Annotated in this window: 51 protein-coding genes and 1 pseudogene (1 of these 52 running past the window's edge); 25 read left to right on the top strand and 27 right to left on the bottom strand. The window is 72.7% G+C overall.

The window, feature by feature from the left end; all coding sequences use genetic code 11:
* Positions 1 to 114: 114 nt before the first annotated feature.
* The 3 genes from ACZ4W5_RS15760 to ACZ4W5_RS15770 form a co-directional block, all read right to left on the bottom strand.
* A complete protein-coding gene (locus tag ACZ4W5_RS15760; protein WP_465655056.1) occupies positions 115 to 660 on the bottom strand; it encodes a 2-oxo-4-hydroxy-4-carboxy-5-ureidoimidazoline decarboxylase in 546 nt (181 codons plus the stop codon).
* Positions 661 to 882: 222 nt separating this feature from the next.
* Positions 883 to 2,532, bottom strand: a complete 1,650-nt coding sequence (locus ACZ4W5_RS15765; protein ID WP_465654983.1) for an alpha/beta hydrolase — start codon at positions 2,530 to 2,532, stop codon at positions 883 to 885.
* Positions 2,533 to 2,607: 75 nt separating this feature from the next.
* Positions 2,608 to 3,363 carry an SDR family oxidoreductase gene (locus ACZ4W5_RS15770; RefSeq protein ID WP_465654985.1) on the bottom strand — a complete coding sequence of 252 codons (756 nt, stop codon included), beginning with the start codon at positions 3,361 to 3,363 and terminating at the stop codon, positions 2,608 to 2,610.
* A 334-nt stretch (positions 3,364 to 3,697) separates the two neighbouring features.
* Here ACZ4W5_RS15770 and ACZ4W5_RS15775 point away from each other — a divergent pair, with 334 nt between their 5' ends.
* The 7 genes from ACZ4W5_RS15775 (at position 3,698) to ACZ4W5_RS15805 (ending at position 12,362) form a co-directional block, all read left to right on the top strand.
* A complete protein-coding gene (locus ACZ4W5_RS15775; RefSeq protein ID WP_465654987.1) occupies positions 3,698 to 4,951 on the top strand; it encodes an amidohydrolase in 1,254 nt (417 codons plus the stop codon).
* 256 nt (positions 4,952 to 5,207) lie between these two features.
* Positions 5,208 to 6,263: a BMP family lipoprotein gene (locus tag ACZ4W5_RS15780; protein WP_360238077.1), complete on the top strand. Its 1,056-nt coding sequence runs from the start codon at positions 5,208 to 5,210 to the stop codon at positions 6,261 to 6,263.
* A 299-nt stretch (positions 6,264 to 6,562) separates the two neighbouring features.
* Positions 6,563 to 8,143: an ABC transporter ATP-binding protein gene (locus tag ACZ4W5_RS15785; protein WP_465654989.1), complete on the top strand. Its 1,581-nt coding sequence runs from the start codon at positions 6,563 to 6,565 to the stop codon at positions 8,141 to 8,143.
* A gap of 3 nt (positions 8,144 to 8,146) precedes the next feature.
* Positions 8,147 to 9,301: an ABC transporter permease gene (locus tag ACZ4W5_RS15790; protein ID WP_465654990.1), complete on the top strand. Its 1,155-nt coding sequence runs from the start codon at positions 8,147 to 8,149 to the stop codon at positions 9,299 to 9,301.
* Entirely contained in the window at positions 9,298 to 10,563 is a 1,266-nt protein-coding gene (locus tag ACZ4W5_RS15795) for an ABC transporter permease (RefSeq protein WP_465654992.1), read from the top strand. The genes ACZ4W5_RS15790 and ACZ4W5_RS15795 overlap by 4 nt, the downstream gene beginning before the upstream one ends.
* Positions 10,560 to 10,952, top strand: a complete 393-nt coding sequence (locus ACZ4W5_RS15800) for a cytidine deaminase (protein ID WP_360238071.1) — start codon at positions 10,560 to 10,562, stop codon at positions 10,950 to 10,952. Before ACZ4W5_RS15795 ends, ACZ4W5_RS15800 begins: the two co-directional genes overlap by 4 nt.
* Before the next feature lie 132 nt (positions 10,953 to 11,084).
* The gene (locus tag ACZ4W5_RS15805; protein WP_402489324.1) at positions 11,085 to 12,362 is read left to right on the top strand and encodes a thymidine phosphorylase; all 1,278 of its coding nucleotides are present in this window, start codon (positions 11,085 to 11,087) and stop codon (positions 12,360 to 12,362) included.
* Between the two features lie 63 nt (positions 12,363 to 12,425).
* Here ACZ4W5_RS15805 and ACZ4W5_RS15810 read toward each other — a convergent pair whose 3' ends face one another.
* Genes ACZ4W5_RS15810 through ACZ4W5_RS15820 form a run of 3 tightly spaced genes read right to left on the bottom strand, consistent with a single transcriptional unit; the run spans position 12,426 to position 14,358 of the window.
* Positions 12,426 to 12,719, bottom strand: coding sequence for a hypothetical protein (locus tag ACZ4W5_RS15810; protein ID WP_465654994.1), 294 nt, complete (start codon positions 12,717 to 12,719; stop codon positions 12,426 to 12,428).
* Positions 12,706 to 13,059 carry an AbrB/MazE/SpoVT family DNA-binding domain-containing protein gene (locus ACZ4W5_RS15815; RefSeq protein ID WP_360238065.1) on the bottom strand — a complete coding sequence of 118 codons (354 nt, stop codon included), beginning with the start codon at positions 13,057 to 13,059 and terminating at the stop codon, positions 12,706 to 12,708. Before ACZ4W5_RS15815 ends, ACZ4W5_RS15810 begins: the two co-directional genes overlap by 14 nt.
* Before the next feature lie 9 nt (positions 13,060 to 13,068).
* A complete protein-coding gene (locus ACZ4W5_RS15820) occupies positions 13,069 to 14,358 on the bottom strand; it encodes an MFS transporter (protein WP_465654996.1) in 1,290 nt (429 codons plus the stop codon).
* 92 nt (positions 14,359 to 14,450) lie between these two features.
* Between ACZ4W5_RS15820 and ACZ4W5_RS15825 the strand changes: the two genes are divergently transcribed.
* The 3 genes from ACZ4W5_RS15825 to ACZ4W5_RS15835 all read left to right on the top strand — a co-directional run bounded on the left by ACZ4W5_RS15825 (position 14,451) and on the right by ACZ4W5_RS15835 (position 17,358).
* The gene (locus ACZ4W5_RS15825; protein ID WP_360238061.1) at positions 14,451 to 15,419 is read left to right on the top strand and encodes a LysR family transcriptional regulator; all 969 of its coding nucleotides are present in this window, start codon (positions 14,451 to 14,453) and stop codon (positions 15,417 to 15,419) included.
* 191 nt (positions 15,420 to 15,610) lie between these two features.
* Positions 15,611 to 16,768 carry an adenosine deaminase gene (locus tag ACZ4W5_RS15830; RefSeq protein WP_360238059.1) on the top strand — a complete coding sequence of 386 codons (1,158 nt, stop codon included), beginning with the start codon at positions 15,611 to 15,613 and terminating at the stop codon, positions 16,766 to 16,768.
* A 215-nt stretch (positions 16,769 to 16,983) separates the two neighbouring features.
* Positions 16,984 to 17,358: an ATP-binding protein gene (locus tag ACZ4W5_RS15835; RefSeq protein ID WP_465654998.1), complete on the top strand. Its 375-nt coding sequence runs from the start codon at positions 16,984 to 16,986 to the stop codon at positions 17,356 to 17,358.
* A gap of 84 nt (positions 17,359 to 17,442) precedes the next feature.
* On the opposite strand, the gene ACZ4W5_RS15840 is transcribed toward ACZ4W5_RS15835, so the two are convergent.
* On the bottom strand, positions 17,443 to 17,628 hold the full coding sequence (locus tag ACZ4W5_RS15840) for a PspC domain-containing protein (protein WP_188308551.1): 186 nt from the start codon (positions 17,626 to 17,628) through the stop codon (positions 17,443 to 17,445).
* 366 nt (positions 17,629 to 17,994) lie between these two features.
* Here ACZ4W5_RS15840 and ACZ4W5_RS15845 point away from each other — a divergent pair, with 366 nt between their 5' ends.
* Positions 17,995 to 19,350: a hypothetical protein gene (locus ACZ4W5_RS15845; protein WP_465654999.1), complete on the top strand. Its 1,356-nt coding sequence runs from the start codon at positions 17,995 to 17,997 to the stop codon at positions 19,348 to 19,350.
* Between the two features lie 72 nt (positions 19,351 to 19,422).
* Here ACZ4W5_RS15845 and ACZ4W5_RS15850 read toward each other — a convergent pair whose 3' ends face one another.
* Positions 19,423 to 19,962, bottom strand: a complete 540-nt coding sequence (locus ACZ4W5_RS15850; RefSeq protein WP_465655001.1) for a hypothetical protein — start codon at positions 19,960 to 19,962, stop codon at positions 19,423 to 19,425.
* Positions 19,963 to 20,115: 153 nt separating this feature from the next.
* On the opposite strand from ACZ4W5_RS15850, the gene ACZ4W5_RS15855 reads away from it, so the two are divergent.
* Entirely contained in the window at positions 20,116 to 20,757 is a 642-nt protein-coding gene (locus ACZ4W5_RS15855; protein WP_465655003.1) for a PhzF family phenazine biosynthesis protein, read from the top strand.
* 21 nt (positions 20,758 to 20,778) lie between these two features.
* On the opposite strand, the gene ACZ4W5_RS15860 is transcribed toward ACZ4W5_RS15855, so the two are convergent.
* The 4 genes from ACZ4W5_RS15860 to ACZ4W5_RS15875 all read right to left on the bottom strand — a co-directional run bounded on the left by ACZ4W5_RS15860 (position 20,779) and on the right by ACZ4W5_RS15875 (position 24,104).
* A complete protein-coding gene (locus ACZ4W5_RS15860) occupies positions 20,779 to 21,396 on the bottom strand; it encodes a VanZ family protein (RefSeq protein WP_360238048.1) in 618 nt (205 codons plus the stop codon).
* 118 nt (positions 21,397 to 21,514) lie between these two features.
* On the bottom strand, positions 21,515 to 21,844 hold the full coding sequence (locus ACZ4W5_RS15865; protein ID WP_465655005.1) for a hypothetical protein: 330 nt from the start codon (positions 21,842 to 21,844) through the stop codon (positions 21,515 to 21,517).
* Positions 21,841 to 23,382, bottom strand: coding sequence for an ATP-binding protein (locus ACZ4W5_RS15870; RefSeq protein ID WP_465655007.1), 1,542 nt, complete (start codon positions 23,380 to 23,382; stop codon positions 21,841 to 21,843). The genes ACZ4W5_RS15865 and ACZ4W5_RS15870 overlap by 4 nt, the downstream gene beginning before the upstream one ends.
* 44 nt (positions 23,383 to 23,426) lie before the next feature.
* The gene (locus tag ACZ4W5_RS15875; RefSeq protein ID WP_030257458.1) at positions 23,427 to 24,104 is read right to left on the bottom strand and encodes a response regulator transcription factor; all 678 of its coding nucleotides are present in this window, start codon (positions 24,102 to 24,104) and stop codon (positions 23,427 to 23,429) included.
* Between the two features lie 586 nt (positions 24,105 to 24,690).
* On the opposite strand from ACZ4W5_RS15875, the gene ACZ4W5_RS15880 reads away from it, so the two are divergent.
* On the top strand, positions 24,691 to 25,353 hold the full coding sequence (locus ACZ4W5_RS15880) for a SigE family RNA polymerase sigma factor (RefSeq protein ID WP_360238171.1): 663 nt from the start codon (positions 24,691 to 24,693) through the stop codon (positions 25,351 to 25,353).
* A 225-nt stretch (positions 25,354 to 25,578) separates the two neighbouring features.
* Here ACZ4W5_RS15880 and ACZ4W5_RS15885 read toward each other — a convergent pair whose 3' ends face one another.
* The 5 genes from ACZ4W5_RS15885 to deoC all read right to left on the bottom strand — a co-directional run bounded on the left by ACZ4W5_RS15885 (position 25,579) and on the right by deoC (position 30,298).
* Complete coding sequence (locus ACZ4W5_RS15885) at positions 25,579 to 26,202, bottom strand: ATP-binding protein (protein WP_360238169.1); 624 nt, start codon at positions 26,200 to 26,202, stop codon at positions 25,579 to 25,581.
* A gap of 89 nt (positions 26,203 to 26,291) precedes the next feature.
* A complete protein-coding gene (locus ACZ4W5_RS15890) occupies positions 26,292 to 26,699 on the bottom strand; it encodes a hypothetical protein (protein WP_402489352.1) in 408 nt (135 codons plus the stop codon).
* A 212-nt stretch (positions 26,700 to 26,911) separates the two neighbouring features.
* Positions 26,912 to 27,817: an aldehyde dehydrogenase family protein gene (locus ACZ4W5_RS15895; RefSeq protein WP_360238040.1), complete on the bottom strand. Its 906-nt coding sequence runs from the start codon at positions 27,815 to 27,817 to the stop codon at positions 26,912 to 26,914.
* Positions 27,810 to 29,306, bottom strand: coding sequence for an aldehyde dehydrogenase family protein (locus tag ACZ4W5_RS15900; protein WP_402489355.1), 1,497 nt, complete (start codon positions 29,304 to 29,306; stop codon positions 27,810 to 27,812). Before ACZ4W5_RS15900 ends, ACZ4W5_RS15895 begins: the two co-directional genes overlap by 8 nt.
* Before the next feature lie 5 nt (positions 29,307 to 29,311).
* Positions 29,312 to 30,298 carry a deoxyribose-phosphate aldolase gene (gene deoC, locus ACZ4W5_RS15905; protein ID WP_360238036.1) on the bottom strand — a complete coding sequence of 329 codons (987 nt, stop codon included), beginning with the start codon at positions 30,296 to 30,298 and terminating at the stop codon, positions 29,312 to 29,314.
* Between the two features lie 225 nt (positions 30,299 to 30,523).
* Here deoC and ACZ4W5_RS15910 point away from each other — a divergent pair, with 225 nt between their 5' ends.
* The 5 genes from ACZ4W5_RS15910 (at position 30,524) to solA (ending at position 35,365) form a co-directional block, all read left to right on the top strand.
* Positions 30,524 to 31,204 (top strand): PH domain-containing protein, encoded by a 681-nt coding sequence (locus ACZ4W5_RS15910; RefSeq protein WP_360238034.1) that lies wholly within the window; start codon positions 30,524 to 30,526, stop codon positions 31,202 to 31,204.
* 194 nt (positions 31,205 to 31,398) lie between these two features.
* Positions 31,399 to 32,310 carry a pyrroline-5-carboxylate reductase gene (gene proC, locus ACZ4W5_RS15915; protein ID WP_465655009.1) on the top strand — a complete coding sequence of 304 codons (912 nt, stop codon included), beginning with the start codon at positions 31,399 to 31,401 and terminating at the stop codon, positions 32,308 to 32,310.
* Positions 32,311 to 32,404: 94 nt separating this feature from the next.
* The gene (locus tag ACZ4W5_RS15920) at positions 32,405 to 33,271 is read left to right on the top strand and encodes a methyltransferase (protein ID WP_465655011.1); all 867 of its coding nucleotides are present in this window, start codon (positions 32,405 to 32,407) and stop codon (positions 33,269 to 33,271) included.
* On the top strand, positions 33,264 to 34,208 hold the full coding sequence (locus tag ACZ4W5_RS15925; protein ID WP_360238025.1) for an EamA family transporter: 945 nt from the start codon (positions 33,264 to 33,266) through the stop codon (positions 34,206 to 34,208). Before ACZ4W5_RS15920 ends, ACZ4W5_RS15925 begins: the two co-directional genes overlap by 8 nt.
* Positions 34,205 to 35,365, top strand: a complete 1,161-nt coding sequence (gene solA, locus ACZ4W5_RS15930) for an N-methyl-L-tryptophan oxidase (RefSeq protein WP_465655013.1) — start codon at positions 34,205 to 34,207, stop codon at positions 35,363 to 35,365. Before ACZ4W5_RS15925 ends, solA begins: the two co-directional genes overlap by 4 nt.
* 70 nt (positions 35,366 to 35,435) lie before the next feature.
* Here solA and ACZ4W5_RS15935 read toward each other — a convergent pair whose 3' ends face one another.
* The 3 genes from ACZ4W5_RS15935 to ACZ4W5_RS15945 all read right to left on the bottom strand — a co-directional run bounded on the left by ACZ4W5_RS15935 (position 35,436) and on the right by ACZ4W5_RS15945 (position 38,729).
* Entirely contained in the window at positions 35,436 to 37,160 is a 1,725-nt protein-coding gene (locus tag ACZ4W5_RS15935) for a phospho-sugar mutase (RefSeq protein ID WP_465655015.1), read from the bottom strand.
* Positions 37,161 to 37,323: 163 nt separating this feature from the next.
* On the bottom strand, positions 37,324 to 38,145 hold the full coding sequence (locus ACZ4W5_RS15940; protein ID WP_360238019.1) for a purine-nucleoside phosphorylase: 822 nt from the start codon (positions 38,143 to 38,145) through the stop codon (positions 37,324 to 37,326).
* A gap of 146 nt (positions 38,146 to 38,291) precedes the next feature.
* Complete coding sequence (locus ACZ4W5_RS15945; protein ID WP_350503464.1) at positions 38,292 to 38,729, bottom strand: gamma-glutamylcyclotransferase family protein; 438 nt, start codon at positions 38,727 to 38,729, stop codon at positions 38,292 to 38,294.
* Positions 38,730 to 38,826: 97 nt separating this feature from the next.
* On the opposite strand from ACZ4W5_RS15945, the gene ACZ4W5_RS15950 reads away from it, so the two are divergent.
* Both ACZ4W5_RS15950 and ACZ4W5_RS15955 read left to right on the top strand, forming a co-directional pair.
* Positions 38,827 to 40,278 carry an NAD(P)H-quinone dehydrogenase gene (locus ACZ4W5_RS15950; RefSeq protein ID WP_402489371.1) on the top strand — a complete coding sequence of 484 codons (1,452 nt, stop codon included), beginning with the start codon at positions 38,827 to 38,829 and terminating at the stop codon, positions 40,276 to 40,278.
* A 199-nt stretch (positions 40,279 to 40,477) separates the two neighbouring features.
* Positions 40,478 to 41,470, top strand: coding sequence for a DeoR/GlpR family DNA-binding transcription regulator (locus ACZ4W5_RS15955; protein WP_360238014.1), 993 nt, complete (start codon positions 40,478 to 40,480; stop codon positions 41,468 to 41,470).
* An 86-nt stretch (positions 41,471 to 41,556) separates the two neighbouring features.
* On the opposite strand, the gene ACZ4W5_RS15960 is transcribed toward ACZ4W5_RS15955, so the two are convergent.
* The 6 genes from ACZ4W5_RS15960 to ACZ4W5_RS15985 all read right to left on the bottom strand — a co-directional run bounded on the left by ACZ4W5_RS15960 (position 41,557) and on the right by ACZ4W5_RS15985 (position 47,193).
* Complete coding sequence (locus tag ACZ4W5_RS15960; protein ID WP_402489374.1) at positions 41,557 to 43,332, bottom strand: acetyl/propionyl/methylcrotonyl-CoA carboxylase subunit alpha; 1,776 nt, start codon at positions 43,330 to 43,332, stop codon at positions 41,557 to 41,559.
* A gap of 235 nt (positions 43,333 to 43,567) precedes the next feature.
* Positions 43,568 to 44,314 carry a hypothetical protein gene (locus ACZ4W5_RS15965; protein ID WP_465655018.1) on the bottom strand — a complete coding sequence of 249 codons (747 nt, stop codon included), beginning with the start codon at positions 44,312 to 44,314 and terminating at the stop codon, positions 43,568 to 43,570.
* 86 nt (positions 44,315 to 44,400) lie between these two features.
* Positions 44,401 to 45,003, bottom strand: coding sequence for a nucleoside triphosphate pyrophosphatase (locus tag ACZ4W5_RS15970; RefSeq protein ID WP_465655020.1), 603 nt, complete (start codon positions 45,001 to 45,003; stop codon positions 44,401 to 44,403).
* A gap of 47 nt (positions 45,004 to 45,050) precedes the next feature.
* Positions 45,051 to 45,191 (bottom strand): morphogenic membrane protein MmpB, encoded by a 141-nt coding sequence (gene mmpB / locus ACZ4W5_RS15975; RefSeq protein WP_360238006.1) that lies wholly within the window; start codon positions 45,189 to 45,191, stop codon positions 45,051 to 45,053.
* A 140-nt stretch (positions 45,192 to 45,331) separates the two neighbouring features.
* Positions 45,332 to 45,553 (bottom strand): acyl-CoA carboxylase epsilon subunit, encoded by a 222-nt coding sequence (locus ACZ4W5_RS15980; RefSeq protein ID WP_360238004.1) that lies wholly within the window; start codon positions 45,551 to 45,553, stop codon positions 45,332 to 45,334.
* Positions 45,554 to 45,582: 29 nt separating this feature from the next.
* Positions 45,583 to 47,193 (bottom strand): acyl-CoA carboxylase subunit beta, encoded by a 1,611-nt coding sequence (locus ACZ4W5_RS15985; protein WP_402489381.1) that lies wholly within the window; start codon positions 47,191 to 47,193, stop codon positions 45,583 to 45,585.
* Positions 47,194 to 47,434: 241 nt separating this feature from the next.
* On the opposite strand from ACZ4W5_RS15985, the gene ACZ4W5_RS15990 reads away from it, so the two are divergent.
* The 3 genes and pseudogenes from ACZ4W5_RS15990 to ACZ4W5_RS16000 form a co-directional block, all read left to right on the top strand.
* Positions 47,435 to 48,328, top strand: coding sequence for a biotin--[acetyl-CoA-carboxylase] ligase (locus ACZ4W5_RS15990; RefSeq protein WP_360238002.1), 894 nt, complete (start codon positions 47,435 to 47,437; stop codon positions 48,326 to 48,328).
* 173 nt (positions 48,329 to 48,501) lie between these two features.
* Positions 48,502 to 49,623, top strand: a complete 1,122-nt coding sequence (locus ACZ4W5_RS15995) for an adenylate/guanylate cyclase domain-containing protein (protein WP_360238000.1) — start codon at positions 48,502 to 48,504, stop codon at positions 49,621 to 49,623.
* 374 nt (positions 49,624 to 49,997) lie between these two features.
* Positions 49,998 to 51,152, top strand: a pseudogene (locus ACZ4W5_RS16000) (GGDEF domain-containing protein); the annotation flags it as partial.
* A gap of 1,265 nt (positions 51,153 to 52,417) precedes the next feature.
* Here the strand turns inward: ACZ4W5_RS16000 and ACZ4W5_RS16005 are convergent.
* A complete protein-coding gene (locus ACZ4W5_RS16005) occupies positions 52,418 to 53,026 on the bottom strand; it encodes a TetR/AcrR family transcriptional regulator (RefSeq protein ID WP_465655023.1) in 609 nt (202 codons plus the stop codon).
* A 110-nt stretch (positions 53,027 to 53,136) separates the two neighbouring features.
* Between ACZ4W5_RS16005 and ACZ4W5_RS16010 the strand changes: the two genes are divergently transcribed.
* Both ACZ4W5_RS16010 and hutH read left to right on the top strand, forming a co-directional pair.
* A complete protein-coding gene (locus ACZ4W5_RS16010) occupies positions 53,137 to 54,303 on the top strand; it encodes a macrolide family glycosyltransferase (RefSeq protein WP_465655059.1) in 1,167 nt (388 codons plus the stop codon).
* A gap of 97 nt (positions 54,304 to 54,400) precedes the next feature.
* Positions 54,401 to 55,709, top strand: partial view of a histidine ammonia-lyase gene (hutH, locus tag ACZ4W5_RS16015; protein ID WP_360239721.1) — the 5' portion only. Its footprint extends 275 nt past the window's final position; the window shows 1,309 of its 1,584 coding nt (coding positions 1–1,309); its start codon is at positions 54,401 to 54,403; its stop codon lies beyond the right edge, outside the window.

The following is a 55,709-nucleotide window of genomic DNA, read 5'->3' on the forward strand; positions in this document are numbered from 1 at the left end:
TCTTCTTGGGCCCCAGCGCCGCCTCCCCCCCCCCCCCCCCCCCCCCCACACACCCCCCCCCCCCCCCCCCCCCCCCCCCCCCCCCCCCCCCCCCCCGGCCGGGGTGGCGGGGGCTCAGCGCGCTCCGGCCTCGGAGTGGGTGGCGACCAGGTGCTCCAGCCTGGTGAGGGCGATCCGCCGGAGCTCGTCCGCCGCGGTCAGCCGCTCCTCGTCCGGGTCGTTGGCCAGCCGGGTGCGGATGGAGGAGAGTACGGCGTCGAGCATCTCCTCCGGGGCGACGCCGTCCAGGCAGACCACGAAGACGTGGCCGAACCGGGCCTCGTAGGCGGCGTGGGCGGCCCGCAGCGCGGTGTGCGCGGCCTGGCTGCCGGGTGCGCGCATGCCGAGCAGCGGCTGCGGCATCCAGCTCTCGTCGGCCAGGGCCTCGGCGAGGTCCGCCGGGCGCAGGTCGTAGGAGGCCTCGCTGGCGGCGGCCAGCAGGGACTCTATGTCGGGGTAGGGCCGGTGGGCGGTGAGCCGCAGGGCCCAGCGGTGGCTGCCGCAGCAGGCCAGCAGGGCCTCCTCGGCGGCGCCGGCGTCCGCTTCGTTGAAGCGGTGCAGGCCGAGGAGGGTCGGCTCGCTGCTGGCGTCGGGCCGCTGTGACGGGATGTCGCTGGCCAGCGGGTCCTCCTCGGAGGGCGGGAAGCGGCTGGTGTGGGTGGTGGAGCAGGTGAAGTATGGGGCTGCGGAGGGGGCGCGCGGCGCCGTTCTGGCAGCCCCTCAAACGTAGTTGAGCGCTCATCAGTTGGGGAGGGCGCGCGCGGAATTCATCCGGACGAGCTATCAAGTTGTGACGTTGACACCTTCGTGTCAGCGCCCTCCCCGTACGGATCTGCTACCGGCTCAGCCGCAGCGGGTGCCCTCGGCCGGCATGGTGCCGTCGGTCAGGTAGGCGGCCATGGCGAGGTCGGTGCAGGCGCTGCCCTTGCCGAAGGCGCCGTGGCCCTCGCCCACCCGGGTGAGCAGGGTGGCCTTGGCGAAGCCCTTGGCCAGCTTCTCGGCGGAGGAGTACGGGGTGGCCGGGTCCCCGGTGGTGCCGACCACCAGGATCGGGGCGGCGCCCTCGGCGCGGATGGTGTGCGGCTTCTCCTGGGTCTTGAACGGCCAGTAGGCGCAGCCGGGCTCGGCGTAGTCGTCCACCGTGACGCCCTTGGAGAGCAGCGGCGCCTCGGTCCGCAGCCGTTCGACGGCCTGCCGGGCGTGCTCGGGGGTCGGCGCGGGGCGGGCCGCGTCGGCGCAGCTGATCGCGCTGTTGGCCTCGTCCATCGGGCTGTAGTGGCCGTCCTGGTCACGGCCGTTGTAGTCGTCGGCGAAGGCCATCAGGTAGTCGCCCTTGTCGCGCTTCATCGCCCAGCCGAGGCTGGCCCGCAGGTACTGCCAGGAGGTCTTCTCGTCCCCGTACAGCAGGGAGATGACGCCGGTCCAGGCCATGTCACGGCCGAGCTTGCGGCCGTCCTTGGTGGTCAGCGGATGGTCGTGGAGGCCGTCCAGGAAGTCGGCGGCCTTCTTGGCGGCCGTGGTCCGGTCCGTGCCGAGCGGGCACTCGTCGGGGTGGTTGTCCACGCAGTCGGCGGCGAAGCGCTCGAAGGACTTCTCGAAGCCGACCTGCTGGTCGACGCCGTGGTCCAGGTTGTCCTGGGCCGGGTCGACGGCGCCGTCCAGGACCAGTCGGCCGGTGTTCTGCGGGAACTCCTCGGCGTAGAGGGCGCCGAGGTAGGTGCCGTAGGAGATGCCGAGGTAGTTGAGCCGCTGGTCGCCGACGGCGGCGCGCAGCACGTCCAGGTCGCGGGCGGTGTTGCGGGTGCCGACGAAGGGCAGCAGCCTGCCGGACTTGGCCTGGCAGGCGGCGGCGTGGTCGGTGGACTGCTTGACGTGGGCGGCCTTGCGCTCGGCGGGGTCGTCCGGCGCGTCCTCCTGGTTGGCGGCGTCGAGCTGCTTGTCGTCGTAGCAGACCACGGGGGAGCTGTCGCCGGTGCCGCGCGGGTCGAAGCCGATCACGTCGAAGCGGTCGTGCAGGGTGCCGGCGAAGTCCTTGGCGCCGTACTTGACCATCTCGACGCCGGAGGCGCCGGGGCCGCCGGGGTTGACCATCAGCGAGCCGATCCGCTTGCCCTGGTCGGCCGCCGCGTACTTGACCAGGGCGAGGTCGATCGCGTCGGTGGCGGGGTTCGCGTAGTCGAGCGGGACGTGCAGCCTGCCGCACCGCATGCCGGAGGTGTCGATCTTCGCCTTCTCGGCCTTGGGGTCGGCCGGGCAGTCCGCCCAGGTGATCTGCTGGCCGTAGAAGGCCTTGAGCGCCGGGTCGGCCTCGCCCTTGGGCCTGGCGGTGGGCGTCGGGGTGGCCGTCGGGCTGCCGGCGGCGGGTGCGGTGGTGCCGGAGGCCTTGTCCTGAGCCGTCGTCACGGTGTCGTTGCAGGCGGCGGTGAGCAGGAGGGTGCCGGCCGCCAGGGCGGTCAGCAGCACCCGTGGGCGGGCGGCCCGGAAGATCGTCATCGCACGTGTGTACCACTCGTGTACGACACGTGTTCGATCGGGGTGTCGTCGGGCCGCCCGCCGGGACGGGGCCGGTCAGCCGCGGTGGACCTTGTGGTTGGCGGCCTGCGCCCGCGGGCGGACCACCAGCAGGTCGATGTTCACGTGCGAGGGCCGGGTGACCGCCCAGGCCACGGTGTCCGCGATGTCCTCCGAGGTCAGCGGCTCGGCCACGCCCGCGTACACGGCGGCGGCCTTCTCCTCGTCGCCGCGGAAGCGGGTGACGGCGAAGCCCTCGGACTTCACCATCCCGGGCGCGATCTCGATCACCCGGATCGGCTCCCCGCACAGCTCCAGCCGCAGCGTCGCCGCGATGGTGTGGGCGGCGTGCTTGGCCGCGACGTACCCGCCGCCGCCCTCGTAGGCGGCCAGCGCGGCGGTCGAGGAGAGCACCAGCACGGTGCCGTCACCGGTGGCGCGCAGGGCGGGCAGCAGCGCCTGGGTCACGTGCAGCACCCCGAGCACGTTCACCTCGTACATGGCCCGCCAGTCGGCCGGGTCACCGTGCTCGACGGTCTCCGCGCCGATCGCGCCGCCCGCGTTGTTCACCAGGACGTCCACCCGGCCGACCTCGGCCGCGAAGGCGTCCACGGCGGCCCGGTCGGTGACGTCCAGCGTGACCGCCCTGGCCGAGCCGCCCCGCTCGGCGATCTCCTTGGCCAGCGCCTCGATCCGCTCGGTCCGGCGCGCGGTCAGCACCACCTCGAAGCCCTCGGCGGCCAGCCGGCGGGCGGTCGCCGCGCCGATTCCGCTGCTGGCACCGGTGACCACGGCCACCTTCTGCTCGGTCATTGCTACTCCCTGGGGCTCATCCGGTCGTTCGTCCGATCATCTCAACCGGGTGCGCGGAGCGAGCGCTCCGGTCCGGCCGTCACCCGGGCGCCGGGCGCACTGCAGGGGGGACGGCCACCGAACGGGCCTGCTGAGCGGCCGTCAACGGGCCCGGGCGTCAAGCCGGTGGCGGCCGTGACCACCGGCCAGGGTGATCGTTGCACAGGGCAAGCAACCCGGGGAAGGCGGCTGAAACGAGATGTCATACCCACCTGTCCGGCCGGTATGCGCCCATCCGGGGACTGGTTTTCCGGAAGTCGGGCCAAATCCCCCCAACGGGCCTACTCTTGGGGAGATGAACCGTCCTGAGCCCGCTCAGCCGGGCGCCACTCTCGCCGCCGCACGCCCCGCCGCCGAACTGCGCGCCCGGGTCCGGGGGCTGGAGCCCGAGCTGATCGCCTTCCGCCGTGATCTGCACCGGCACCCGGAGCTGGGCCGCCAGGAGTTCCGCACCACCAACCTGCTGCGCGACCGGCTGGTCGCGGCGGGCCTGGAGCCGCGGGTGCTGCCCGGCGGCACCGGGCTGCTGGTCGACCTCGTCCCGGCCGGCACCGCTGCGGGCACCGAGTTCCTGGCCTTCCGCGCCGACATCGACGCGCTGCCGATCGACGACGCCAAGACCGACGTGCCGTACCGCTCGACCGTCCCGGGCCGGGCCCACGCCTGCGGCCACGACGTGCACACCTCGGTGCTGCTCGGCACCGGCCTGGTGCTGGCCGGGGCGCTGCGCTCCGGCGAGCTGCGCCGCCCCGTCCGGCTGGTGTTCCAGCCGGCCGAGGAGGTCATGCCCGGCGGGGCGCTGGACGTCATCAACGCGGGCGGAATGGAAGGCGTCGGCCGGATCTACGCGGTGCACTGCGACCCCAAGGTGGAGGTGGGCCGGATCGCCCTGCGGGTCGGCGCGATCACCTCGGCCTGCGACCGCCTGGTGCTGCACCTGGACGGCCCCGGCGGGCACACCGCGCGCCCGCACCTGACCACGGACCTGGTGACCGCGATCGCCCGGATGGCCGCGGACCTGCCGGCCGCCCTGGCCCGCCGGATGGACCCGCGCTGGGGCGTCAGCCTGGTCTGGGGCCGGATCGCCTCCGGCTCCGCGGCCAACGTCATCCCGCAGCACGCCGAACTGGAGGGCACCGTCCGCTGCCTGGAGCTGGACGGCTGGCGCGAGGCGCCGGACCTGCTGCACGAGCTGATCGCCAAGCTCGCCGAGACCTATCGGGCCAAGTGGACCCTGGACTACCACCGCGGGGTGCCGCCGGTGGTCAACGAGGCGGTCTCGGTCGCGCGGCTGGAGGAGACGATGACCGCCCGGTTCGGCGGGGACGGCGCCCAGGTGGTGGAGGGCACCGAACAGAGCCTGGGCGGCGAGGACTTCTCCTGGTACCTGGAGCACGCCCCGGGCGCGCTGGCCCGCCTGGGCGTCCGGGCCCCCGGCGACACCACCGTCCGTGACCTGCACCAGGGCCGCTTCGACGTGGACGAGCGGGCGATCGGCGTGGGCGTGGAGCTGTTCTCGGCGCTGGCCCTGGAGGATGACCGGATCTGACCGTTCCGAGGGGGTTTGTGGGCGACGCGTGCGCAGGTTGTCGAGCTCCGGAGTTTCGGAACAGTTCCGTAGACTGGGCGGACCAAGTCTCGGATTCACCGTCCGCGCACGGGAAAAGGGGCTCGGGGAAGGCCGTCAGACCACGGTTTGATAACAACCCGAATGCTCCGGCAGCCCGTAACCCAACCGTGTTCTACGCGCGTTACGGTGGCGTCCGACCACGCTAATCGGGTGCGTGTGAGAAGGAGAAACTCCCTTGCGCCGTTCAATGAAGCTCGCCGCGGTTGTGCTCTCGGGTTCCCTGGGCATGGCCTCGCTCGCCGCTTGCGGCGCAAAGAGCACTGACACCAACGCCTCCTCCGGGTCTTCCGACGCTCTCAAGGTCGGCATGGCCTACGACATCGGCGGCCGTGGTGACCAGTCCTTCAACGACTCCGCCGCGCGCGGTCTCGACAAGGCCAAGGCCGACCTGGGCGTCTCCGTGACCGAGGCCGAGGCCAAGTCGGGCGAGGCCGAGGCCGACAAGGAGACCCGCCTCAAGAACCTGGTCGACGCCGGTTACAAGACCATCATCGCGGTCGGCTTCGTCTACCAGCCGGCGGTCAACAAGGTCGCCAAGGACAACCCGAACGTCAAGTTCGCGATCATCGACTCGAACGACAAGGACCAGCCGTCCAACGTCACCTCGCTGCTCTTCGCCGAGCAGGAGGGTTCGTACCTCGCCGGCGTCGCCGCCGCGAACAAGTCGAAGGCCCACCACATCGGCTTCATCGGTGGTGTGCAGTCCGAGCTGATCAAGAAGTTCGAGGCCGGTTACAAGGCGGGTGCCAAGTCCGTCGACCCGAACATCCAGGTCGAGACCACCTACCTGACCACGCCTCCGGACTTCACCGGCTTCAACTCGCCCGACAAGGGCAAGGAGGCCGCGCAGGGCCAGCTCGACAAGGGCGCGGACGTCATCTACTCCGCCGCCGGCTCCTCCGGCAACGGCTCCATCGAGGCCGTCGCCAACGCGGGCAAGTGGGCCATCGGCGTCGACTCCGACCAGGCCAACCAGCCGGCCCTGGCGAAGTTCAAGAACAGCATCCTGACCTCGATGGTCAAGAACGTCGACAACGCGGTGTACGCGTACATCGACTCGGTCAAGAAGGGCACGCCGTTCACCGGCATCAAGCTCTTCGACCTCAAGGCCAACGGTGTCTCGCTCGCCACCACCGGCGGCAAGATCGACGACATCCAGGACAAGCTCAAGGCCGCCAGCGACGCCATCACCAGCGGCGCGACCACCATCCCGACCGCGCCGACCTCCTGAGGACGGCGCGTCCCGGACGCGACCTGACGCTGCCGCCTGCCCGGTAGCGCGATGATCGACTCGATCAACGGGAGGGGCCCGGCAGGGTGCGCTCGACGCACCCCCGGGCCCCGTTCCGTCTCCACGTTTCCCCTGTCCCCCCTTGGCCCTCCGAGCGCAACGACGCGCCTCCAGACCACCAGGAGACCGCCATCACCGCATCAGACCCCGTCCCCCTGCGCAAGGACGGAACCCCCAGCGCGGGGACGGCGACCCCGGCCGTCGAACTGCGCGGCATCACCAAGCGCTTCCCCGGTGTCGTGGCCAACCACGACATCAACCTCACCGTCCGCACCGGCACGGTGCACGCCCTCATGGGCGAGAACGGCGCCGGCAAGTCGACGCTGATGAAGATCCTCTACGGCATGCAGAAGCCGGACGAGGGCACCATCGCGATCAACGGCGAGCTGTGCGAGTTCCACACCCCCGGTGACGCCATCGCGCGCGGCATCGGCATGGTGCACCAGCACTTCATGCTGGCCGACAACCTCACCGTGCTGGAGAACGTCGTCCTCGGCGGCGAGAAGCTCCACGGCATCGGCGCCAAGGCGAAGGCGAAGATCAAGGAGATCTCCGACCAGTACGGCCTGGGCGTGCGCCCGGACGCCCTGGTCGAGGACCTCGGCGTCGCCGACCGCCAGCGCGTCGAGATCCTCAAGGTGCTGTACCGCGGCGCCAAGATCCTGATCCTCGACGAGCCCACGGCCGTACTCGTCCCGCAGGAGGTCGACGCGCTGTTCGACAACCTGCGCGAGCTCAAGGCCGAGGGCGTCACCGTCATCTTCATCTCGCACAAGCTGCACGAGGTGCTCGCGGTGGCCGACGCGATCAGCGTCATCCGGCGCGGCACCACGGTCGGCGACGCCGACCCGAAGGCCGTCACCGCCCGCCAGCTGGCCGAGCTGATGGTCGGCGCCGAGCTGCCCTCCCCGGAGAGCCGCGAGTCGACCGTCACCACCACCGAGATGCTCAAGGTCGAGGGCCTGCGGATCGCCAAGACCGACGCCGAGGGCATCGAGCGCGTCGTCCTGGACGACATCTCGCTGCGCATCCACAAGGGCGAGATCCTCGGCATCGCGGGTGTCGAGGGCAACGGCCAGGCCGAACTGGTCGAGGCCATCATGGGCATGCTGCCGCTGGACGGCGGCACCGTCACCCTGGACGGCAAGGACCTCTCCGGCACCCTCACCCGGGCCCGCCGCGAGGCCGGCATCGGCTACATCCCCGAGGACCGCCACAAGCACGGCCTGCTGCTGGAGGCCCCGCTCTGGGAGAACCGGATCCTCGGCCACGTCACCGAGGAGCCCAACTCCAGCGGGGTGCTGCTCAAGCCGGCCGCCGCCCGCGAGGACACCGCGCGGATCGTCCGGAAGTACGACGTCCGCACCCCCGGCATCGAGGTCACCGCGGCCTCGCTCTCCGGCGGCAACCAGCAGAAGCTGATCATCGGCCGCGAGATGAGCCACCAGCCCAAGCTGCTGATCGCCGCCCACCCGACCCGCGGTGTGGACGTCGGCGCGCAGGCGCAGATCTGGGAGCACATCCGGGTCGCCCAGCGGGAGGGCCTGGCCGTCCTGCTGATCTCGGCGGACCTGGACGAGCTGATCGGCCTCTCCGACACCATCCGGGTCATCTACCGCGGCCGCCTGGTCGCCGACGCCGACCCGGCCACCGTCACCGCCGAGGACCTCGGCACCGCGATGACCGGTGCCGCCGCAGGCCACATCGAGTCCGAGCCGGAGGCCGTCGCCGAGGCGCAGGCCGTCGCCGCCGAGGGCACCGAGGCCGCGGCCGAGCACCCGCACACCGACACCGCCGACGACCCGCAGGCGGGGGAGTAACCCATGACCAGTCCCAACCCCGCCGCCAAGCGCAGCCTGGCGCAGCGGATCAGCGGTGAGCGGATCGTGCTCGCACTGGCGGCGCCGGTGCTCGCGGTCGTGCTCTCCGTCGCGATCTGTTCCGTCCTGCTGGCGACCTCGGGCAAGAACCCGTTCGACGCGTGGAACGTGATGATCACGTACGCCACCAAGTCGGACGGTCAGGTGAACATCCTCAACCGGACCACCACCTACTACCTGGCCGCCGCGGCCGCCGCGTTCGGGTTCCGGATGAACCTGTTCAACATCGGCGTCGAGGGCCAGTACAAGGTCGCCGCGCTGTTCGCGGCCTTCGTCGGCGCCCAGGTCGACCTGCCGGCGATCATCCAGATCCCGCTGCTGCTGGTCACCGCGATGCTGGTCGGCGGCCTGTACGCGAGCATCGCCGGTCTGCTCAAGGTCTACCGCGGTGTCAGCGAGGTCATCTCGACCATCATGCTGAACTCGATCTCGCTCGCGATCGTCGGTCTGCTGCTCGTTCCCGGCATCTTCGCCCCGAAGGTCAGCGGCACCAGCAACTCGATCCAGACCGACCCGGTCTCGCAGTCCAGCCACTTCTTCAGCATCCCCACCGCCGGTGGGAACCTCTGGGGCTTCATCTTCGTCGCCGCCCTGGTCGGTGTGGTCTTCCAGTTCACCCTGACCCGCACCCGCTTCGGCTTCGACCTGCGCGCCACCGGCCGCTCGGAGTCCGCCGCGACCGCGTCCGGCGTGAACGTCAAGCGCATGGTGGTCATCTCGATGGTGGTCTCGGGCGCCATCGCCGGTCTGATCGGCCTGCCCGAGCTGCTGCAGAACTCGTACTACTACGGCCAGAGCTTCCAGCCCGGCCTCGGCTTCCTGGGCATCTCGATCGCCCTGCTCGGCCGGAACAGCCCGATCGGCATCGCCTTCGCGGCCCTGCTGTTCGCCTTCCTGGACGCCACCGGCTCGCAGCTGCCGCTCCAGGGCGGGTTCCCCTTCGAGATCGTCGACGTCATGAAGGGCACCATCGTCATCTGCGTCGTCGTCGCGTACGAGCTGGTGCGCCGCTACGGCTTGAAGCGCCAGCAGCAGAAGGTCGGCGCCCAGCTCGCCGCCCAGGCCGCCGCCACTGAGAAGAAGGAGGTGTCCGCGTGAGCACGGCGACTGTCGCCCGTCCGAAGGCGCCGGGCGCGCCTGCGAAGAAGCGCAAGCTGTCCTGGCCCGTGGTGCTCCTGCTGATCGCGGGCGCCCTGGTCCTGTTCGCCGCCGTGGGCATGGCCACCGGCAACCACTCGCTGACCTCCTCCGGTCAGGTCGCCGCGGCGCTCGGCTCCGCCGTGCCGATCGGCATGGCCGGTCTGGGCGGTCTCTGGTCCGAGCGGGCCGGTGTGGTCAACATCGGCCTCGAAGGCATGATGGTCGCCGGCACCTTCTGCGGCGCCTGGGCGGGCTACCTGGTCAACCCGTGGGTCGGTCTGCTGGCCGGCATGCTCGGCGGTGCGCTGGGCGGTCTGCTGCACGCGGTCGTCACCGTCACCTTCGGCGTCGACCACATCGTCTCCGGCGTCGGCATCAACCTGCTGATCCCCGGCATCTGCGCGTACGTCAACCGGATCTACTACAAGGACTACATCTCGGCCGGTGCCGGGGCGAACCAGTCCCCGCCGGCGGACCCGCTGCCGTACATCACCGTCCCGGGGCTGTCCTCCGGCTTGAAGACCATCGAGAACCACCACTGGTTCCTGGTCTCCGACCTCGCCGGCGTGCTCGGCGGTCTGGTCACCAACCTCTCGGTGGTCGTGGTGCTGGCCGCCGTGCTGATCGTGGTCAGCTACTTCCTGCTCTGGCGCACGGTGTTCGGCCTGCGGCTGCGCTCCTGCGGTGAGAACCCGACGGCCGCCGAGTCGCTGGGCGTCAACGTCTACAAGTACAAGTACCTGGCGGTCATCGCCTCGGGCGCCTTCGCGGGCCTCGGCGGTGCGTACCTCTCGCTGGTCGCCGCGCACTTCTACAAGGACGGCCAGACCCTGGGCCGCGGCTTCATCGGCCTCGCGGCGATGATCTTCGGCAACTGGATGCCCGGCGGCCTCGCCATGGGCGCCGGCCTGTTCGGCTTCACCGACAGCCTCCAGCTGCGCGACCCGGAGTCGGTGCACGTGCTGATCCTGGTCGTCTCGATCGCGATGGCGCTGTTCGCCCTGTGGCAGCTGTACCGCCGCAAGTACACCGCGACCGTGGTCTCCTTCGTGGTGGCCGGCGGCCTCGGCGCCTGGTACGCGCTGACCGACGAGGTGCAGCGTCCGCTGATCGTCGCCACGCCGTACCTGATCACCCTGGTGGTGCTCTCGCTGGCCTCGCAGCGCCTGCGGATGCCCAAGGCCGACGGTCAGGTCTACCGCAAGGGCCAGGGCAAGTGACGGCCCCCGCGGTCGACTGGGAGCGGCTGCGCGAGGCGGCGCGCGAGGCCATGGGCCACGCGTACGCCCCGTACAGCAAGTTCCCGGTCGGCGCGGCGGCGCTGGTCGACGACGGTCGGCTGGTCAGCGGCTGCAACGTGGAGAACGCCTCGTACGGGCTCGGGCTGTGCGCCGAGTGCGGGCTGGTGTCCGCGCTGCACGCCTCCGGCGGCGGCCGGCTGGTCGCCTTCACCTGCGTCGACGGCGCGGGCGAACTGCTGATGCCGTGCGGGCGCTGCCGCCAGCTGCTGTACGAGCACGGCGGACCGGGACTGCTGGTCGACCTGGCTTCCGGCGTGAAGCCGATGAGCGAGGTCCTGCCCGACGCGTTCGGCCCGGAGCGGCTCTAGCTTCGGCAATTGTTACGCGCGTAGAGTGTCGCGAGTGGGCCGGAACCCGGTCATCTCGCGGCACTCTTCGCATTTCCACGCATCTTCTCGACGCATCTGTACGACGCATCTGAAACCCCTCTTGGAGCACGCATGGACGCCATCTCCGTCATCAGGACCAAGCGCGACCGCGGCGAGCTGAGCGACGCTCAGATCGACTGGGTCATCGACGCCTACACCCGTGGCGAGGTCGCCGACGAGCAGATGTCCGCGCTGGCCATGGCGATCCTGCTGAACGGCATGAAGCCGCACGAGATCAGCCGCTGGACCGAGGCCATGATCCGCTCCGGCGTCCGGATGGACTTCTCCTCGCTGCCGCTGCCCACCAGCGACAAGCACTCCACCGGCGGCGTCGGCGACAAGATCACCCTCCCGCTCGCCCCGCTGGTCGCCGCCTGCGGCGCCGCCGTCCCGCAGCTGTCCGGCCGCGGCCTCGGCCACACCGGCGGCACCCTGGACAAGCTGGAGTCCATCCCCGGCTGGCGCGCCCTGCTCTCCAACGACGAGATGATGGACGTGCTGCGCGACGCCGGCGCGGTCATCTGCGCGGCCGGCGACGGCCTCGCCCCCGCCGACAAGAAGCTGTACGCGCTGCGCGACGTCACCGGCACCGTCGAGGCCATCCCGCTGATCGCCTCCTCGATCATGTCCAAGAAGATCGCCGAGGGCACCGGCGCGCTCGTGCTGGACGTCAAGGTCGGCTCCGGCGCCTTCATGAAGAACCTGGACGACGCCCGCGAGCTCGCCCGCACCATGGTCGGCCTGGGCACCACCGCGGGCGTCAACACCGTCGCCCTGCTCACCGACATGTCCACCCCGCTCGGCCTCACCGCGGGCAACGCGCTGGAGGTCCGCGAGTCCGTCGAGGTGCTGGCCGGCGGCGGCCCGGCCGACGTCGTCGAGCTGACCCTGGCGCTCGCCCGCGAGATGCTCGCCGCGGCGGGCGTGCACGGCAAGGACCCGGCCGACGCGCTGCGCGACGGCTCCGCGATGGACCACTGGCGCCGCATGATCGCCGCCCAGGGCGGCGACGTGGACGCCCCGCTCCCGGTCGCCCGCGAGCAGCACGTCATCCCGGCGCCCGCCTCCGGTGTGCTCACCGAGCTGGACGCCTACGCGATCGGCGTCTGCGCCTGGCGCCTGGGCGCCGGCCGCGCCCGCAAGGAGGACCCGGTGCAGGCCGGCGCCGGCGTCGAGATGCACGCCAAGCCCGGCGACACCGTGGTGGCCGGCCAGCCGCTGCTGACCCTGCACACCGACACCCCGGAGCGCTACGACTACGCCATCGAGGCGCTCGCGGGCGGCATCACGGTCTCCCCGGAGGGCACCGCGTTCACCCCGAACCCGATCGTGCTCGACCGCATCGCCTGACCGTGGTCGTGAACAGGTCCGCCCGCCGGTGCTCACCGCCGGGCGGACCTGCGCTTTCACCGGTCAGGGACGGCCGAAGATGTCGTGGGTGCCGATCCGGCGCCAGACGATGTGGGGTTCGCCGTCCTGGACGGGCACCCCATAGCTGAACGTGGCGCGGCCGTCCGGAGCCCAGGTCATCTCCCACACGTCCGGGTGGCCCTGCATCTTCTTCACCCGAAGGCCCCGACGGAAGCCCCGTCCGGCGCGGAGGTCGGCGACGAACTGGGCCACGGCGACGAGGAACGCGGTCTTCTGCGCGGCGGTCAGGCTCTTCCAGTCGCGCAGGAAGTGGGCCAGCGACTCATACGTCGGCACGTCGCTTGATCTCCCCCACGTCCAGGCCGGCCTCGTCGGCGAGCGACTGCAGGAAGGTGTCACCGTCCTGGAACACCTCGCCCCGCTCGCCCGCCGCGATCGCCTCGTCGACCTCGTGCTCCTTCTGCTGCCAGGCAGCGCTCCAGAACCATGCCTGGTCGTCCGGGATGACGGAGGCGGGGGTCAGGACGATGCGGCCGTCCTCCACCGCAACCACCAGCTGGTCACCCTCTTGGAGGTCCAGCTGCTCTCTTATCTCCTGCGGGATGGTGACCACGCCCTTCTTCCGCACGGGCGTGGACACGAGGTGGGGACGGCGCCGGCGCTTGAGGTCTGCCATGAGGAAAGTCTACCTCGCAGAAAGTCTGCCCAATCTTGCTCGCCGGGCTGTGTGCGCCTGGTGGGTGGCGTAGAGGGTGACGGCGGCGGCGAGGGCCATGGCGGTGAGGCCGACGGTGGCGGCGCCGGGCCAGCCGGTGGAGTGGTAGGCGTTGGCGCCGAGGGTGCCGCCGAGGCTGTTGCCGAGGTAGTAAGCGATCAGGTAGAGGGCGGAGGCCTGGGCACGGCCCTCGGTGGCGGTGCGGCCGACGGCGGCGGAGGCGGTGGCGTGGCCGGCGAAGAAGCCGGCGGTGATCAGTACCAGCCCGAGCAGCGCGCAGACCAGGGAGTCGGCGAGCGAGAGCAGCAGCCCGGCGGCGGTCACGCCGATGGCGACGTAGAGGGTGCCGCGGCGGCCGAGCCGGCCGGAGAGGCGGCCGGCCGCGGCGGAGGTGCCGGTGCCGACCAGGTAGACCACGAAGATCGAGGCGGCGACCGACTCCGGCAGGTGGAAGGGCGCGGCGATCAGCCGGTAGCCGACGGTGTTGTAGACCGCGCCGAACACCGCCATGAAGAGCATCCCCAGCGCGTACAGCCGCACCAGCAGCGGGTTGTGCAGGTGCCGGCCGACGGTACGGGCGAGCGCGCGGGCGTCCACCGGGGCCGGGGTGAAGTGCCGGGCGGCGGGGATCAGCAGCCGGAAGGCGAGCGCGGCCAGCAGGGCGAGGGCGGCGGAGGCGGCGAGGCCCCAGCGCCAGCCGAGGGCGGCGGCGGTCCAGCCGGAGACCAGCCGGCCGCCCATGCCGCCGATGCTGTTGCCGGCCACGTACAGGCCCATCGCGGAGGCCAGCGCGCTGGGGTGGACCTCCTCGGCGAGGTAGGCCATGGCGGTGGCGGGGAGCCCGGCGAGGGCGGCGCCCTGGAGGACGCGCAGCGCGACCAGGGTGGTGAGGCCGGGCGCGAGGGGCAGGGCGACGGCGAGGGCGGAGGCCGCGAGGACGGAGGCCGTCATCACCGCGGTGCGGCCGTACCGGTCGGACAGCGCGCTGGCCGGGAGCAGCCCGAGGGCGAGGCCGAGGGTGGCGGCGGAGGCCGTCCAGCTGGCCTGGCCGGGGGTGAGGTCGAGGTCGGCCGAGAGGACCGGCAGCAGGCCCTGGGTGGAGTAGAGCAGGACGAAGGTCGCGACCCCGGCGGCGAACAGGGCGAGGTTGGCGCGGCGGAAGCCGGGTCCGCCCGGGCGGTGGCGGTCGTCCCGGTCGAGGGTGTGCGCGGCGGAGGCATCCGGGGTGCCCGCGGATGCCCTGGTATCGGAGGGCTGCATGGCATCGACGCTAGGCCCGGCACGGTTGATGCGTCCAATGCATGAAGAGTGGATGATCGATGCACTGGCGTATGGGTCGAGGTGGGACGGGGATGGCCGTGGCGGATGTGTCGGACGGAGCGGAGCAGCCGTACCGGGCGGCCGAGTTGGGGCCCCGGGAGCCGGCCGTGCTGCTGGCGCCCAGGCTGGCCCGGTTCGCCGCGGTGGCCCGGCTGGAGCACGTGACCCAGGCGGCCGCGCTGCTCGGGGTGCCGCAGCCGACGCTGTCGCGCGCGGTGTCCCGGCTGGAGGCGGAGCTGGGGGTGGAGCTGCTGGCCCGTCAGGGCCGGACGGTCCGGCTGACCAGGGCGGGCCGGCTGCTGCTGGCCTCGGTGGAGCGGGCGCTGGCGGAGCTGGAGCGCGGCGCGGAGGCGGCCCGGGCGGAGGCGGACCCGGCGGCGGGGCGGGTGGCCTTCGGCTTCCTGCACACGATGGGCCCGGACGCCGTCCCGGCGCTGCTGCGCGGCTTCCGGGTGGCGCACCCGCGGGTGCGGTTCCAGCTGGTGCAGGACTACGGCATGGCGATGCTGGAGCGGTTGCGGGCGGGCGAGTTGGACCTGTGCCTGGTCGCGCCGCTGCCGGACGACCCGGCCTTCACGGCCCGCCCGCTGGACGAGCAGCGGCTGCACCTGGCCGTCCCGGCGGACCACCGGCTGGCGGGGCGGCGGCGGATCCGGCTGGCGGAGGTGGCCGAGGAGCCGTTCGTCGGGTTGGAGCAGGGCTACGGGCTGCGCATGATCACGGACGGCTTCTGCGGGCAGGCCGGCTTCGTGCCCCGGCTGGCCTTCGAGGGGGAGGAGACCGAGACCCTGCGGGGGCTGGTGGCGGCCGGGCTGGGGGTGGCGCTGCTGCCGCCGGCGCTGGTGCCGCGGCCCGGGGTGGTGGAGCTGGAGGTGACCGCGCCGCGGACCCGGCGGGCGATCGGGCTGGCCTGGGCGACGGGGCGGCCGCTGACACCGCCGGTGGCGGCGTTCCGGGACTTCGTGCTGTCCCGGCGGGGGCGACTGCTGCACCACGACTGAGGTGCGGGGCGCAGACGACTGCGGTGAGGGGCGCCACGACTGAGGTGGGGGCGCAGCGACCGCGGTGGGGGGCGCACCGCGGTGGATTTGGCGGATCCTATGGACCGGGCGGTGGAATTCCGGCCCTGCTTTGGACCATCCGGTGGTGTTCCCGGTGGTGGGTCTACGCGCGTAGGGGCTATATTTCCGCAATGGAGAAGCAGATCCCCGTTACCACCGCGGGCACCGGCCCGCGCATTCCCACCCCCGACCAGATCCGCCGCGCGCCGAAGGTCCTGCTGCACGACCACCTCGACGGCGGACTGCGCCCCGAGACCGTCGTCGAGCTCGCCGCCGCGAACGGCTACGAGGGACTCCCCACCACCGACGCCAAGGAGCTCGGCGAGTGGTTCCGCGAGGCCGCCGACTCCGGCTCGCTGGTCCGCTACCTGGAGACCTTCGCCCACACCTGCGCCGTCATGCAGACCCGCGAGGCCCTGATCAAGGTCGCCGCCGACTGCGCCGAGGACCTGGCCGCCGACGGCGTCGTGTACGCCGAGGTCCGCTACGCCCCCGAGCAGCACCTGGAGGGCGGCCTGAGCCTGGACGAGGTCGTCGAGGCCGTCCAGGAGGGCTTCCGCCTGGGCGAGGCCAACGCCCGTGCGGCCGGCCACCGGATCCGCATCGGCACCCTGATCACCGCGATGCGGCACGCCGCCCGCTCGCAGGAGATCGCCGAACTGGCCAACCGCCACCGGGACTCGGGCGTCGTCGGCTTCGACATCGCGGGCGCGGAGGCGGGCTACCCCCCCACCCGCCACCAGGCCGCCTTCGACTACCTCAAGGGCGAGAACAACCACTTCACCATCCACGCGGGCGAGGCCTTCGGCCTGCCGTCGATCTGGGAGGCCCTGCAGTGCTGCGGCGCCGACCGGCTCGGCCACGGCGTGCGGATCGTCGACGACATCACGCTGAACGAGGACGGCACCGTCGAGCTGGGCCGGCTGGCCGCGTACGTGCGCGACAAGCGCATCCCGCTGGAGATGTGCCCGACCTCCAACCTCCAGACGGCGGCGGCCGCCTCGTACGCCGAGCACCCGATCGGGCTGCTCAGCCGGCTGAAGTTCCGGGTCACCGTGAACACCGACAACCGGCTGATGAGCGGTACCAGCATGAGCCAGGAGTTCGGGCACCTGGTGGACGCCTTCGGCTACACCCTGGGCGACATGGAGTGGTTCACGGTGAACGCGATGAAGTCCGCGTTCCTGCCCTTCGACGAGCGGCTGGCGATGATCAACGACGTGATCAAGCCGGGCTACGCCGAGCTCAAGGCGGAGTGGCTGTTCAGCGTGGGCACCGCCGGCAGCTGAGCCGACGACCCGCCCCTGCGGTCGGATGAACGCGGCTTCCGGGCACGGAAGTTGGCGTTCATCCGACTACTCACTCGAGTGAGTGAACGCCCTTTGGTTCTCACGCGATCCTGTCACTACGGTGTGCCAGTCAATGCTGACAGGCCGTGGCGGCAACCGCCCGTCCGCCGCCCCGTGCGATGTCGGCCACCGACGAGGACTCAAGGGGACGAACCATGAAGCAGGCTCTCAAGGCCGCCGGTACCGCGGCGCTCGGCATCGCCATCGCAGCGGTCGGCGCCGGCACCGCCTCCGCGGCCGGCCAGGCGGCCGGCGGCCTCGGGCTGCCCACCGGCGCGGTGACGAACCCCGCGGTGACCGGTGCGGTCACCGACACCGCGGCCAAGCTGCCGGGCGGCGACAAGGTCGCCGGCACCCTCGGCACCCTGACCCCGAGCGCCGGTCAGGCCGCTCCCGCCCCCGCCGCCGACGCCGCTCCGCTCGCCGGCGTCACCCAGCAGCGTGGCGCCGTCCCGAGCGTCCCCGGCCTGGACAAGACCCCCGTCGGCGGGCTGACCGGCGCCCTGCCGCTGCCGGGCCTGACCGGCTGACCCCGGCCGCCGTACGATGACGGGCCGCCCGCCCCCGGAGACCCCGGGAGCGGGCGGCCCGTCGTCGTGCCCGCCGGTACGGCCTCACGGCTCCTGGGGGAGCAGCACCCACAGCGCGAGGTAGACCAGGAACTGCGGGCCGGGCAGCAGGCAGGACAGCAGGAAGATCAGTCGTACGGTCCACGGGGTGAGGCCGAAGCGCTCGGCGATCCCGGCGCAGACGCCGGCGATGACGCGGTTGTGGCGGGGACGGGCGAGGCGCGCACTCATGGGAACTCCTTGGCTGGCTGCCGGTGCCGGGTGGTCCGGCGGGCGTACCTCCATACTCCGCCGCCGGCGCCCCGGAAACCTCCACCCGCCAGGCGATCCTCGACCCTGGCCGGTCACCGGGAAGACGTAGACCCGGATCGGGGTCCGCCTCAGGGATGACCCGGAGATGCGGGTGCGAAACCCGTTCGCGAAGGTGTCCGGGCTGAGGGATATGATTCCGCGGTCGCTGATGGTGGGGGGAAAAACCGGCGGCGCCGTCACGGCCTCAAGAGGCCCCTCACGCCTGCGATTTCGCACTCTTCTCGGGCTGTGCCCGAATTCTCCCGTGAGGTCCCCTTGCGCAATCAGCCCCGCAGAATCCTCGCCGTGGCCGCCGCGGCCGCGCTGGCCTCCGGCGTCGCCCTGGCCTCGGCCCCGGCGGCGCTGGCGGCCCCGACGGCCGGTCCGACGGCTCCCGTCTCACCGCCGCAAGGCCTGGCCTCGCCCATCGTGATCACCACGAGCGCATTCCCGACCACGGTCGAGGCGGGCACCTCGGTCGAGTTCACCTCGACCCTCAAGAACACCGCCGACCACCAGCTGAACGTGCAGACCGACTTCGTCGTCACGACGGTCCGCGGCAGCGGCCCCCGGCAGAGCCAGCTCAGGTTGGAGTACCAGCGCCCCGGCGACACCCAGTGGCACGACGCCAAGGTGCAGGGCAACGACGCCGGCGGCGCTTGGGCACTGGACCAGTTCGCCACCGAGCTGCATCTGGCGGCCGGCGCTGAGTTCACCTACCGGCTGCGGCTGACCTTCGCCGCCGACGCCGCCCCCGGCCCGGCCTCCGCCGCCCTCAGCGCGGTGGCCTTGGATCCGACCCTGCCCGCCCCGGGGCAACGCCCCACCGTTGCCTGGGGCGGCACCCCGAACTTCACGGTCGTTCCGGTGGGTGGCCCGACCACCCCGGCCCCGGTCGGGCTCCCGGACGTGAAGGTCGAGGGTGTGCCCGCCTCCTTCACGGCCGGCGGCGAGGCCAAGGCGTTCAAGGTGGTCTACAGCAACCACACCGGCAAGGACCTCCAAATCGTCCCGGCGGTCGTCCTCCAGGGCGAGAACGCGTTCCTTCCGGCAGTGGTCAGGCTCGAATTCCAGACCCAGCAGGGCCAGTGGCTGGCCGGCACTCCGTCGCCGCTGGGGGACCTCGCCAGCACCCAGTTGGCTGTGGCGCTGTACACCGGCAACAAGAGCACCGACATGATTCCGCTGCCCGACGGTGAGACCCGTACGGTCAACCTGCGGCTCGCCTGGACCAAGGACGCACCGGTGGGCACCGAGTCGGTGTTCGCCAACGGTTACAGCCTGGCCGGTCCGGGCGGGACCGAGCGGGGGACCTCCAGCCCGAAGGTGGACTTCCGGATCGAGGCCGCCACGGCGGGGTCCGGCGCCCCGGCCCCCACATCCTCGGCCACTGGTGCGCCGACCACCCGGGCCACTGCCGATCCGTCCAGCGCCGCCGTCCCGGCCGCGCAGGTCACCACCGGCGCGCCGAGCCCCGCGGCCGACACCCCGCAGGCCGCCGCTGCCGCCGCCCCGGCCCCGGCGGTCGTGGAGACCACCCGGCTCGCCTCCACCGGCGGCGGCTCCTCGGCCGCCCCGATGGCGATCACCGGCGCGACCGCGATCGCCCTCGGCATCGGAACCCTGGTCGTCGCCCGCCGCCGACAGCGCGCCGGGAACTGAGCCCGGACAGCACAAGGCCCGTCCGTCCCCGTTCGAAGGCGGGGACGGACGGGCCTTCCGGCGTTCCGGGGCTCAGCCGGCCGGCTGCTGCGGCGGCTGCGGCTGGGCGTACGGGTTGTCCGCCACCGGCTGCGCCGGAGCGCCCGGCTGGTTCGGCACGGCGCCCTGCGGCGCCACCGGCTGGCCCGGCTGCCCGGCCTGCGGGGCGTTCGGGTTGAACGCGGCCTGCGGGGCGGCGGCGTTGGGGTTGTACGGCGCCTGCGGGGCGTTGGGGTTGTACGGCGCGTGCGGGGTGTACGGCGTGACCGGCTGCTGCGGCGCGTTCTTGGCGTTGCTGCGCTCGACGACCGCCTTCACCGTGGTGACGATCATGGCGATCGGCAGGATCAGCGCCTGGAAGAAGATCCGGTAGGTCCCGCCCTCGAAGACGAACGCGAGGTAGTAGGCGTAGCCCGCGAACGCGAGGCCGATCGCGATGTTGAGGATCCGCATGCCGACCTTGAGCCCGCGCAGGGGCAGGACGCCGAGGACCAGCATGATGGTGCCGCTGAGCGCCAGCAGGACGACGTACCAGGAGAAGCCGGGCTCGTTGCTGAAATCGAGATTGTTCAAGGGATTTCCTGTGGGAGGGGAAAAGCGACGGGAACCGTCCGGGGACGACAGCGCACAGTACTGGAGGGGGCCGACAATCGTCGTCGCCTTTTCATCACGGTGTCGTTGCGCTGAGTCGCAGTGGCGCCGGAGCGGTAATTGACGAGGTGGGAAATGACTGACTATGAGGTGCTGCGGGTCTTTTGCGGGCCGGACGGGCGGCACGGCAACGCCCTCGGCGTGGTGCGGGACGGCGCCGCCGTGCCGGGGCGGGCGGCGCGGCAGGCCTTCGCCGGTGAACTCGGTTTCAGCGAGACGGTGTTCGTCGACGACCCGGAGCGCGGGGAGATCGACATCTACACCCCGAGCGTGCGGCTGCCCTTCGCCGGCCACCCGTGCGTGGGCGCCGCCTGGCTGCTCGGGGTGGACCGGCTGGTGACCGCCGCGGGGGAGGTGGCGGTGCGGCGCGAGGGCGGGCTGACCCGGATCGAGGCCCGGCCGGAGTGGGCCCCGGGGCGGACCCTGCGGCAGTACGGCTCGGTCGCCGAGGTGGAGGCGCTGGAGGTGCCGCCGCCGGGGGAGTGGGTGTACGCCTGGGCCTGGCAGGACGAGGCGGCCGGTACGGTCCGGGCGCGGGCCTTCCCGGGCCGGGGTGACGGGATCGACGAGGACGAGGCGACCGGCGCGGCGGCGTTGCTGCTGGCGGCCCGGCTCGGGCGGGCGGTGACCGTCACCCAGGGCCGGGGTTCGCAGCTGCTGGCCGGTCCGCGGCCGGGCGGGCTGGTCGAGGTCGGCGGCCGGGTGGTGCGTGCCTAGCCGGGGCGTACGGCCCCGGGGTCAGCCGGCGGGCGGGGTGGGTCCCGCGTAGGCGCGCGGACGGGCCGCGGCCGCCATGGTCACCGTCGGGGTGACGGCGGCGGCCACCGGCGGGGCGGCCAGGACGGCGGCCCGCCGGGCCCGCGCCGCCGCCCGGTGGTCCCGCAGCAGGCGGCGCAGACCGGGGACGAGGGCGAGGTGGGCGATCATCACGCCGAGCACGGCGAACAGTATGTGGTCCACGTTGAGCACGTGTCCGGGCGTCCAGGAGGAGAGGAACTCCAGGCCGGTCGCCAGCAGGGCGGACACGCCGGTGGTGCGCAGGAAGGACGGCAGCCAGGGGGCCCGGACCCGGCCGCCGGCCAGCGGCAGCAGGACGCCGAGCGGGGCGAGCAGCAGGAACTCGCCGATCACCTGCCAGGTGGTGGAGGAGCGGAGCGAGGCCAGCGGCGTCAGGTTGGCGTCGTACACCCAGGCCACCGGCAGGGGTCTGAGCACCAGCCAGAGCACCAGCGTCAGGTGGAGGGCCAGGCCCGCCAGTCCGGCGTGCCGGAGGGGACGGTGGACGCCCGCCGCCGGCCTGTTCTCGGTCCGTGCGCCGGAACGCTCGTCGCGTGTCCTGGTGCCATCTCGCTGCACGGGGGGAAGGACGTGGGCCGGTGGCGCGGCGGTTCCACACCGGGCCTGAACATTCCGGGACGCGCCCCCGTTTCCCGTCACACGGGGTCGGACGGGCGCGTCCCGGCCGGAGCAGGCCCTACCGACAGGGCGCCGCGGTGGGCACCGCGCTGAACACGTTGTCGGGCGGCGGCGAGCCCGGCGCCACCGGGGTGGGCGAGGGGCTGGCGCTCGCCTTGGCCGCGCCGCGGGCCGGGGTGGCGGCCGGGGCCGGCGGGGTCGGGGTGGCCAGCGCGGTCGGTATGTGCGGGGCGCTCGGGCAGGCCGTCCGGCTGGCGGGCGCGCCGGCGTCGACCGGTACGGCCGTCGGACGGATGCCGCAGCCGGAGGCCAGCGCGAGCAGGAGCAGTACGCCGGCGGTGCGGCGCAGGGTGGAGCGGCGCAGGGCGGTGCGGGTGGGGGCGGTCACGTGGCGTCCTTGAGCTCGGCGTCGCGGGCGGGGCCGCGCTCGGCCCCGCCCGCGGACGGCGGCGGTGGCGGGGTCAGCGGCAGCGTCAGGGTGAACACCGCGCCGACCTCCCCGTTCGCCGCCGTGATGGTCCCCCCGTGGATCTGGGCGTTGGCCATCGCGATGGACAGCCCCAGGCCGCTGCCCTCCGAGCGGGCCCGGCCGCGGTCGGCCTTGTAGAAGCGGTCGAAGACGTGCGGCAGCACGTCCTCGGGGATGCCGGGGCCGCTGTCGGAGACCTCGACCACGACCGAGTCCGCGGACTGCCGGACCTTGACCCGCACCGGTGAGCCGCCGTGCTTGAGCGCGTTGCCGATCAGGTTGGCGAAGACCACGTCGAGCCGGCGCGGGTCGACGACGGCCAGGATGCCGCGCGGGGCGTCCAGTTCGACCGCGTCGTACCAGGCCCGGCCGTCGATGCAGGACATGATCAGGTCGGCGACGTCGACCTCGTCGGCGACCAGCTTGGCGGTGCCGGCGTCGAAGCGGGTGACCTCCATCAGGTTCTCGACCAGGTCGGACAGCCGCCTGGTCTCGCTCACCACGAGTCGGACGGCGGGCTCGATCATCGGGTCCAGCGACTCGGCCTCGTCCTCCAGGATGTCGGTCACCGCGGTCATCGCGGTCAGCGGGGTGCGCAGCTCGTGCGACATGTCGGCGACGAACCGCCGGCTCTGCGCCTCGCGCGCGCTCAGCTCCTCGACCTGCTCGTGCAGCGACTCCGCGGCCCGGTTGAAGGTCCGGGCCAGATCGGCGAGTTCGTCGGAGCCCTCGACCTCCAGCCGGGTGTCCAGGTGGCCCTCGCCGAGCCGCTTGGCGGCCTCGCCGAGCCGCTTGACCGGCCGCAGCACGGTCGAGGAGGCGGCCTGGGCGAGCAGGGCCGAACCGATCAGCGCGAGCAGGGTCGCGATCGCCAGCGACCAGCCCAGGGTGTTGAGGTCGGCCCGTTCGTTCTCCAGCGACTTGAACATGTACGCCGTCGGACCGTTCGGCAGCACCTTGGTGCCGCCGATCACGAACGGGCGGCCCTCCAGGTTCTGCCGCTGCCAGTACAGGTGGTACGGGTACGGGTTGCTCTCGGTGACCTCGCGCGGCTTGGCGACGGTGGACTGCAGCGCCGCCGGGACGTCGGTCAGGGTGAAGTGCGTCGGGGCCGAGGAGGCCGGGCACTCGGGGTGCGCCGGGTCGACCACGACCACGTCGTAGGACAGGCCGGAGCTCGCCACGTTGGCGGCCAGCGTGGCGAGCTCCGGGCAACTGGCGTTCAGCGGAAGGTCGGAGACGTTGCGGCTGAGCGAGACCCGGAAGTCGTTCAGCGCGGTGTCCTGGGCGCGCTTGAGCACCGCGTCGCGGTTCAGCCAGTACGCGATGCCGGAGGCCGAGACGGCGGCGAGCAGCGCGACGGCCGCGAACACCGCGATCAGCCGCACCCGCAGGGAGCGCAGCCGTCGCCACGGACCGGACGAGAACCGCCGGGCAGTCTGCTGATGGTCAGTCACAAGAGCCTGTCGTCGTACGGGAGTTCAGGAAGGTGGGCGGGGGCTCAGGCAGGCGGGTCCAGTCGGTAGCCGACCCCGCGCACGGTGCGGATCAGCGTCGGCGCGGACGGCACGTCCTCGACCTTGGCCCGCAGCCGTTGCACGCAGGCGTCCACCAGGCGGGAGTCGCCGAGGTAGTCGTGCTCCCAGACCAGCCGGAGCAGCTGCTGACGGGAGAGCGCCTGGCCGGGCCGGCGGCTGAGCTCCAGCAGCAGCCGCAGCTCGGTCGGGGTGAGCTGGAGGTCCTGACCGTCCTTGGTGACGGTCATCGCGGCCCGGTCGATCACCACGCTGCCGTAGGCGGAGGAGTCCGAGCTCTCCCGCTCGCCGCGCCGCAGCACGGCGCGGATCCTGGCATCCAGCACACGCGGCTGGACCGGTTTCACCACGTAGTCGTCCGCGCCGGACTCCAGGCCGACCACCACGTCGATGTCGTCCGAGCGGGCGGTGAGCAGGATGATCGGCAGCTGGTCGGTACGGCGGATCCGACGGCACACCTCGAAGCCGTCGATTCCGGGCAGCATGACGTCCAGCACGATCAGGTCGGGCCGCTGCTCCTTGAAGAGCCTCAGACCGTCCTCGCCGGAGGCGGCGGTGGCCACACGGTGGCCCTGGCGGGTGAGGGCGAGTTCGAGGCCGGTCCGGATGGCGTCGTCGTCCTCGATCAGTAGGAGGAAAGGCACGGCCCCATTTTGGCCCACCGGGAACGCCGAATCACCCCCAGGACCGGTCACCGCCCGTACGGGAACCGGAAGGATGCCCACCGGCGTCCGGAACGGCGGGAGGAGGCACGGGTCGAAAGGCCCGGCCCTGTGACACCCCTGTGACAGTCGGCGGACAGCGCCATCACAACCGGCGGGCAGGATTTTCCATGTCGCCGCAGGACAGCGGGCCGCAAGGGCCGGCTGGAGGGCGGCAACAGGAACCGCTCGTACCGAACCAAGGGGGCGCACGATGAACGCCATGCTTCAGACCCGGACCAACCCGGCTGTCCGCACCGCGCGTTCCTCAGCGACCACCCACCGGACCCGGTACGAGATCAGGACCGACGAGAACTCCGGTGCCGTGACCGTACGGGGGTGCGCACACAGCACCGGTGGAAACCCTGTCGCCCGCCGGGTGAGCGGCGGCGGCAGGACGGGGGAGCTGTACGGGATCGGCCGACTGGGGAGTGCGGTCGACTCCGGCAACACCCTCGCGCTGCGGGGGATCCTCCCCGTCCGCGTCGAGGGTACGGACGCCCGGGGGGGCGACCAGAGGAAGAACGGTCTGCGCACGGTCGGCTCGGGGGAGCCGGCCGGTCGCGGGGCCGCCGGTGCGACGCTGCTGCGGCTGAACCCCGCGCCGGCCCGCACCACCGAGGCGGGACAGGGAGACGCGCAGGGGGAGCACCCGGCCGTCGCGGAGGACCACATCACGGAGTTCACCGCGTACGTGCGCGAGCGCCGCGCCTCCCTGTACGCCACGGCGTACCACCTCACCGGTGACCGCTACGAGGCCGAGGACCTGCTGCAGAGCGCGCTCTTCAGCACCTACCGGGCTTGGGGCCGGATCACCGACAAGGCCGCGGTCGGGGGCTACCTCCGCCGCACCATGACCAACCTGCACATCTCCGCCTGGCGGCGCCGCAAGGTCAACGAGTACCCGACCGAGGAGCTGCCGGAGACGGCCGGCGACACCGACGCGATGGGCGGCACCGAGCTGCGCACCGTGCTCTGGCAGGCGCTGGCGAAGCTGCCGGAGAACCAGCGGACCATGCTGGTGCTGCGGTACTACGAGGGCAAGACCGACCCGGAGATCGCCGACGTGCTGGGGATCAGCGTCGGCACGGTCAAGAGCAGCATCTGGCGCGCGCTGCGCCGGCTGCGCGACGACGAGCACCTGAACAAGTCGGGCGACACCGCCCGGGCGTTCGGCGAGCTGGTCGCCTGACGGCGGCTGGCAGGGAGCAGGGGACAGGACTCCCGTCGGGGGACGGGTAGCGGACGGTTGCGGTTCGGGGGCACCGGCTCGGGGGAGCGGTGCTCGTGGGGAGCCGAAGCCGTTCGGCGGGCGACGGGCCCGGTGCGGGGGAGACGCACCGGGCCCGTCGTCGTGTTCGTCCGCGGGTGAAGCGGATCGACCCAGACCGCGGACCGACTCAGAGCGCGGACCGGCTCAGACCGCGGACAGCTCCCGCCGCCCGGCGGCGGCGCGGATCCGCCGCTCGGCCTCCGGCCCGGCACACGGGTACGAGCCCAGCTCGACCTGCCGTCCGACGATGGCCCGCTCGGCCCGCATCAGCCGCAGGCCCCGGCGCAGCAGCACCGGAAGCGACTTGCGGCCCTCCCGGACGTCCCGGCGCAGTCGGCGCCAGGCCGTGGTGAGCGCGCCGTTGCGCAGGCACAGGGCGTCGCCGAGCAGGCCCTCGGCGGTGCACTCGGTGACGATCTCGGCGGCGAAGATGCCCTCGGCGATGAACGCGGTGGCGCCGTCCAGGTCCAGGGCGCGGGTGGAGATCCGGCCGTTGTCCGGGATCGAGTACACCGGCACCTCGGTGCGCCCGTGCTCGTACAGCGCGCGGATGGCGGCGACGGCCTGGTCGCGGTGCCAGGCGAGCGGGGAGTCCCAGTCCACGGCGCCGTCGGGCAGCCGGGGGAGGGTGGGGTCGTCCCCGTCCTTGTAGAAGTCGTCCAGCTGGAGCACCGGGAGGCCGCTGCGTTCGGCCAGCGAGGACTTCCCCGATCCGGAGGGCCCGGAGAGCAGGATCACCCGGGCGTGGGCCGTCGGCACGGGGTTCATGGGGGAGTCACTCACGGGACACCAGTCTGACGCATCCCGGCCGGTTGCCGAAACCGTTGTGCATCACACCTTCCGGTCACGCCTTCCGGTCACGCCTGCCGGAAGTCGGGGCCGGCGAGGGCGAGGTGGACCGCCGGCAGGTAGCGGCTGTCGACCTGGAGGTACACCTGGCGCCCGCCGCCGGGCGGCCGGTAGCCGGTGGCGGCCCAGTCCTGGGAGTGCCAGGTGTCGGGCTCGGGCTCGTGGAAGGTGCCCCCGGTGGGCAGTTCGAGCGGGCCGGCCCCGCGGGCGCGGAAGGTGACCGCGGCGGCACCCGGGGTGATGTCCAGCCGGCCGTTGGCGTAGTGGCGTTGCCAGCCCGGCCGGTCGGACCGGGCGGAGCAGGGCACTCGGACGGCCTTCCCGGCGGCCAGTCGGCGGCCGACCCGGGCGACGTGCCAGCGGCGGACGAAGCCGTCCGTGAGCAGCGGCATCAGCTCGGCGATCAACTCTCCCACGGCGCCTCCTCGGTGGTGTCGGTACCGGGGATTCTGGTCCGGACGCACACGCACGGCGAGCGCCGAAAGTCGGCGCGGGCGGTGACGAAAGTCGACGGACCCGCACCAGGGGGGAGAGGTGCGGGTCCGTCCAATGACCGTCCGGGCCCTGGGGGGGAGAGGGCACGGGGGACGGCCAGTCTGTGGAGTTGTGACGCGATACCGACGGAGGGTCAGATACCCATCGGGTGCCAGACCGTCTTCGTCTCCAGGAAGGAGAGTAGCCGGTTGGTACCGGGCGCATCCGTCCAGTCCTGGGCGAACGGGTCCAGCCCCGGACGGACCACCCGCTTCAGGGTATCGGCGGCGGCGGCCTCCAGGGCGGTCGCCGCGCCGGGGCCGTCGGCGGCGATGGCGCCGGTGAGGTCCAGCGCGTTGACGTCCTGGTGCGAGGCCAGGGTGGGGGCGATGTCCGCGGTCCGGCCCGAGATGATGTTGACCACGCCGCCCGGGAGGTCCGAGGTGGCCAGCACCTCGCCCAGGGACAGCGCGGGCAGCGGGGCGTCCGCGGCGGCCGCGACCACGACCGTGTTGCCGGTGGCGATCGCCGGGGCGATCACCGAGACCAGGCCGAGCAGCGAGTGCCCGTACCCGGCCTGCGGGGCGACGATCCCGACCACGCCGGTCGGCTCCGGGGTGGAGAGGTTGAAGTACGGCCCGGCGACGGGGTTGGCGCCGCCCGCGATCTGGGCGATCTTGTCCGTCCAGCCCGCGTACCAGACCCAGCGGTCGATCGCGGCGTCCACCAGCGCGGCGGCCTTCTTCGGGCCGATGCCCTCGGAGAGCGCCACCTCGGCGGCGAACTGCTCACGCCGGCCCTGCAGCATCTCGGCGACCCGGTAGAGCACCTGGCCGCGGTTGTACGCGGTGGTGCCGGCCCAGCCCTTGACCGCCGCGCGGGCGGCCAGGACGGCGTCCCGGGTGTCCTTGCGGGTGCCCAGCGGGGCGTTGGCGAGCCACTCGCCCTTTGAGTCGGTCACCTCGTACACCCGCCCGCTCTCGGAGCGCGGGAACTTCCCGCCGACGTACAGCTTGTAGGTCTTGAGGACGTCAAGACGCTGGATGGTCGTGTCAGACATCTCGGGCCTCGACATTCAGGTAGGGCTCCAGACCGTGGCGGCCACCCTCGCGGCCGTAACCCGACTCCTTGAAACCGCCGAACGGCGAGGTCGGGTCGAACTTGTTGAAGGTGTTGGCCCAGACCACACCCGCCTTGAGCCGGTTGGCCGTCCAGAGGATGCGCGAGCCCTTCTCCGTCCAGATGCCGGCGGAGAGGCCGTACGGGGTGTTGTTGGCCTTCTGGACCGCCTCTTCGGGGGTGCGGAAGGTCAGCACCGACAGGACCGGGCCGAAGATCTCCTCCTGGGCGATCCGGTGGGCCTGGCTGACGCCGGTGAACAGGGTCGGCCTGAACCAGAAGCCGGTGCCCGGGAGTTCGCACTCCGGCGACCAGCGCTCGGCGCCCTCGGCCTCGCCGGCCGCGGTCAGCTCGGTGATCCGGGCCAGCTGGGCGGCCGAGTTGATCGCGCCGATGTCGGTGTTCTTGTCCAGCGGGTCGCCGACCCGCAGGGTGCCCATCCGGCGCTTGAGGGCGTCCAGCAGCTCGTCCTGGATCGACTCCTGGACCAGCAGGCGGGAGCCGGCGCAGCAGACGTGGCCCTGGTTGAAGAAGATGCCGTTGACGATGCCCTCGACCGCCTGGTCGATCGGCGCGTCGTCGAAGACGATGTTGGCGGCCTTGCCGCCCAGCTCCAGCGACAGCTTCTTGCGGCTGCCGGCCAGCTGCTTGGCGATCGCCCGGCCGACCGGGGTGGAGCCGGTGAAGGCGACCTTGTTGACGTCCGGGTGCGCGGTGAGCGCGGCGCCGGTGCGGCCGTCGCCGGTGACGATGTTGACGACGCCCTTCGGCAGACCGGCCTGGCGGCAGATCTCGGCGAAGCGCAGCGCGGTCAGCGGGGTGGTCTCGGCCGGCTTGAGGACGACGGTGTTACCGGTCGCCAGCGCGGGCGCGATCTTCCACGCCAGCATCATCAGCGGGAAGTTCCACGGGATGATCTGGCCGGCCACGCCCAGCGGGCGCGGGTTGGCGCCGAAGCCGGCGTAGTCCAGCTTGTCCGCCCAGCCCGCGTAGTAGAAGAACCAGGCGGCGACGGTCGGGATGTCGAAGTCGCGGGTCTCGCGGATCGGCTTGCCGTTGTCCATCGACTCCAGCACGGCCAGCTCGCGGGCGCGCTCCTGGATGATCCGGGCGATCCGGAACAGGTACTTGGCGCGCTCGCTGCCCGGCAGCGCCGACCAGTCGGCGAAGGCCTTGCGGGCGGCGGCGACGGCGCGGTCCACGTCCTCGTCGGTGCCCTGGGCGAACTCGGCGAGCACCTGCTCGGTGGCCGGGTTGACCGTCTTGAGGGCCTCGCTGCCGGAGGAGTCGACGAACTCGCCGCCGATGAAGTGGCCGTACGAGGTCGCGAGGTCGCCCGCGGCGGCGGGGGACTCCGGGGCCGGGGCGTAGGTGAAGAGGCCTCCGGCCGGCTGGGCCGCGGGCTCCTCGGTGTTCTTCTTCTTGGCCATGGTGATCAGTCCACCGTCACGTAGTCGGGGCCGGAGTAGCGGCCGGTGGCGAGCTTCTGGCGCTGCATCAGCAGGTCGTTGAGCAGGCTGGAGGCGCCGAAGCGGAACCAGTGCGGGGTCAGCCAGTCGTCGCCGAGCGTCTCGTTGACCATCACCAGGTACTTCATGGCGTCCTTGGTGGTCTTGATGCCACCGGCCGGCTTCACGCCGACCTGGACGCCGGTGGCGGCGCGGAAGTCGCGGACCGCCTCCAGCATCAGCAGGGTGACCGGCGGGGTCGCGTTGACGGTGACCTTGCCGGTGGAGGTCTTGATGAAGTCGGCGCCGGCCAGCATCGCCAGCCAGGAGACCCGGCGGACGTTGTCGTAGGTCTGCAGCTCGCCGGTCTCGAAGATCACCTTGAGGTGGGCGTAGCTGCCGTCGGCGCGCTTGCACGCCTCCTTGACGGCGACGATCTCGTTGAAGACGTCGAAGTAGCGGCCGGAGAGGAAGGCGCCCCGGTCGATCACCATGTCGATCTCGTCGGCGCCCGCGGCCACCGCGTCGGCGGTGTCGGCGAGCTTGACCGGGAGGGCGGCGCGGCCGGCCGGGAAGGCGGTGGCCACCGAGGCGACCTGGATGTCGGTGCCCCGGAGGGCGTCCTTCGCGGTGGCGACCATGTCCGGGTAGACACAGATGGCGGCGACGCGCGGGGTGGTCGGGTCGGTCGGGTCGGGGGTCCTGCCCTTGGCGCACAGTGCGCGCACCTTGCCGACCGTGTCCGCGCCCTCCAGCGTGGTCAGGTCGATCATGGAGATCGCCAGGTCGATGGCGCGGGCCTTCGCCGTGGTCTTGATCGAGCGGGTCCCGAGGGACGCGGCGCGGGCTTCGAGGCCGACCTGGTCGACGCCGGGCAGGCCGTGCAGGAAGCGGCGGAGCGAGGCCTCGGACGCCGCAACGTCCGCGAGGCCGCTGCCCGCAACGCCGGGGGCATTGGCTGCAACAGTGGACATAGTCACCAGACCAGCATATCTACGCGCGTAGCCGACCGCTAGAGCGGCCACCTTTCCGGCCGCCTTTCGTGGCCGGACCGAGACCTCGGCCGAGCGGGGCCGCCCGGCGGGGGCCCGGACGAGGGCGGGGTGCCGGCCGGGGTGCTGGCGGGGCGCCGCCTGGGGGGCCATTCGTGGCCGGACCGAGACCCGCCGGCGAGGGGTGCATGGGGCAGAATCGACGCCATGACCGAATCCGACGGCAAGCCCCACCAGGGCCCGGCCGCCCCCGACGGGGAACCCGAGTACGCGGACCGCGTGTACCGCTCCGTCCCCGGCGTGATCTCCGGAGTGTTCCTGCTCGCCGTCGCCGCCTGGCTGATCGGCGACGCGGCGGTGACCGGCACCGGCAAGACCCCGTACGTCGCGCTCGCGGCGCTGCCGGTGTTCGCCTTCCCGGTGATCGCCTACACGCTGCGCCCGGCGGTGTTCGCCGGCAGCCGGCGCCTGGTCGTCCGCAACCCCTGGCGCACCATCACCGTCCCCTGGGCCTCGGTCGACGCGCTGCGGGCCGGGTACTCGGTCGAGCTGCTGTCCGGCGAGAAGAAGTACCAGGTGTGGGCCGTCCCGGTGTCGCTGCGCCAGCGCAAGCGGGCCAACCGGGCACTGAGCCGCGGCAACGCCGAGCACGCCTCCCGGACGGGCCTGGGGCTGGGCCTCGCCGCCCGGACCAACCCGGTCGTCCAGGGGTCCTCGGACCCCACCCGGGCCTGGTCCGACCAGGTGACCGACGTCCTCCAGGGAATGGCCGAGCGCAACGGCCGCCGACCCGACGCCGCCGGCCCGGTGGTCGTCCGCTGGTGCTGGTGGGTGATCGCCCCGACGCTGCTCGGCCTGGTCGCGCTGATCACGGTGATCGCGGTCTGACGACGACCGCACCACGCAGGAGCCCGCCGGAAACGGCGGGCTCCTTCGCATTGGGGGAGGCGCGGCGCGGGGAGGTGCGTTGGGGGAGGCCCGTCCCTCGAAATAGGTTTTGTACGGTCGTAAAACCTGTCCGGTCCATCCGCCTTTGGTCACTTGTCGGTCCAAGATCACATAAATAGGCTGGCGCGGGTGTTGTGAAGCTTCCGAAAAGGCACATTCGTGATGACCGTCGCTTGGTGCGTCCAGAAGTGACGCCCGTTGACAGTGGGGGAAATGTGGCCAGTGGGGAAAGTCTGACAGCCGGCGTGGACCGGGTCGTCGTCATCGGCGCCGGGCACATGGGCGCCGCGATCATTTCCGGACTCCTGAGGAAAACTCCGGACCTCCCGCTCGAAATCGTGGAGACGGCCGAATCCCGGGCGCTCCTGGTACGCACGGAATTCGGCCTGGAACCCGTCGTCCGGTACCGCCCGCGGCCCGGGGACGCCGTGATCCTGGCCATCCAGCCGCAGGCCTTCGAGGGCTTCGCGGCCGACCAGGAACCGGGCGCGTTCGAGGGGGCCCTGGTCATCTCCGTGATGGCCGGGGTGAGCATCGCGGCCATCACGGCGCTGCTGCACACCGACCGCGTCGTCCGGGCGATTCCCAACACGCCGTCCGAGGTCGCGCAGGGCATGACCGTGCTGTGCCCCGGCGCCACCGTGCCGGCGGCCGACGTGCGGACCGCCGAACGGCTGCTGTCGTCGATCGGCCGGGCCCTCACCGTGCGCGACGAGGCCCTCATCGACGACGCCACCGCGCTCTGCGGCGGCGGGCCGGCCTTCGTCGCGCACATCGCCGGGGCCTTCATCGACTTCGCCGTCACCGCCGGGTTCGACCGCGCGCAGGCCCGGTCGATGACCACCCAGGTACTGCGCGGCACCGCGGAACTCCTGGATTCGACCGAGCACTCCCCCGAGGAACTCTGCCGGCAGGTCATGACCCCGGGGGGAACGACCGAACAGGGAATCTTCCATTTCCAGGAGCTGGGGCTCCAGGAGGTACTGGTGGGGGGTTTGACCCGGTCCGCCGACCGGTCGCGTGAACTGGGCGGCATCGGCAGGTGAAAGCGCGTGCCACGGCGGCCGCCACCCCGGTGAATGCGGTGCGGCCGGGGAACCGGCCGAGAACCCGACCGAAAATTCCATTAGAGGGGGAATCATGCTGGGCGTGATCCGGCAGCACAATCCCGGTGACAGAACCGCGGCGGTGCATTCCGAGGACTTCTACGAGGTCTACTTCGGGCTCGGGCACAGCCTCCGACTGCAGGACCGGCCGGGCGTGTTCAAGGTCAGCCCCGCCGGGCTGAGCCTCGGCGACGTCCTGGTGCGCACCCTCGACCGGTCCGTCCTGGAGGGATCGGTCCTCGACATGGGCACCGGCAGCGGGGCCCTGGCCCTGCTGATGCGGAGCCTGGGCGCCCGCGACATCGTGGCGACGGACGTGTCGATCCCCGCGTTGAAGACCGCCGCGGAGAACGAGCAGCTCAACTTCGGCGACCAGATCGTCCGGTTCGACTCGGGCAGCCTGTTCCAGAGCCCGGCCGCGGACCGCAGGTTCGACCTCGTCGTCTTCAACCCGCCCGGCTGGCGCACCCCGTCCGCGGACTGCCGGCGCGAACTGCGGCAGCAGGGGCTGGCCGACCTCGAACTGTCGGCCATGTTCTCCGGCGAGGAGGTCCTGCTCGGCTTCCTGCGCGACCTCCCGGACCACCTGACCGACACCGGGCGCGCCGTCGTCGGCCTCAACTCCATGACGGGCATCCAGGACGTGCTCCGCCGACTCGGCGGGCCGGCGGGCAGCGCCGGCCCACTGGAGTTCCGGCTGATCGAACGGCACAGCTTCCCGCTGTTCCTGTACACCAGGGAGTGGCACGCCTCCAGACAGGTCCTCACCCGGGAGTTCCACCACTGGAAGGAGCACCACGGCGCGGCCTTCAGCATCGCCGGCGACGGGACCCTCTACTGGTCGTACGAGATCGTCGAATGCCGCCTGGCCCGCCGGGGGGAGAGGCGGGCGGATGGGTAGCGTGCGCGGCCGGGGCGCTCCGGCGGGCCTGGCCGCGATCGCGGTCGCCAACGTCATCCTCGGCTCGTCCTCGCTGTTCTGGCGGGCCCTGGCGCACGTACCGCCGGTGACGCTGCTCGGCTACCGCATCCTGGTGTCGCTGGCGACGCTGTGCGCCGCGCTCGCGCTGCTGGGGCGGTTCCGGGCCGCGGCCCGCACGGCCGCCACCCCGAGGCTGGTGCTGGTGCACCTGACCGCGGCGCTGCTGGTCTGCGTCAACTGGCTCACGTTCATCTGGGGTTCGATCCACGGGCGGGTCATCGAGACCGGCCTCGGCTACCTCATCGCCCCGGCGGTGACCGTCGTCCTCGGGACGCTGGTGATGCGCGAACCGCTCGGACGGCTGCGCCGGGCCGCGCTCGGGCTGTGCCTGCTCGGCGTCGTGCTGCTCGTCGTGCGCAGCACCGAACTCGACTGGTGGGTGTACGTCACGATCGGCCTGACCTGGGGCGTGTACACCTTCCTGAAGAAGCTCACCACCGCCGACCCGGTCACCGGGCTGACCCTGGAGACGGCCCTGCTGGCGCTCGGCATCGGGATCGCCGTCCTCACCACGGGCTACTCGCTCGACCCGGGGCCGGCCGCCGGGCACACGGACTTCGTGCTGCTCGCGGTGTGCGGCCTGGTCTCCGTCACGCCGCTGTGGCTGATCGCCTTCGGCGCGAAGAAGGTCAGCCTGACCGCGACGGGGTTCATGCAGTACGTGCTGCCGACCACGCAGCTCGTCGTCGCGCTGGTCTGGTACCACCAGCGGCCGTCCGCCAACACGCTGATCTGCTTCGCCGTGGTCTGGCTGTCGCTGGTCTCCATCGTCATCGAATCGGCGCTGCGCGTCCGCAGGGCGCGTCCGCAGTCCGGGCCGGTCGCGGCACCGGTCGAGAAGGGGGTACGGCTGTGAGAACGGGCGACGTACTGGTCATCGGCCTCGGGGTGTTCGGCGCGGCGGCGGCACAGGCGCTGGCCGAACGGGGCGCGCGGGTGCTCGCCGTCGACGCCCACGGCCCGACGCACCGGTTCGGCTCCTCCCACGGCGAGACCCGGATCTTCCGCCGGGCCTACTGGGAGGGGACCGACTACCTTCCGCTGCTGGAGCGCGCCCACGAGCGGTGGACGGACCTGGAGGTCGCGTACGGGGACACCCTGCTGATGCGCACCGGCGGGGTCTTCGTCGGGGCCGAGTCCAGCGGCGTGGTGGACCTCAGCCGGCGGACCGCGGAGGCCGGCGGCATCGCGCACGAGGTCTGGAACGCCGAGCAGCTCAACGGGCGCTTCCCGTGGTTCGGCGTCGGGGCCGACATGAAGGCGCTGTACGAACCCGGTGCCTACACCGTCCTGGCCAACCGCGCCCGGCTGGCGATGGTCGACGAGGCGGTCCGCCGGGGGGCCTCGATCCGCTTCGGCGAGGAGGTGGTGGACCTGCGGTCCGACGCCGGTGGCGTGACCGTACGGCTGCGCTCCGGCGGGACGCTCTCCTGCGACGCCGTCGTGGTCGCGACCGGCCCCTGGATGAAGGGGCCGCTCACGCCGTCCCCGGCGCGGCACCTGAGCCCGATGCGGGTCCCGGTGTACTGGTTCCGGGCGGACCCGAAGCTGGGCACCGAGGGCTTCCCCGCCTTCCTGTACGAGAGCGCCGACGGGCAGGTCGTCTACGGCGTGCCCGAATGGGGTGAGGGCGGCCGCGAGGTCAAGATCGGCTTCCACAACCGCCAGCAGGTGCCCGGGGACCCGACGGACCTGGCACGCCGCGAGGTCTCGACGGCGGAGCGGGAGGAGATGGCCCGCATGGTGGCCCGGATCTTCACCGGCGTCCGGCCGGAGGCACCCCGGGCGCGCTACTGCTACTACACCCTGACCCCGGACGGCAGCTTCATCATCGACCGCTCGCCGGCCGACCCGCGGATCGTCCACACCTCGGCCTGCTCGGGGCACGGGTTCAAGTTCGCCCCCGCGGTGGGCGACTGCGCGGCCGCCCTGGCGCTGGGCGAACCCGTCGGCATCGACCTGGCGCCCTTCGCGGGCGACCGGTTCGGCGCGGGAGCGGCCGACGACCGCTGACGGACGACCGCTGACGCGCCCGTGCCTCCCCGCCCCCGAGGGGGTGGGGAGGCACGGGCGTGCGGTGGGGTCAGGCGGAGATGCCGGCGGCCGCGCCGAGGTCCCGCTTGATGTCGGCGAGCAGCCCGGCGGCCCGCTCCCGGGCGGCGGCCAGGTCGGCCGCGCTGCCGACCGGGAGGACGACCTCCAGGTAGCACTTGAGCTTGGGCTCGGTGCCCGACGGGCGGACCACGATCCGGGCCGAGCGCACGGTCTCGCCGGCCAGGTAGTAGCGCAGGCCGTCGGTGGGCGGCAGCTCGGCCGAGCCGGCCGAGAGGTCGTCGGCGCGGGTGACGGTCAGCCCGGCCAGGACGGTCGGCGGCTGCTCGCGCAGCCGGCGCATGGCGTCGGCGATCAGCGAGAGGTCCTGCACCCGGACGGACAGCTGGTCGGTGGCGTGCAGGCCGTGCTCCAGCGCCAGGTCGTCCAGCAGGTCGGTCAGCGTGCGGCCGGACTTCTTGAGCGTCGCGGCCAGCTCGGCGACCAGCAGGGCGGCGGTGATGCCGTCCTTGTCCCGGACGCCCTCCGGGTCGACGCAGTAGCCGAGCGCCTCCTCGTAGCCGTAGCGCAGGCCCTCGGCGCGGGAGATCCACTTGAAGCCGGTCAGCGTCTCGGCGTAGCCCAGGCCGGCGGCCTCGGCGATCCGGCCGAGCAGGGTGGCGGAGACGATGGTGGTGGCGAAGGTGCCCTCGGCCTTCTTCGCGACCAGCGCGGAGCCCAGCAGCGCGCCGACCTCGTCGCCGCGCAGCATCCGCCAGCCGGAGGTGCCGTTGCCGCTGCCCACGGCGTTGCCGTTGACCGGGACGGCCACCGCGCAGCGGTCGGCGTCCGGGTCGTTGGCGATCACGATGTCCGGGCCGACCGCGGCGGCGGTGCGGAAGGCGAGGTCCATCGCCCCCGGCTCCTCCGGGTTGGGGAAGGCCACGGTCGGGAAGTCCGGGTCGGGCTCGGCCTGCTCGGCGACCACGGTCGGCGCGGGGAAGCCGGCCCGGCGGAAGGCGGCGACCAGGGTGTCGCGGCCGACGCCGTGCATCGGGGTGTAGACCACGTCCAGCTCGCGCGGGCTGTGCTCGTCGACGATCGAGACGGCCCGGGTCAGGTAGGCCTCGACGACGTCCTCGCCGAGCACCTCCCAGCCCTCCTCGGCGCGCGGGACGTCGTCCAGCGAGCCGATCGCGTCGATCTCGGCGGCGATCCCGGCGTCGGCCGGCGGGACGATCTGCGAGCCGTCGCCCAGGTAGACCTTGTAGCCGTTGTCCTGCGGCGGGTTGTGGCTGGCGGTGACGGTCACGCCGGCGGCCGCGCCCAGGTGGCGGACGGCGAAGGCGAGCACCGGGGTCGGCAGCGGGCGCGGCAGCAGCGCGGCGCGCAGACCGGCGGCGACCACCACGGCGGCGGTGTCCCGGGCGAAGTCGTACGACTTGTACCGGGCGTCGTAGCCGATCACCACGAGGTCGCCGAGGCCCTGCTGCTTCACGTACGCGACCAGGCCGGCGGCGGCCCGGATCACCACGGCGCGGTTCATCCGCATCGGGCCGGCGCCGAGCTCGCCGCGCAGGCCGGCGGTGCCGAACTGGAGGCGGTCGGAGAAGCGCTCGGAGAGCTCGGACCAGGCGCGGGTGTTGTCCTCCTGGGCCTCCGCGCCCTCGGCCCGGGCGAGCAGGGCGGAGAGCTCCTCGCGGGTCTGGGGGTCGGGGTCCTCGGCCAGCCAGGTGCGGGCCCGGGCGAGGAGATCGGGGTTGAGTGCCTGCGTCATGTTCTTGCCTGCTCCATCGGGAAGTGCGTCGGGTGACGGCCGGAGGGTTCCACGCAAAGGGGAGAAGAGGTGTGCACATGCGGACGGGGCCCCCGGGATGGCGTGATCAGCGGATCACGCCGCCCGTGGGCCCCGTCGTTCATGATTCTGCGCCCGGCAGGCGTCAGATCCGCTCCAGGACCTTCGCCAGCAGCTCGCCCATGCGCTCGGCCGAGGCCTTGCCGGCCTCCAGGACCTCTTCGTGGTTGAGCGGCTCGCCGGTGATGCCGGCGGCCAGGTTGGTGACCAGGGAGATGCCGAGGACCTCGGAGCCGGCCTCGCGGGCGGCGATGGCCTCCAGGGTGGTGGACATGCCGACCAGCTCGCCGCCGATCACCCGGGCCATGTTGACCTCGGCCGGGGTCTCGTAGTGCGGGCCGCGGAACTGGACGTAGACGGCCTCGTCCAGGCTCGGGTCGACCTCGCGGCACAGCGCGCGCAGGCGCTTGGAGTACAGGTCGGTGAGGTCGACGAAGTTGGCGCCGACGATCGGGGAGTCCGCGGTGAGGTTGATGTGGTCGCTGATCAGGACCGGCTGACCCGGGGTCCAGCCCTGGCGCAGACCGCCACAGCCGTTGGTCAGCACGATGATCCCGCAGCCGGCCGCGGCGGCGGTGCGCACGCCGTGGACGACGGTGGCGACGCCGTGGCCCTCGTAGTAGTGGTTGCGGCCCAGGAAGATCAGGGCGCGCTTGTCGCCGATCTTCACCGAGCGGATCTTGCCGGCGTGGCCGGCCACGGCGGGGGCGGGGAAGCCCGGGAGCTCGGTGACCGGGAACTCGGCCACGGTCTCGCCCAGGGCGTCGGCGGCCGGCACCCAGCCGGAGCCCATCACCAGGGCGACGTCGTGCCGCTCGGCACCGGTCAGCTCGCGCAGGCGCTCGGCGGCGGCCTGGGCGGCGGCGTAGGGGTCGGCGGAGACGACCGACTGAGGAGAAGCGTTCACGGGTCCGAGGATAGACGGCTTTCGGCTACGCGCGTAGAAATTCCGCTCCGGCATGTCGGATCGTTACCCGGTTGACCCGAAGACACAGCTCGGTGGCGCTTCCGGGCGACCGGGTTCGTCGATTCGTACGGAAAGCGGACCGGCGGTCAGCACGGCCGCCGGCGCAGCTCCATCACGTAGTCGTGCGGGGCCCCGGCGCTCTCCGCGGCGTCGGCGATCAGGCCGAGGTAGCGGGCCGCGGGCAGGCCGCCCTCGTAGTCGTTGAGCACGTACGTCCAGACCGGGATGTCGCCGTCCAGGGTCTGCGCCCGCAGCTTGATCTTGCGGTAGATGCCGAGCTGGACGCCCTCCCAGCGGTCCAGGCCCTCCTCGTCCATCGGTGCGATGTCGTAGAGGGAGACGAAGACCTGGTCCTTCTCGTCCTCCACGACGGTGGCCAGCGAGCCCTCCCAGCCGAGCTGCTCGCCGCCGAAGGTGAGCCGCCAGCCGTCCAGCCACCCCGTGCCGCGGAGCGGGGAGTGCGGGGCTCGGCGGGTCATCTGCCGGGCATCGAGGTTGGTGGCATACGCGGCGTAAAGGGGCATGGGTGCAGCGTAGCCCGGTCGGCCCACGGGGCGGGGCGAGTGGACGAGGAGATCGAGCCCGGACCCAGTTGTGGCGCCGCTCCCGGCGTGCGGGACAATGGGGTACGTGACTCGGATCGTGATCATCGGTGGCGGACCCGGCGGCTACGAGGCGGCCCTGGTGGCCTCTCAGCTCGGCGCGGAGGTGACCGTCGTCGACCGCGACGGTCTGGGCGGATCGGCGGTGCTCACGGACTGCGTGCCGTCGAAGACGCTGATCGCGACCGCGGAGGTGATGACCACCTTCGACAGCTCGTACGAGGAGCTGGGCATCACCGTCGACCAGGGCGCCGCCGAGGAGCGGGAGTCCAAGGTCATCGGCGTGGACCTGGGCAAGGTCAACCGCCGGGTGAAGCGACTGGCGATCGCGCAGTCCCACGACATCACCCAGTCCGTCACCCGCGCCGGGGTCACCGTGCTGCGCGGGCGCGGCCGGCTCGGCGCCGGCGGGCAGGCCGTGGACGGCTCCCGCGAGGTGCTGGTGGACACCCCCGACGGCAGCGTGCAGTCGCTGCGCGCCGACGCGGTGCTGATCGCCACCGGCGCCCACCCGCGCGAGCTGCCGGACGCCCAGCCGGACGGCGAGCGGATCCTCACCTGGACCCAGGTGTACGACCTGGAGGAGCTGCCCCGCGAGCTGATCGTGGTCGGTTCCGGTGTGACCGGTGCCGAGTTCGCCGGCGCGTACCAGGCGCTCGGCTCCAAGGTCACCCTGGTCTCCAGCCGCGACCGGGTGCTGCCGGGCGAGGACCCGGACGCCGCCGAGGTGCTGGAGGACGTCTTCCGCCGCCGCGGCATGAACGTGATGGGCCGTTCGCGGGCCGAGAGCGCCAAGCGTATCGGCGACCGGGTCGAGGTCACCCTCGCCGACGGCCGGGTGATCGAGGGCACCCACTGCCTGATGGCGGTCGGCTCGATCCCCAACACCGCGGAGATGGGCCTGGAGGAGGCCGGGGTCAAGCTCAACGACTGGGGCCAGATCCAGGTCGACCGGGTCTCCCGCACCAGCGCCCCGGGCGTGTACGCGGCCGGTGACTGCACCGGCGTCTTCATGCTCGCCTCGGTGGCGGCCATGCAGGGCCGGATCGCGATGTACCACGCGCTGGGCGACGCGGTGCAGCCGCTGAACCTCAAGACCGTGGCCTCCAACGTCTTCACCGACCCGGAGATCGCCACCGTCGGCTACACCGCCGCCGACGTGGAGTGCGGCAAGATGGACGCCGTCGTGGTCAAGCTGCCGCTGCGCGGCAACCCGCGGGCGAAGATGCAGGGCATCCGGGACGGCTTCGTGAAGCTGTTCTGCCGCCCGGGCACCGGCATCGTGGTCGGCGGCGTCGTGGTCGCCCCGCGGGCCAGCGAACTGATCCACCCGATCGCGCTCGCGGTGGACGCCAATCTGACGGTCGAACAGGTGGCCAGCGCCTTCACCGTCTACCCGTCGGTCTCCGGCTCGACCGCCGAGGCCGCCCGGCAGCTGCACGTCCGGAAGCGGGCCGGCGGCGAATCCTGAGCTCAAGGCGCACAGTTGGGGCGGCTGCCGGTCGGCGGCCGCCCTTCGCGCGGGCATGATCGTCACCCGGACGGCGGGCGCAGTTCCGGGGTGTTGACGGCGCGTATTGTACGGTCACGCGCCGCTCTTGCGTGAGCAATTCCCGCTACCAGCTGCAAACGCCTGAAAGCAGACGGTCACGCAGGTTACCGTCGGTTCTGTGTTTGCAGCAGAACGTCGCCAGTTGATCCTCGAAATGGTGCGCGCCAACGGAGCGGTCTCGCTCCGGGAGTTGGCCCGCGTCGTCCAGACCTCCGAAGTGACCGTGCGTCGTGACGTGCGGGCGCTGGAGGCAGAAGGGCTCCTCGACCGCCGGCACGGCGGCGCGGTGCTCCCCGGCGGCTTCAGCCGCGAACCCGGCTACCCGCAGAAGACCCATCTGTCCGCGGCGGAGAAGAGCGCCATCGCGGACGCCGCCGCCGGACTGGTGGAGGAGGGCGACGCGGTGGTGGTCGGCGCCGGCACCACCACCCAGGAGCTGGCCCGCCGGCTGGCCCGGGTGCCCGGGCTGACGGTGGTCACCAACTCGCTGCTGGTCGCCCAGGCGCTGGCGCACGCCAACCGGGTCGAGGTGGTGATGACCGGCGGCACCCTCCGCGGCTCCAACTACGCCCTGGTGGGCAGCGGCGCCGAGCAGTCGTTGCAGGGGCTGAGGGTCACCAAGGCCTTCATCTCCGGCAGCGGGCTGACCGCCGAGCGGGGGCTGTCGACCGCGAACATGCTGTCCGCGAGCGTGGACCGGGCCATGGTGCTGGCGGCCGCCGAGGTCATCGTCCTCGCCGACCACACCAAGCTCGGCGCGGCCGGCATGTTCCAGACCGTCGCCACCGAGACCATCACCCGGCTGGTCACCGACGAGCAGGCCACCGCGGACGACGCCTGCGCCCGCGAACTGGACGCGCTCGCCGACTGCGGGGTGCAGATCGACCTGGCGCCGCTCGGGGCCGCGCCGAGCGGCGACGCCCCGGTGCACGGCACCGGCAGCGGCCCGGTGCACCAGACCCAGCCGGGCCCGCTGGGCCGCCGTCCCGGCCCGCCCGGCGGCGCCCCGCTGCCCGGCCAGCGCCGCCCCGGGGCGCACGGCGGCGGCCCGGTCGGCCCCGGCGGGATGCCGGTCCGGCTGGCCGAGATGGGCCTGCCGCGCGGGCGCTGAGCCCGGCTCACGGCGGCGCGGCAAACGCGACCGGTCCGCACCCCCCGAAGGGAGTACGGACCGGTCGAAGATTGACGAACCCGTCGTCAGTCCTTGATCTCGCAGAGCGCGGCGCCGCTGCTGACGCTCGCGCCGACCTCGGCCTTGAGGCCGACCACGGTGCCCGCCTTGTGGGCGTTCAGCGGCTGCTCCATCTTCATCGCCTCCAGGACCACGATCAGCTCGCCCTCGGCGACGACCTGGCCCTCCTCGACGGCGACCTTGACGATGGTGCCCTGCATCGGCGAGGCCAGGGTGTCACCGCTGACGGCCGAACCGGCCTTCTTGGCGCCCACCCGGCGCTTGGCCTTGGCGGCACCGGTCGCACCGGCGGCCGGGGCCGCCGCGACGCCCAGCGAGGACGGCAGCGAGACCTCGATCCGCTTGCCGCCGACCTCGACGACCACGGTCTCCCGGGTCTCCGCCTCCTCGCCCTCGCCGGCACCGCCGGTGAAGGCCGGGATGGTGTTCTCGAACTCGGTCTCGATCCAGCGGGTGTAGATCGTGAACGGGCCCTCGCCGCCGTGCACCTCCGGCGCGAACGCCGGGTCGGTGACGACCGCCTGGTGGAACGGGATGGCGGTGGCCATGCCCTCGACCCTGAACTCGCTCAGCGCACGCCGGGCCCGCTCCAGGGCCTGCTTGCGGTCGCGGCCGGAGACGATCAGCTTGGCCAGCAGCGAGTCCCAGGCCGGGCCGATGACCGAGCCGGACTCCACGCCGGAGTCCAGGCGCACGCCCGGGCCGGACGGCGGGGCGAACAGCGTCACGGTGCCGGGCGCGGGCAGGAAGTTGCGGCCCGGGTCCTCGCCGTTGATGCGGAACTCGAAGGAGTGGCCGCGCACCTCCGGGTCGCCGTAGCCGAGCTCCTCGCCGTCGGCGATCCGGAACATCTCGCGGACCAGGTCGATCCCGGTGACCTCCTCGGTGACCGGGTGCTCCACCTGCAGACGGGTGTTGACCTCCAGGAAGGAGATCGTGCCGTCCAGCGCGACCAGGAACTCGCAGGTCCCGGCGCCCTCGTAGCCGGCCTCCTTGAGGATGGCCTTGGAGGCGCGGTACAGCTCGGCGTTCTGGGCCTCGGTCAGGAACGGCGCGGGCGCCTCCTCGACCAGCTTCTGGTGCCGGCGCTGCAGCGAGCAGTCACGGGTGGAGACGACCACCACGTTGCCGTGCTTGTCCGCGAGGCACTGGGTCTCCACGTGCCGCGGGTTGTCCAGGTAGCGCTCCACGAAGCACTCGCCGCGACCGAAGGCGGCGACCGCCTCGCGCACCGCGGACTCGTACAGCTCCGGGATCTCCTCCAGGGTGCGGGCGACCTTGAGGCCGCGGCCGCCGCCGCCGAAGGCCGCCTTGATGGCGACCGGCAGGCCGTGCTCCCGGGCGAAGTCGACGACCTCGTCGGCGCCCGAGACCGGGTCCGGGGTGCCGGCCACCAGCGGGGCGCCGGCGCGCTGGGCGACGTGACGGGCGGTGACCTTGTCACCGAGGTCGCGGATGGCCTGCGGCGGCGGGCCGATCCAGGTCAGGCCCGCGTCGATGACGGCCTGGGCGAAGTCGGCGTTCTCCGACAGGAACCCGTAGCCGGGGTGGACGGCGTCCGCGCCGGAGTCCTCGGCGGCCTTGAGGACCTTGGCGATGTCCAGGTAACTGGTGCCGGGGGTGTCACCGCCCAGCGCGTAAGCCTCGTCGGCCGCGCGGACGTGCAGCGCATCCCGGTCCGGCTCGGCGTAGACGGCGACGCTGGCGATACCGGCGTCCGAGCAGGCCCTGGCGACGCGGACGGCGATTTCCCCGCGGTTGGCGATGAGCACCTTGCGCACTGTGGCTCCCTTCTTGAACCTCGATGAGTTTATGGATTCCTGGGCGGTACCGGCGAGTAGCCCCGGGTTGTGAACTATCCCACACGCTCGGTGATGGGATTCCCCGCCGCCGGGACGGGGTTGGGAACGACTGCGCAGGTCGTGGCCGGTGCGCTCGGGCGGGGGTGGTCGACGGTGGGTGACCGTGGGGCGGCGTGGCGGGTCGGTGGGATGGGACACACCTTCCGCGGCCCGCTCATGCCGCGGTGCTTCCGGCCGGTGTCGCGGCGGTCGGGCGGCGCACCGCCTCGGTCGTCACGTCGGCGACCGGCTCGACCATGTCCGGCCCGTACGCCGCCGGGTTGACCACCCGCAGGACGAGGGCGAAGGTGCCGTTCCGGCCGTGCTCGCGGGCCAGTTCGCGGTGGTGCGCGACCAGGTAGCGCACGCCCGCCTGGTTGGCCGTGCCGGTCTGGCCGGAGATCAGGAACACCGGGCGGCCGCCCTCCGGGGTGGCGATCCGGGCCAGCAGCACGTGGGTCCGGTCGGGCTCGACGGTGAACTCCCGGGCGCCGACCGTGATCACGTTGCTGCCCGGGTCCGGGCCGGAGGTGACCAGCACGCCCGGCAGGCCCCAGGCCAGGTGGGCGGCCATCCGCTCGTTGCTGACCGGACCGCCCAGGCACAGCTCGGTCTTGGCGCCCAGGCCGCGGTGCGCGGCGTCGTGGGCGACCAGTTCGGGCCGGGCGCCGCACTCCTCGACCAGCCCGGCCAGCCACATCAGGGCGTAGGCGTCCCGGCGGGTCACGGTGGTGGCGTGCGAGCCCGTCCCGATGCTGCGGGGCACCACGATGAGGCACTCGCTGCCGGCCGGGAGCCCGAAGAACTCCCGTACCCGCTCGACCTTCCGGCGCCGCCGCAGGGTCTGGGCCAGCCAGCCGATCCCGGCGCTGATGGCGCTGGCCACCAGGCCGAGCACCACGTTGAGCACGTTGTCGTTCATCGCCCGCGTTCCCTCCCCGTTCGAACGCCGGTCAGCTTAGGGCGTGTCAGACACGCCCTAGAGGTACAACCGGACGGAGCAGCTGGTCAGTTGGTCCACAGATCGGTGATGCGGACGTCCAGGTCGGCGAGCAGCCGGCGCAGCAGCGGCAGGGACAGGCCGATGACGTTGCCCGGGTCGCCGTCGATGCCGTCGACGAACGGCGCCGAGCGGCCGTCCAGGGTGAACGCCCCGGCCACGTGCAGCGGTTCGCCGGAGGCGATATAGGCGGCCACCTCGGCGTCGTCCGGGGTGCCGAAGCGGACGGTGGTGGAGGCGGTCGCCGAGGACTGCCGGCCGGTCGCGGTGTCGATCACGCAGTGCCCGGTGCGCAGCACCCCGGCGCGGCCGCGCATGGACTGCCAGCGGGCCAGCGCCTCGGTGGCGTCGGCCGGCTTGCCGAGGGCCAGGCCGTCCAGTTCCAGGACGGAGTCGCAGCCGATCACCAGCTCGCCGTCGGTCAGTTCGGCGGCGACCGCCTTCGCCTTGGCCTCGGCCAGGACGAGGGCGAGCTCGCCGGGGGTGGCGGCGGTGATCGCGTCCTCGTCGACGCCGCTGACCACCACGCGCGGGTCGAGCCCCGCCTGGCGCAGCAGCCCGAGGCGGGCGGGGGAGGCGGAAGCGAGGACAAGGGAGCGCTGGTCGGTCATGCCCACCAGGGTAGGGGGTGGGTGGTTGAGCCGTTCCGGTGAACGACTCAGGTGAAGTACCGGCTGACCATGATCAGTACGGCACCCACCAGCACGATCGCGGCGAGCACCTTGCCGGCCCGCTGCATCCGCTCCTGCATGCGACGGGCCTCGGGCGAGGGCTCGTCCTCGGGGTCTGACCAGAGCACCCGTCCAGAGTGCGGTGCGGGTGGGCCCGGCCGCCTGAGTATCCGTACTCAGGTTTCGGGCGGAGCGGGCGGAGCGGGCGGCCGGGCGGGCCGTGGAGCGGGAAGCCGGGCCGGCCGGCCTCCCGCTCCGCACGGTCGGCTCAGTGCGCCCAGCCCGAGGTCCGCCAGGCGTTGACGCCCGGGCGGACGGCGGGGCGGAGCAGCCGGGAGCGGTCGTTCCAGGGGGAGGCCGGGCCGACACCGGCCAGGCGCGCCGCCTCGGCGGCGGCCTGCGCGGCGGCGGCCCGGGCCTGGACCACCGCCAGGACGGTGGCGAGCTCCTCGGGGGTCGGCTGCCCGTGCAGCACGTGGATCGGGGACATGGCTGGTTCTCTCCCGAGAGGGGTGGTGCCTACAGGGGGATGTTGCCGTGCTTCTTGGGCGGCAGCACCTCGCGCTTGCCGCGCAGCGCCCGCAGGCCCCGGACGATGTGCCGGCGGGTCTCGCTCGGGGCGATCACCGCGTCGACGTAGCCGCGCTCGGCGGCCAGGTACGGGTTCAGCAGGGTGTCCTCGTACGAGGCGATCAGCTCGGCCCGCTTCTCCTCGACGGTGCCGGCCGCCTCGGCCTCGGCGATCTCCCGGCGGTGCAGGATGTTGACCGCGCCCTGGGCGCCCATCACCGCGATCTGCGCGGTCGGCCAGGCCAGGTTGAGGTCGGCGCCCAGGTGCTTGGAGCCCATGACGTCGTACGCGCCGCCGAAGGCCTTGCGGGTGATCACGGTGATCAGCGGGACGGTCGCCTCGGCGTAGGCGTAGATCAGCTTGGCGCCGCGGCGGATGATGCCGTCCCACTCCTGCTCGGTGCCGGGCAGGAAGCCGGGCACGTCCACGAAGGTCAGCACCGGGATGTTGAAGGAGTCGCAGGTGCGGATGAACCGCGCGGCCTTCTCGCTGGCGTTGATGTCCAGGCAGCCGGCCAGGTCCATCGGCTGGTTGCCGACGATGCCGACCGGGTGGCCCTCGACCCGGCCGAAGCCGGTGATGATGTTGCCCGCGTACAGCGGCTGGGTCTCCAGGAACTCGCCGTCGTCGACGACGTGCTCGATCACCTTGTGCATGTCGTAAGGCTGGTTCGCCGAGTCCGGGACGATGGCGTCGAGTTCGAGGTCCTCGTCGGTGACCGAGAGGTCGGCCTGCTCCGGGTAGGACGGCGGGTCGCTCAGGTTGTTGGAGGGCAGGTACGACAGCAGGTTCTTGACGTACTCGATCGCCTCCTTCTCGTCCGAGGCCAGGTAGTGGGCGTTGCCGGACTTGGTGTTGTGGGTGCGGGCGCCGCCCAGCTCCTCCATGCCGACGTCCTCGCCGGTCACCGTCTTGATCACGTCCGGGCCGGTGATGAACATGTGCGAGGTCCGGTCCGCCATCACCACGAAGTCGGTGATCGCGGGGGAGTAGACCGCGCCGCCCGCGCAGGGGCCCATGATCAGCGAGATCTGCGGGATGACGCCGGAGGCGTGCACGTTGCGGCGGAAGATCTCGCCGTACAGGCCGAGCGAGACCACGCCCTCCTGGATCCGGGCGCCGCCGGAGTCGTTGATGCCGATGACCGGGCAGCCGGTCTTCAGCGCGAAGTCCATCACCTTGACGATCTTCTCACCGAAGACCTCGCCGAGCGAACCGCCGAAGACGGTGAAGTCCTGGGCGAAGACGGCGACCTGGCGGCCGTCGACGGTGCCGTAGCCGGTCACCACGCCGTCGCCGTACGGGCGGTTCTTCTCCTGGCCGAAGTTGGTCGAGCGGTGCCGGGCGAACTCGTCGAACTCGACGAAGGAGTCCTCGTCGAGCAGCTCCAGGACCCGCTCCCGGGCCGTCTGCTTGCCCTTGGCGTGCTGCTTCTCCACGGCCTTGGACGAGCCGGAGTGCACCGCCTCGTCCAGCCTGCGCCGCAGGTCGGCCAGCTTCCCGGCGGTGGTGTGGGGGTCGTACGGCGCCTCGGTCATCCGGTGGCTCTCCCTGATCATGGGCCGCGACCTGTTCGATCGCGCGGGCCGGGATCGGGGGCTCGCGCACGAGGGCAGGGCGGCGCTGCGAACTACCGCTGCGTAGCGTAACCAGCGCGCAGGGCGATGCGGCACGTCCTGGCGTTATGGCCATCGACACAGTGTGTCAACGGGTGTTCTGCGGGACGATGGGGCGGACTGCGCCTCTGTGGCCGGTCCTGCCGCGGGCGGGAGCTTGAGGACGGGCCCTAGGGTGGCCACCATGACCGCACCCGAGACCCCCCGCCGCAGCGGACTGCGCGGCTTCGGCCGCACCGGACCGTCCCCCTGGACCGACCTGGACCGGCCGCCGCTGGACCAGGAGGCGCTGCGCCGCGACCTGGTCGTCCCGGGCGGGCTCTGGACCTCGCTGGACGTCGTCACCGAGACCGGCTCGACCAACAGCGACCTCGCCGAGCGGGCCCGCGCCGGCTCCCCGCAGGGCGCGGTGCTGGTCGCCGAGGCGCAGAGCGCCGCGCGCGGGCGGCTGGACCGGCAGTGGACCGCCCCGGCCCGCTCCGGACTGTTCCTGTCCTTCCTGCTGCGCCCGGAGGAGGTGCCGGTCGAGCGGTACGGCTGGCTGCCGATCCTGGTCGGGGTGGCCGCCGCCAGCACCCTCGACCGGGTGGCCGGGGTCGAGGTCGGGCTGAAGTGGCCCAACGACCTCCAGGTGGAGATCGACGGCGCGGAGCGCAAGCTCGGCGGCATCCTCACCGAGCTGAGCGGCGGCGCGGTGGTGGTCGGGATCGGCCTCAACGTCTCGCTGCGCACCGCCGAACTGCCCGTCCCCACCGCCGCCTCGCTCGCGCTGGCCGGGGCCTCGACCACCGACCGGTCCGTCCTGCTGCGCGCCCTGCTGCGCGAGTTCGCCGGGCTCTACCGGGAGTGGACGGCCGCCGCGGGGGACCCGCACGCCAGCGACCTGCTGCGTGCGTACGCGGACCGCTGCAGCACCCTCGGCCGGCCGGTCAAGGTGCACCTGCCGGGCGACCGCGAGCTGGTCGGCGAGGCGGTCGCGATCGACGGCGACGGCCGCCTGGTGGTCCGCACCGCGGACGGCGCACGCCGGGCGGTCGGCGCGGGGGACGTGGTCCACGTCCGCCCCGAGCCGCGCTGAACGGCAGTCTTCACCTCTCCTTGACTCGGGCGGATGCCCCGGATCACGCGATTCCGTGCGAACATTCCACCTGGCAGCGGTGTGAGGCGCGCCACTGCCCGCCCGGGTGGCGGGCGGTGCGCCCGGACAGGTAGGACACGAGGCAAGTGCGGCGACCGCACGGGGACGGACCGGTGGCAGAGGACGGCAACGGCGGGACGGCGGGCAGTCACGACCCCACGGTCGCGCTCGAACTGGAACGCCTGATCCTGGACGCACCACGCCGCTACACCCCGTACCAGGCCGCGCGTGCCGCCGACGTCCCGATGGAGCTGGCCACCCGCTTCTGGCGGGCCATGGGCTTCCCCGACATCGGCCAGTCCCGGGCGCTCACCGACGGTGACGTGATCGCGCTGCGGCGGCTGGCCGGACTGGTCGAGTCCGGGCTGCTCAGCGAGTCGATGGCGATCCAGGTGGCCCGCTCCACCGGCCAGACCACGGCCCGGCTGGCCGGCTGGCAGATGGACACCTTCCTGGAGAACCTCACCCAGGCCGTCGAGCCCGGACTCACCCGCGCCGACGTCGCGTACCCGCTGGTCGAACTGCTGCTGCCGGAGCTGGAGCAGTTCCTGGTGTACGTCTGGCGGCGCCAGCTGGCCGCCGTCACCGGCCGGGTCGTCCAGGCCGCCGAGGACCACGAGATCACCAGCGGCCGGCTCGCGGTGGGCTTCGCGGACCTGGTCGGCTTCACCCGGCTGTCCCGGCGGCTGGAGGAGGAGGAACTCGGCGAGCTGGTCGAGACCTTCGAGAACACCTGCTCCGACCTGATCGCCGGGCAGGGCGGCCGGGTGATCAAGACCCTGGGCGACGAGATCCTCTACGTCTCCGAGGACCCGGCCACCGCCGCCGAGATCGCGCTCAGCCTGATCGACGCCCTCGCCGAGGACGAAACCATCCCGGCGCTGCGGGTCGGCATGGCCTTCGGGACGGTCACCCAGCGGATGGGAGACGTCTTCGGCACCACCGTGAACCTGGCCAGCCGGCTCACCTCGATCGCCCCCAAGGACGCGGTGCTGATCGACGGCGAGTTCGCCGCCGCCCTGGAGCAGAACGGCAGCGTCGCCGCCGCCGACTCGGAGGGGCCGGGCCTGGCCGAGGCGCTGTCGGTGGCGGCCGGGATGCCCGCCTCCGGGCTGCCGGTGCCGGGGCCGGACACGGGGGCGCGGTTCCACCTCCAGCCGATGTGGCGGCGGCCGGTGCGGGGGCTGGGGCTGGTGGAGCCTTGGCTGCTGTCGCGGCGGATGAAGGCGGAGTAGGCGGAGTAGCCGGAGCGGTCGGAACGGCTGGACTGGTCCGACTGGTGGGAGCGGGCTGGTCGGGTCTGGCTGGTCGGGGCGTTTGGTGGGGCCGGCTGGGGGTGATCCGGGTGGCCGAACGGTTGAAGGTCGTACGGTCCGTTGCGGGTTCATCCGGGCAAACGGGGCATAACCGAACGAAATCGCCATAGTCTTGGTGCAAGCGGCCAAGGGGTGCGGCCGACCGGTGGGGGTCCGGTAGGACCGAGCACAGGGAGCGAGGCGAGCCGGTGAGCGGTGAGGCGACCATGACGGACCGCGGCTGCGAGGGCCCGCACCGCGCCGACCCGCTGCCCGACCTGCGGCTCCAGTCGGTGGTCGAACTCGCCCAGGACATGGCCGGGGCGCTCACCCCGCTGGAGGCCGTCCGGGCCGCCGCCGCCCGGGCCACCGAGGCGCTCGGCGCCACCATGGCCGCGGTCTCGGTCTGGGACCGCGAGTCCGGCCGCCTCCGGGTGCTGGTCAACCACGGCGAGCTCGCCCCCGGCGAGGAGGAGCTGCCGCAGGACGAGTCCTACCCGGTCGCGGACTTCCCGGAGATCGTCACCTACCTGGAGGAACGCTGGACCACCGGGCGGCTGCCGCGCGCCTGGCTGCAGACCGCCGAGAACGACGCGCCGCACGCCGGGCACGCCCACCCGACCGCCGGCGCGTACTGCCAGGAGCGCGCCGCAGCGCTGCGCCGGCGCGGTCGGGCCTGCTGCGTGGTCGCGCCGATCGTGCTGCACGGGCAGGCCTGGGGCGAGCTCTACCTCGCCCGGTCCGTCGGCCTGCCGGTCTTCACCGAAGCCGACGCCGACTACGCGACCCTGCTCGCCGCCCAGATCTCGGCCGGCCTCGCCCAGACCGAACGCCTCGCCGACCTGCGCAGACTCGCCTTCTCCGACCCGCTCACCGGCCTCGCCAACCGGCGGGCCGTCGACGCCCGGCTGGAGAGCGCGCTCGAGGCCCACAACCGGGACAACACCGTGGTCTCGCTGGTGGTCTGCGACGTCAACGGGCTCAAGCGGGTCAACGACCAGCTCGGCCACGAGATGGGCGACCGGCTGCTGGAACGCTTCGCCCACCAGCTCTCGCTGGCCGCCGCCAAACTGCCCGGCAGCCTGGCCGCCCGGCTCGGCGGGGACGAGTTCTGCCTGCTCGCCGAAGGACAGAAGGCCGACGAGGTGGTCGCCGTCGCCGAGGAGCTCTGCGCCCGGGCCCTCGCCCTCGCCGAGGGCGAGGGGGTCGCCTGCGGTGTCGCCTCCACCGGGGACTCCATCGGGCCGGTCACCACCCCCGACCGGCTCTTCCGGCTCGCCGACGCCGCCCAGTACCGGGCCAAGGCCGCCCGCGCCGCCCACCCCGTCGTCGCCGGACGCAGCCACGGCCCCGGCTTCTCGCCCGACCCCACCGTGCTGCTCGCCGACGCCGCCGACCCCCACCACCGCGCCGACGGACGCCGTGGGCCCGGCGGCCGGGCCGGCACCGCCGACCGGCGGCGGTTCCGCGGCGCCGCCCACAGCGCCGACCCCGGGCAGCTGCTCACCGCCGTCCTCTCCGCCCTCGACCAGGCCGCGGACGCCCGGGCCGTCCACCCGGCCGACACCCTCGGCAAACTGGTCGTCGTCGCCGAGACCTCCGCCCGGCTGCTCGACGCGGTCGGCTGGTGGGTCTCGTACGTGCCGCCCGGCTCCCAGCTGATGCGCACCGCCCAGCACGCCGTCTACCGGATGACCAGCGGGCCCAGCAGCACCCGGGCCGAGACCCAGCGGGCCCAGATCGAGGCGCCGGACGCGGTGTTCGACCTCCGGCACTACCCGATGACGCGGCGGGCCGTTCGTGGCGGGGCGTTCGCGCTCCGCGCGGGGGCGGCGGGGAACGACCCGGCGGAGGAGGCGATGCTCGTGGTCTCCGGGTACCGGGGGATGGTCGCGGCGGGTGGGCAGAATGCGGCGGGGGGGTGGTTGGTGGAGCTCTTTGCGGATGATGCGACGTTGCCGTTGGGGCAGGTGGCTGGTGCGTTGAGGGCTTTGGTGGCGGTGGGGGTGGGGGGAGCTGCGTCGGTGCCGGGGGGCTGATGCGGTGGGGGCCGCTGCGCGGGGCTTTGGTTGGGGGGTGGGCTTTCGGGAGGGTGGGTTGGTCCGGGGGCGGTTCCGGGGGTGGGCGCTCCGGGGGCTGGGTGATTTTCCGACCGCCGACTCTCATCGATGAGTGCTGGGCGCCGTTGGCGGTCTGAAAATCACCCGTCACGCCCCTCTCCGCACCCACCCCCTCCACCGCCCCCTCCCGCAGCGCGTCCCTCTCGCCTGGGGTGGGTGGGGAGGTGGGTGGGTGGTGGGGGTGGGTGGGTTGGTGTGGGGGTGGGTTGGTGCGGGGTGGGGTGGGGTTTTGGTGCGGGGGGTGGGTGCCGGGGTGGGGGCGGGTGGTGGGAAGGTGGCGGGGGTTTGAAGGGGAGTGGGGGCGACGGTGGGCGGACGGTTGGTGGGTGCGGTGGTGGCCGGGGTGTTGGTGGTGGGGGGTGGGGTGGCCTCGCCGGCTTCGGCTGTGCCGGTGGTGCGGCCTACGGCGTCGGCGGGGGTGGGGGTCGGGCGGGGGCATTCGGTGCGGACCGGGTTGAGGGCGCATCAGATCACTGAGCACTCCGCCGCTGTTTCGCGGCACAAGCGGAAGGTGCGGCGCAGTGTGGTCGGGCGGGCGCTCGATGCGGTGTTCGGGTGGGTCGCCCTCGTCGTGGTGGGGGTGCTGGTGGCTGTGGTGGTGCTGGTGTACGTGCTCAGGCGTCGGCGGCAGGTGGGTTGAGGGCCCGTAGGGCGGCGTCGACCAGGCGGTCGGCGTGCTCGTGGGTGAGCGGGCCGAGGCGGTACTGCCAGCGGTAGTAGATCGGGCCGTAGAGCAGTTCGACGGCGAGGTCGAGGTCGGCGTCGGGGGCGAGTTGGCCGGCCTCGCGGGCGGTGCGGAGGCGGTCGCGGGTGACCTCCAGCAGGGGGTCCAGCAGGCGGGTGCGGTACTCGGCGTGCAGCGCCGGGTCGTTGAGGATCTCGGCGATGATGGCGCGGTAGGAGCGGTCGGCGCCCGGGTCGGTGAGTTCGTCGCTGGTGGGGCGCAGGACGGCGCGTAGGTCGGCGGCGAGGTCGCCGGTGTCGGGGAGCGCCAGGCCGCCCTCGTGCTGGTTGACGGCCAGGAAGGCGTCGAAGACGACGGCCCCCTTCGAGGGCCACCACCGGTAGATGGTCTGCTTGCCGACGCCGGCCCGGGCGGCGATCGCCTCGATGGTCAGCTTGCCGTAGCCGATCTCGGCGATGAGTTCGATGGTGGCGGCGAGGACGGCGGCGCGGGCGCGCTCGCTGCGGCGGGCGGGGTCGGGGGCGGTTCTGGAGGCCATGGAAAAAGTCTAGGCGAGATGGCGAGACGAGACGTATTGTCTTGGAAGCGAGACGGTACGTCTCGTCTTGTTCTTTGGAGGTGACTGTGAACCGCCCTGCACACATCCTGATGGTCTCCGTCCCGGCGCACGGACACGTCAATCCCAGCCTCGCGGTGATCACCGAGCTGGTCGCCCGGGGGCACCGGGTCAGCTATGTCAACGACCCGTCCTTCCGCGGGATCGTCGAGTCCACCGGCGCGGAGTTCGTCCCCTATCCGAGCGCGTTGCCGCTCGCGGACGACCCGGCCGGCTGGCCGGATGAGCCGGTGGCGATCCAGGACGTGTTCCTGGACGACACGCTGGCGATGTGGCCCGTGCTGCTGGAGGCCTTCGAGGGCGACCGGCCCGACCTGGTGCTCTACGACATCGCGGGCTTCGCCGGGCGGGCGTTCGGCGAGCGGCTGGGGGTGCCGGTGGTGCAGCTGTCCCCCTGCTTCGTCGGCTGGGACGACATCGAGGGGGACCTGGCCGAGGTCTTCGAGGCGATCCGCAACGGCCCCGGCGGCCCCGAGCACTACCGCCGGTTCGGTGAGTGGCTGGCCGGGGCCGGCGCGGTGGAGCGTGATGTGGAGGCCTTCAAGAACCGCCCCGAGCGGTGCATCGCGCTCGTCCCGCGTGCGCTCCAGCCCCATGCGGACCGGGTCGACGAGCGGCGGTTCAGCTTCGTCGGCCCCTGCTTCGGCGACCGCTCCCACCAGGGGCGGTGGGAGCGCCCGGCGGCCGCCGAGAAGGTGCTGCTGGTCTCGCTGGGCTCGGCCTTCACCGATCGGCCGGCCTTCTACCGGGCCTGCGTCGAGGCCTTCGGCGACCTGCCCGGCTGGCACGTCGTGCTCCAGGTCGGCAAGCACACCGACCTGGCGGAGTTGGGGGACGTGCCGGACACCGTGGAGGTGCACCGGTGGGTGCCGCAGCTGTCGGTGCTCGCCCAGGCGGACGCCTTCGTCACCCACGCGGGCATGGGCGGCTCCAGCGAGGGGCTGTTCCACGCCCTGCCGATGATCGCGGTGCCGCAGGCCGTCGACCAGTTCGCCAACGCGGACGCGCTGGTGGCTCTCGGCGTCGCCCGCCGGCTGGACACCGAGGAGGCCACCGCGGCGGCACTGCGGGCTGCGCTGATGGAGCTGGTCGAAGATCCGGCGGTGGGTGAGCGGCTGGCGGTGCTGGCCGCCGCGGCTCGGGCCGAGGGGGGTACGGCGCGGGCGGTGGACCTGATCGAGGCCGAGTTGAAGGGGTAGGGCGGCCCCCGGGCGTGCGGTCGGGATCGGGACGGCGGAGAATCCGGATGGCGAGCAGCTGTTGTCATATCTTCATTCACCTGGTGTGATTGTGTATATGGATATGCACAGTGCTGTGGCCCCCGACGCTCCGCTGGTCCAGGTCGGCAAGGCCGACGTCAGTGCGGAGGACGTGCTGGCCGTCGCCCGGGGCAACGCCCGGGTCGAGATCGGCCCCGACGCGCTCGCCGAGATGGCGGCCGCCCGCGCCCGGATCGACGCCCTCGCGGCCGAGCCGCGCCCCGTCTACGGCGTGTCGACCGGCTTCGGCGCCCTCGCCGTCCGGCACATCAGCCCCGAGCTGCGCGCCCAGCTGCAGCGCTCGCTGGTGCGCTCGCACGCCGCCGGGATGGGCCCGACGGTCGAGCGCGAGGTGGTCCGCGCGCTGATGTTCCTGCGGATGAAGACCCTGGCCTCCGGCCGTACCGGCGTCCGCCCGCTGGTCGCGCAGACCATGGCCGCCCTGCTCAACGCGGGCATCACTCCGGTGGTCCGCGAGTTCGGCTCGCTCGGCTGCTCCGGGGACCTCGCGCCGCTGTCGCACTGCGCCCTGGTGCTGATGGGCGAGGGCACCGCCACCGGCCCGGACGGCGAGGAGAAGCCGGTCGCCGAGCTGCTCGCCGCCGCCGGGATCGAGCCGGTCGAGCTGCTGGAGAAGGAGGGCCTGGCCCTCATCAACGGCACCGACGGCATGCTCGGCATGCTGGTGATGGCCATCGCCGACCTCCAGCGGCTGTTCACCACCGCCGACATCACCGCCGCGATGACCCTGGAGGCGCTGCTCGGCACCGACAAGGTGCTCGCCCCCGAACTGCACGCCCCGATCCGCCCCCACCCGGGCCAGGCGCTCAGCGCCGCCAACATGCTCGCCGTGCTCAAGGGCTCCGGCCTCACCGGCCACCACCAGGACGACGCGCCGCGGGTCCAGGACGCCTACTCGATCCGCTGCGCCCCGCAGGTCGCCGGGGCCGGCCGGGACACCCTGGCGCACGCCCAGCTGGTCGCCTCGCGCGAGCTCGCCGCCTCGGTGGACAACCCGGTGGTGCTGCCGGACGGCCGGGTGGAGTCCAACGGCAACTTCCACGGCGCTCCGGTCGCCTACGTGCTGGACTTCCTCGCCATCGCCGCCGCCGACCTCGGCTCGATCTCCGAGCGCCGCACCGACCGGCTGCTCGACAAGGCCCGCTCGCACGGCCTGCCGGCCTTCCTGGCCGACGACCCGGGCGTGGACTCCGGCCTGATGATCGCCCAGTACACCCAGGCGGCGCTGGTCAGCGAGAACAAGCGGCTCGCCGTCCCGGCCTCGGTCGACTCGATCCCGTCCTCCGCGATGCAGGAGGACCACGTGTCGATGGGCTGGTCGGCCG

Source organism: Kitasatospora sp. NPDC029367, assembly GCF_055569135.1.

What these genes read in the sequence shown, in the direction of transcription:
- ACZ4W5_RS15765 (WP_465654983.1), bottom strand. Translation starts at nt 2,532, where the DNA reads ATGACGATCTTCCGGGCCGCCCGCCCACGGGTGCTGCTGACCGCCCTG.
- ACZ4W5_RS15770 (WP_465654985.1), bottom strand. Translation starts at nt 3,363, where the DNA reads ATGACCGAGCAGAAGGTGGCCGTGGTCACCGGTGCCAGCAGCGGAATC.
- ACZ4W5_RS15775 (WP_465654987.1), top strand. Translation starts at nt 3,698, where the DNA reads ATGAACCGTCCTGAGCCCGCTCAGCCGGGCGCCACTCTCGCCGCCGCA.
- ACZ4W5_RS15790 (WP_465654990.1), top strand. Translation starts at nt 8,147, where the DNA reads ATGACCAGTCCCAACCCCGCCGCCAAGCGCAGCCTGGCGCAGCGGATC.
- ACZ4W5_RS15805 (WP_402489324.1), top strand. Translation starts at nt 11,085, where the DNA reads ATGGACGCCATCTCCGTCATCAGGACCAAGCGCGACCGCGGCGAGCTG.
- ACZ4W5_RS15815 (WP_360238065.1), bottom strand. Translation starts at nt 13,059, where the DNA reads ATGGCAGACCTCAAGCGCCGGCGCCGTCCCCACCTCGTGTCCACGCCC.
- ACZ4W5_RS15820 (WP_465654996.1), bottom strand. Translation starts at nt 14,358, where the DNA reads ATGCAGCCCTCCGATACCAGGGCATCCGCGGGCACCCCGGATGCCTCC.
- ACZ4W5_RS15825 (WP_360238061.1), top strand. Translation starts at nt 14,451, where the DNA reads ATGGCCGTGGCGGATGTGTCGGACGGAGCGGAGCAGCCGTACCGGGCG.
- ACZ4W5_RS15830 (WP_360238059.1), top strand. Translation starts at nt 15,611, where the DNA reads ATGGAGAAGCAGATCCCCGTTACCACCGCGGGCACCGGCCCGCGCATT.
- ACZ4W5_RS15835 (WP_465654998.1), top strand. Translation starts at nt 16,984, where the DNA reads ATGAAGCAGGCTCTCAAGGCCGCCGGTACCGCGGCGCTCGGCATCGCC.
- ACZ4W5_RS15840 (WP_188308551.1), bottom strand. Translation starts at nt 17,628, where the DNA reads ATGAGTGCGCGCCTCGCCCGTCCCCGCCACAACCGCGTCATCGCCGGC.
- ACZ4W5_RS15855 (WP_465655003.1), top strand. Translation starts at nt 20,116, where the DNA reads ATGACTGACTATGAGGTGCTGCGGGTCTTTTGCGGGCCGGACGGGCGG.
- ACZ4W5_RS15885 (WP_360238169.1), bottom strand. Translation starts at nt 26,202, where the DNA reads ATGAACCCCGTGCCGACGGCCCACGCCCGGGTGATCCTGCTCTCCGGG.
- ACZ4W5_RS15895 (WP_360238040.1), bottom strand. Translation starts at nt 27,817, where the DNA reads ATGTCTGACACGACCATCCAGCGTCTTGACGTCCTCAAGACCTACAAG.
- ACZ4W5_RS15900 (WP_402489355.1), bottom strand. Translation starts at nt 29,306, where the DNA reads ATGGCCAAGAAGAAGAACACCGAGGAGCCCGCGGCCCAGCCGGCCGGA.
- deoC (WP_360238036.1), bottom strand. Translation starts at nt 30,298, where the DNA reads ATGTCCACTGTTGCAGCCAATGCCCCCGGCGTTGCGGGCAGCGGCCTC.
- ACZ4W5_RS15910 (WP_360238034.1), top strand. Translation starts at nt 30,524, where the DNA reads ATGACCGAATCCGACGGCAAGCCCCACCAGGGCCCGGCCGCCCCCGAC.
- ACZ4W5_RS15920 (WP_465655011.1), top strand. Translation starts at nt 32,405, where the DNA reads ATGCTGGGCGTGATCCGGCAGCACAATCCCGGTGACAGAACCGCGGCG.
- ACZ4W5_RS15925 (WP_360238025.1), top strand. Translation starts at nt 33,264, where the DNA reads ATGGGTAGCGTGCGCGGCCGGGGCGCTCCGGCGGGCCTGGCCGCGATC.
- ACZ4W5_RS15935 (WP_465655015.1), bottom strand. Translation starts at nt 37,160, where the DNA reads ATGACGCAGGCACTCAACCCCGATCTCCTCGCCCGGGCCCGCACCTGG.
- ACZ4W5_RS15945 (WP_350503464.1), bottom strand. Translation starts at nt 38,729, where the DNA reads ATGCCCCTTTACGCCGCGTATGCCACCAACCTCGATGCCCGGCAGATG.
- ACZ4W5_RS15950 (WP_402489371.1), top strand. Translation starts at nt 38,827, where the DNA reads ATGGGGTACGTGACTCGGATCGTGATCATCGGTGGCGGACCCGGCGGC.
- ACZ4W5_RS15965 (WP_465655018.1), bottom strand. Translation starts at nt 44,314, where the DNA reads ATGAACGACAACGTGCTCAACGTGGTGCTCGGCCTGGTGGCCAGCGCC.
- ACZ4W5_RS15970 (WP_465655020.1), bottom strand. Translation starts at nt 45,003, where the DNA reads ATGACCGACCAGCGCTCCCTTGTCCTCGCTTCCGCCTCCCCCGCCCGC.
- ACZ4W5_RS15980 (WP_360238004.1), bottom strand. Translation starts at nt 45,553, where the DNA reads ATGTCCCCGATCCACGTGCTGCACGGGCAGCCGACCCCCGAGGAGCTC.
- ACZ4W5_RS15985 (WP_402489381.1), bottom strand. Translation starts at nt 47,193, where the DNA reads ATGATCAGGGAGAGCCACCGGATGACCGAGGCGCCGTACGACCCCCAC.
- ACZ4W5_RS15990 (WP_360238002.1), top strand. Translation starts at nt 47,435, where the DNA reads ATGACCGCACCCGAGACCCCCCGCCGCAGCGGACTGCGCGGCTTCGGC.
- ACZ4W5_RS16005 (WP_465655023.1), bottom strand. Translation starts at nt 53,026, where the DNA reads ATGGCCTCCAGAACCGCCCCCGACCCCGCCCGCCGCAGCGAGCGCGCC.
- ACZ4W5_RS16010 (WP_465655059.1), top strand. Translation starts at nt 53,137, where the DNA reads ATGGTCTCCGTCCCGGCGCACGGACACGTCAATCCCAGCCTCGCGGTG.